Here is a 56,228-nt window from a genome sequence, read left to right as displayed (position 1 = left end):
AGCCCCAGTAAGACAGGTTCATAATCCACATACCGCCAACCAGCACCGACAGGCCTGGCAGGCTCATATAGTGCTCATGTTCCGGGGCCAGAATCATATCGAACTTTTCCGGGGCCTTATCCAGCAAGGTCGTGAAACCACTAATCATACCGCCATCGCCCAGCATACCCAGGGTGATATACGTCAGCAGCAAGCCACCGGCGACCAGTACTACCACCTGAATAATATCGGTGTAGGCCACAGCCTTCAGGCCACCGTATAAGGAGTAGGTCAATGACAGCAGGGCCAGAAAAACCAGCCCTACCGTCATATCTATCCCGGTAATGGTATTAATGGCCAGGGCGCCCAGCCACAGGATGGAGGTGAGATTAACGAACACATAGACACCCAGCCAGAATATGGCCAGAGTCAGACGCACCTCATGACCAAAACGCTGCTGTAAAAATTGCGGCATGGTATAAATACGGTGCTTAAGAAAAATCGGCAGAAAGTATTTACCGACAATAATCAGGGTAATGGCTGCCATCCACTCATAAGAGGCGATAGCCAGGCCAATGGCATAGCCTGAGCCCGACATACCAATAATCTGTTCGGCGGAAATATTGGCGGCAATCAGCGACGCGCCAATGGCCCACCAGGGCAGGCTGTTACCGGCCAGAAAGTAATCCTGGGTGTTTTTTTCATGGCCGGCTTTTTCCCGTGACACCCAAAAGGCCACGGCAACCAACATCACCACGTAGGCGGCGAACAGGGAAATATCGAGTGAAGACAGGGACGACATGCTTAGCTTACCCGGTTAACGTATAGATAACATTCAATGTATTATTTATAGTATTTATTTACAACTAAATTTTATTGGAGCTACGGGCAAAAATGCTGCCGGGCCCTTATTTGTTGCGGTTTTTCCGGCTGTTGCTGATATAACGCAATGCGGGCAATGGCCTGTTTGTTATGTTAATCGACTTGATATCCTCTTGTCAGTGGGTTAAATATTTGTATTATAAATAGCATTAATTGATATCAGAGGTTGTTATGAAAAAAATCTCCAGCCTGGTGCTGGCCGGTATCCTGTGCTATCCGGCCATGGCCACGCCCCGCGCACCATGGGAAGATCATCAGGTATTTGCTATCAATAAGCAGGACCCGCGTGCCAGCGGCTTTGCCTATTCCAGTGTTGCCGCCGCCCTGACCGATGATTATCAAAACAGCGCCAACTTTCTTTCCTTGAATGGCCTGTGGCAGTTTAATTGGCAACGAAGCCCCAAAGATGCGCCGCAAGGGTTTGAAAAGCCGGGTTTTGATGACAGCGACTGGACACAAATTCGGGTACCGGGCAACTGGGAAGTGGAAGGCTTTGGCCACCCTATTTATCTGGACGAACGCTATCCTTTTGACGCCAAATGGCCGGATGTACCCAAAGACTATAACCCCATAGGTTCTTATCGTAACAGCTTCGAGTTGCCGCAACACTGGCAGGGCAAGCAGGTATTTATTCATGTGGGCGGTGCCCGCTCCTCGCTGGAGATCTGGCTGAACGGCCAGTACATTGGTTTTAGTCAGGGCGCCAAAACCCCGGCCGAGTTTGACTTAACCCCTTATTTAAAGCCGGGCAACAATCTGATTGCCATGCAAATCCGCCGCTGGACCGACGCCAGCTACCTGGAAAGCCAGGATATGCTGCGCGTCTCGGGCATAGAGCGTGATGTGTATTTATACGCCACCCCCAAGCAGCATTTATATGACTTCCATGTCAGGCCTACCCTGAACAGCGCCCTGGATGAAGGAAAACTGGCCCTTGAAATGGATTTGCGTAACTACGCCGACCCGGCGGCGGTGTCGGTAGAATACCAACTGCTGGACCCCAGCCGCGAAATGCAACAAGTCGCCAGCGGTGAACAGTCGGTATTGCTTAACAAAGCTGCCAATGTGCAGTTTGCCGCCTCAGTTAAAAAGCCCCGGCTATGGAGCGCCGAAACGCCGAATCTGTACACCCTGGTGATGACCATCAAAGATGCGGACGGCCAGGTACTGCAAAGCGTACGCGACGATATCGGCTTTCGTAATATTGCCATTGAAGGCGGTCAGTTAAAGGTTAACGGCAAGGCCATTTATATTCGTGGTGTAAACCGCCATGAAACCGATCCACGCCGCGGCCATGTGGTCAGCCGCGAGTCTATGGAGCGGGATATTAAGTTGATGAAGCAGCACAATATTAATGCGGTGCGCTCCAGCCATTATCCTAATGATCCGTACTGGTACGACTTAACCGACAAGTACGGCATGTACGTTATTGACGAGGCCAATATTGAGTCGCATCCGCTGGCCATCAATAAAGACACCCAGCTCGGCAATGAAATGAGCTGGCTGCCAGCCCACCTTGAGCGTACCAGGCGGATGTTCGAGCGGGATAAGAACCACCCGTCCATTATTGTCTGGTCATTGGGTAACGAAGCCGGTGAAGGCAAGGTGTTTGAAGCTACCTACAAATGGCTCAAAGAGCATGACGGCAGTCGCCCGGTACAATATGAACCGGCTGGCACCGAGCATTACACCGATATTTTTGCCCCTATGTATCCGAGCATTGAACGGCTGGAAGAATACGCCAAAACGCATAAGGATCGTCCCGGCATTATGATTGAGTACGCCCATGCCATGGGTAACTCGGTAGGTAATCTGCAGGATTACTGGGATGTGATTGAAAAGTACGATGTGCTGCAGGGCGGCTATATCTGGGACTGGGTAGACCAGGCGCTGGAATACACCAATGACAAGGGCCAGAAAATCTGGGCCTACGGCAAAGACTTCCACCCTGAGCTGCCTACCGACGGTAACTTCTTAAATAACGGCCTGGTCAATCCAGACCGTGAGCCGCATCCGCATTTGCTGGAGGTGAAAAAGGTCTACGAGCCGGTGAAATTCAAGGCGCTGGATATCAGCAAGGGCCTGTTTGAAGTGCGTAATAAGTTTATCTTTGCGTCGCTACAAGGTTATGACCTGGCCTGGCAGATTGAAGCCGACGGCGAGCTGATTGCCAAGGGCCGTGAGCCCATGCCGCAGGTGGCCGCTGGCAGCACCGCTAAGGTGAAGCTGGCCTTGCCAATGCTACCCAAATCAGCCAGCCAGGAATATATCCTGACCTTATCGGCACGTTTGAATCGCCCCATGGGGCTGCTGGATGATAATCACGAAGTGGCCTTTGAGCAGTTTGCTTTGCCGGTAAAAACTGTTTACCTGCCACAACCTGTGGTTAAAGCGCAGGCCCTGAGTATAGACAAAGGCAGCGATCTGCTAAAAGTGGGTAATCAGCAGGTACAACTAGCCTTTGACGCGAAAGCCGGTTGGTTGAGCCAGTATCAGGTGCAGGGCAAGGCGCTGTTAAAGGCGCCGCTGAAAGTGAATTTCTGGCGTCCACCCACGGATAATGATCTGGGCAATGATATGCCGCACTGGGCCGCCATCTGGCAACATGCCGAAGACCGACTCAAGCTGCAAAGCCTGGCCAGCAAAACCGTGAAAACCGAGGTGTTGGTGAGTGCCCTTTACCACAGCCCGGATTTTAAAGGCAGCTATCAGGTGCAGTACCGCATCAGTGCTGATGGCCGGGTGGCGGTAAACAGCAAGCTGGATCTGGCCGAAGGACAGGAACTACCCAAATTACCTAAGTTCGGTATGCAACTGCAAAGCCCGGGTGAGTATGGTTTTGTTAGCTGGTTTGGTCGTGGCCCCCACGAGAGTTATGCCGATCGCTACCGCTCAGCGCGGGTGGGCTTGTATCAGGCCCAGGTGCGCGATCAAATTCATCATTATGTGCGTCCGCAGGAAAATGCCAATAAGCAGGACTTACGCTGGATTGCCCTGACCAACGAGCAAGGTGCGGGATTACTGGCAGTGGGCGAGCAACTGATGTCGGGCAGTGCCTGGCCCTATCTGCAGTCGGATATCGACTTCTATGCCGGTGACAGCGAAGCCTCGGCCTCGGGCCTGGTGCCGGTGACCAGCAAGCATGGCCTGGAAGTACCGATGCGCGATCTGGTGACCTTAAACCTGGACCACAAACAGATGGGTGTGGGTGGTGACACATCATGGGGCCGCCCGGTGCACGACCAATACAGTGTGCCTGCACAAGATTATCAGTATGGCTTTACCCTAATCCCACTGAGCGCAGGCGATAACCCGGCCCGACTGGCCAGAACCAAATAAACCGGTGGGCCTGTGGGCCCACCTCTTTCGATTTCGTTGATAGGAAAGACTATGACGGCGCGACTTTTGGATGCGGATATTGCTCAGTATGTGGCAGCGCATTATCAGCTAGAGGGGGAGCTGACCCGGCTACCCGGTTACTGCGACCTTAACCTGCGCCTGCAAACCCAGGCCGGTCAGCACTTTATTATCAAAGTGGCGGGAGAGGGCGAAGCGCCGGTGTATCTGGACCTGCAAAATCAGGCCATGAATCATCTGGCCAAGCGTGGTTTGCCTGTACCGCAGGTACTCACTGACACACAGGGTCGCACTTTGGGTGAAATAGCCGACAGCGCCGGTGAGCGTTTTCCGCTTCGGGTGCTGACCTATCTGCCCGGCCAGTTCTATGCAGATCTGCCTAAAGGTCAGGCCTTTGCCAAACTTTGGCAGCAGCTTGGTGAATTTATGGGGCGTGTGGATCAGGGCCTCAGTGATTTTCGCCACCCCGGTCTGAACCGTTACCTGGACTGGGATCTGGCCTTTGGCCTGGAGGTATGCCGCGAAAAGCTGGCGGCCCTGGAAGGTGATAGGCGCAAGCTGGTGGAAGGCTTTTTGCTGCAATACCAAACCCAGGTGAAGCCGTTTTTATCCAAACTGCCGGCTGGCCCCATTCATAACGATGCCAACGACTACAACCTATTGGTGGATGACCTGGCTAACCCCAGCCAGATCAGTGGGCTGATTGATTTTGGTGATATGTGCTTTAGCCAGTTAGTCAATGAGCTGGCCATCACTTGTACTTACGCCATGCTGGATCAGCCTGATCCGGTGGCAGTGATCGGCACTATTGCTAAGGGCTATCATAGCCAGCGAGCCCTTAGTGAAGATGAACTTAACGCACTGCCGTATCTGATTTGCCTGCGTTTATGTGTCAGTGTGTGCAATTCTGCCCATGCCATTCGCCAAAACCCGGACAATGACTACCTGCTGATTTCAGCCCGCCCGGTGTGGCAGGCGCTGGAGCAGTTTAAGCAGTTGGATTTGGCCGTCATCGGTATAAACCTGGTCGCGGAGCTGCTGGGTATTGCCCAAGGTGGGCGCAGCAAAGAAACGCTTATTGCCAGCCGTCAAAGCCATTTCAGCCGTACCCTAAGCCTGAGTTACCAGGAGCCGCTGAAGATTGTGCGTGGTCGCGGCGCCTATTTGTTTGATGAGCAGGGCCGGGATTATCTGGATATGGTGAATAACGTTTGCCATGTTGGCCATTGCCATCCTAAAGTGGTTGCCGCTGCGCAGCAGCAAATGGCCCTGCTGAATACCAACACCCGCTATCTGCACGACAATCTGGTCAGCTACGGTGAGAAATTACTGGGTTACTTCCCCGATAAGCTGTCGGTGTGTTTTCTGGTTAACTCCGGCAGTGAAGCCAATGAACTGGCCTTCCGCCTGGCCCGTTGTGCCAGCCAAAGCCGCGAGCTGTTGGTGGTGGACGGCGCTTACCATGGCAATACCAATGCCTGTATTGACGCCAGCCCGTATAAGTTCGACGGCCCTGGCGGGCAGGGGGCGCCGGCCCATGTACATAAAGTGATGTTGCCTGATCCCTACCGTGGCCCCTATGCCGGTTATGACCTGGAAACTGGCCAGCAATATGCCGCAGATATTCAGCGGGTGCTGGCAGAGTTGAATTGGCAGGATAAAAAGCCAGGTGCCTATATCTGTGAATCGGTACAAGGTGTGGCCGGGCAAATTGTAATGCCGCAAGGCTACCTGGCTTCGGTGTACGAACAAGTACGTGCGGCCGGTGGCATCTGTATTGCCGACGAGGTGCAGATTGGCTTTGGCCGGGTGGGAGAGGCCATGTGGGGCTTTGAAACTCAGAATGTGGTGCCGGATATCGTCACCTTGGGTAAACCTATTGGTAATGGTCACCCAATGGCGGCGGTGATCACCAGCCGCGAGGTGGCCGAGGCCTTTGTTACCGGCATGGAATACTTCAATACCTTTGGCGGCAACCCGGTATCCTGCGCCATCGGCCAGGCGGTGCTGGAGGTGATTGAAGAGCAGCAACTGCAAGCTCACGCCAAACGCATCGGTGATTATCTGCAAACCAAGCTGAGGGATATGGCCGGTGAGTTTGAACTGATTGGTGATGTGCGCGGTCTGGGCTTGTTTATCGGTGTGGAACTGGTCACAGATCGAACCAGCAAAGCCCCGGCCACGGCGCAAACCAAAAACCTGATCGAACACTTTAAGGCCCAGCGCATACTGCTCTCCAGTGAGGGGCCGTTTAACAATATTCTGAAGATCAAACCGCCCATGGTATTTGGGCAACCTGAAGCAGACCGCTTCCTCGATACCCTACGCAGCGGTCTTAGGGGCCTGGGTTAATAACCCCGCCCGGTAACGACAAGAAGAGGATTCAAGATGGAATTTCTTAAGCAACTTAACCTTGGCAGCAGCAACGCCGGTGCCAGTACCGGTCAGGCCTGGCTGGCCGACAGCAGCGCAGCACAACTGGCCATTCACTCGCCGGTTGACGGCCAGCTAATTGCCAACGTCAGCCTCTGCACCCCAGCTCAATACCAGCAGGTGATTGAGCAGGCCCAGCAGGCCTTTGTGGCCTGGCGACAAGTCACGGCCCCGCAGCGCGGTGAAATTGTGCGTCAGATTGGTCAGGCCCTGCGCGAATACAAACAGCCACTGGGCGAGCTGGTGTCCTATGAAATGGGCAAATCCCTGCAGGAAGGTTTGGGTGAAGTGCAGGAGATGATCGATATCTGTGATTTTGCCGTGGGCCTGTCCCGCCAGCTGTGTGGCTCGACTATGCACTCCGAACGGCCGCTGCACCGTATGTACGACCAGTACCATCCGCTGGGTATTGTCGGGGTGGTATCTGCCTTTAACTTCCCGGTCGCGGTGTGGTCATGGAATGCCATGATTGCTGCCGTTTGCGGCAATGTCACGGTGTGGAAGCCGTCTGAGAAAACCCCGCTGACCGCGATTGCCTGTCAGCATATTCTAAAAGATATTCTGGCCCGCAATAACCTGCCAGAAGGCGTGTTCTCACTGGTAGTGGGCACCGGTGCCGAAATTGGTGAGCTGATGCTGGACGACAAACGTATTCCGCTGATGTCAGTCACCGGCTCTACCCGGGTAGGTCGCCATGCCGGTCAGAAAGTCGCGGCCCGCTTTGGTAAAAGCATTCTGGAACTGGGCGGTAATAACGCCATTATTATTACCCCCAATGCTGATTTAAAAGTGGCCATTCCCGGCGTGGCCTTTGGCGCCGTGGGCACGGCTGGTCAGCGCTGTACTACCACCCGTCGCGTGATTGTACATGAGTCGGTGTATGACAAGGTTAAAGATGCGCTGGTGGGGGCCTATGGCAAGCTGCGCATTGGTAACCCGCTGGATCAGAATAATCATGTGGGGCCGCTGATCGATAAAGCTTCAGTTCAGGCCTTTAGCGCGGCGCTGGATAAAGTGCAGAGCGAGGGTGGCAAGCTGCTGTGTGGCGGTGAAGTGCTAAGCGGTAAGGGCTACGAGTCGGGTTGCTATGTCAAACCTGCCATTGTTGAAGCCGAAAATCACTACCAGATGGTGCAGGAAGAAACCTTTGCACCGATTCTGTATCTGATCAAATACAGCGGCGACTTACAGCAGGCCATTTCCTTGCAAAACGATGTGGCCCAGGGCCTGTCGTCGGCCATCTTTACCCAGAATATGCTGGAAGCCGAACAGTTCCTGGCCCACTGGGGCTCGGACTGCGGGATTGCCAATGTGAATATCGGCACCTCCGGTGCTGAGATTGGCGGCGCCTTTGGTGGCGAGAAGGAAACCGGCGGTGGCCGTGAATCCGGCTCGGATGCCTGGAAGGCCTATATGCGTCGCCAGACCAATACCATCAACTATTCCACTGCGCTGCCACTGGCACAGGGGATTAAGTTCGATTTGTAATAAATTGAAAGGTTAGGTTGGAAGCCGGGCACTGCCCGGCTTTTAGTTGGGATGCGCAGCCACTTTTGCAAAGAATTTTCTGAATTTTGCCCGGCAGACAGCTAAAGATTGTTCAATCTGGCTCCCGAGCAGATTCATTCGACCGCTACAGGTAAATAAATCTGTTTCACCACGAAGAACACAAAGTGCACGAAGGGTTCTTCAAGCTAAGCTAATGCTCCGCAGATGACCAACCGACTTTTGATTAGTGCAAGTGCGAGGATTTCAGAATTGATGCCACTTTGTGAATTGTCGAATTGGACTAAGAGCAGATGTTGGACAGTTAAACCTCGTAAGGTGATTGATCTTGTATGTTCCGTTTAATTCGCTGTTATAACCCTTATAGGAACTAAACACCTAATGGGTGTAAAAGAGCAATATGGCGATGAAGACCTAATTTAGCTAAATTTCTTTTTGTTCATTGTTATTATAATTTAGGTCTGTTTTAGTGACGGAGTTTTCTTTGTGTCTCATTTGGTAGTAACCAATGTTACTTCATAAGTTGCATCCGAAAAGGCTGTATTCTGTTTTTCATCTATAATATGTGATTTTTTTAGGTTTCATTTTCTCCGTTTTTTTAGTTGCAGTTATTTATCCTGTAGATAAACTTTGGTATGAAAGAATCCAAGGTAGAAGGTTGTAGGGAAAGTCTTTCTAGTCAAGCGCGTGTTATAGTTAGGCGCTTCTGAGTGTTAGTTTAGAGTTGGGCATAAAAGGAATGTTTAAGTATGGATTCGCGATTTAACATACCCACAGATAATATCTACAAATTCTATGCGCTTTTTGGTCTGGCATTTTGCTTAGGAGCTCTTTCAATGTTTGTTATTGCCTATAATTCACATTTCGAGAGTACAACCAAACTATCTATGGAACTAGCAAAAATTGACTCTTTAGAGTCCACAACAGACTTAGAAAAAAGGCAAAAGAAAATACTTGAGAAACAGATAGAGATAGGAACTTCAAATAAAAATTTCTACATGAAGGTTATAGGTGTTTCACTAGGTTCCGGCATTGTCATTATGATATTCGGGTTCGTAAGATGGCACTATAAAGTCCAACGTCAAATAGACAAGATGAATACACTAAAAATCAGGCAGCTAGAATCTGAACTATTAAAAATGGAAAAACGGGTTCCGTTTCGTCGCAGGGGCTAAGATGCTTAATAAGTGAGTCTCTCCAAGTTAGTGAAAGTTACAACGGCGGCATGTTTCTTGAAAATATTGATGCAGGATAAGGCCGCATTCCTGATCCTACCTACAGCAACATAAGTGCATGTGTCTTTAGGTGTCTATTCTCTTCCTTCGTGTTCTCTGTGTGCTTGGTGGTGAGGTATTGTCGTTCGAAAGTCCTGTAGATCGCGACTCTGCACTCGCATTACTGTGGCTTTGAAGTAACAAGATATGTCTATCCATAAGTGTTGGTTGAACTGCGCTCGCAGATACATTTACACTCAGAAATCTTATTAGAAATCAGAGGGATTGGGTGAAAATCATCAATAGCGTCAAACTGCACCTTTGTGCAGTCCTTAGCTTAGTGGCAGGCGATAGCCTGGCAACGCAGACCATGGTTTTAGCAGAAGATGGCAAGGCCGAGGATTACTTTGGCTACAGTGCGGATATCGATGGCACAACGCTGCTGGTGGGCGCCTATAAAGCCGATATTCATGGGGTCACCGATGCCGGGGTCGCGTATGTCTATGTGTTAGGTGACAAAGGTTGGCACCAACAAGCCAAACTCGTTGCTGATCCTATTTTCGCTGACGATACCATTGGCGGCAAAGTGGCAGTGAAAAACGATGTGGCCATGCTCGGCGTGATGGGAAGGGATGACAAAGGCAAAGACTCGGGCGCGGTAATTTCTTTTGAACGCGCAGCCAATAGCTGGACACAGAAGCAGATTTTTACCGCACCTGATGCAAAACCAGGCGATGCGTTTGGCCAGAGCGTTGCGCTTACTGATAACTACCTCGTTATTGGTGCCCCGCGTAACGACGCCCTGGGCGAGGACTCCGGCGCGGCGTACATTTACCAGCGGAAAAACGGCGCATGGCGCTATCAAAGCAAAATCATCGCCAGCGACGGCGCGGCAAAGGATTTGTTCGGCATTAGTGTCGCAATTGACGGCAATACCATACTGGTTGGGGCAGATTTGCATGATGAAAAAGCCGAAAACGCCGGGGCCGTATACGTTTATGTGGTGAATAACCACCAGTGGCAACAACAAGCTAAGCTGGTGGCCTCTGATGGCGGTAAAACCGATATTTTTGGCGTCAGAGTCGCGATTTCAGGTGACAGCGCATTAATCTCGGCAAGGCGAGACGATATTGAAGAATTAGGGGTGGATGCCGGATCAGCCTATCTCTTTGTGCGAGAGGGCAATACCTGGACGCAAGAGCGTAAATTGGTTTCACCAGATGGTGCGGCAGACGACAGATTTGGCCGCGGTGTAGCGTTAAGTGGCGATACCGCGATTATCAGTGCCATGAATCATGATGCCAATGGCACCGACACGGGCGCGCTATATGTTTACAAAAAAGGCCCTGACGGCTGGCGTTATACCAGCAAGGTTGTGGCTGAAAACGGTAAGCCTGGTGACCAATTCGGCTGGAATGTGGCGCTATCAAAAGGTACTGCCGTGATTGCCACCCCCCACCACGATGCCAATGGCCAGCAGTCCGGTGCGGTATATGTACAAGATTTAAATGATGATAGTGGTTCTAATGTGCAGAACGCTGTTGTTAAAGCGGTGGAAAAATAAGGCAAAACTGCGCATAGGATTGCGCTCGATGTGGAAGACATTACCCTTGGCGAATCAGCTAAAGCTGTTTAATTTGGTTCCAGACCCGATTCAGTAGACCACTACAGGTAAATAACTCTGTTTCACCACGAGGAAGCCTTTCTCGCAGAGCCGCCGAGCGCCCAGAGTAATTAAAAACAGTAAATGGTTGAGTGGGCTTTTCTCTGTGCCCCCCCTGCGTCACAGCGAGGGGAATTTTAATCTCGGCCAGAGGCCGGTTAGCGCTTTTTCCTGCAGTTCATGGCTGTCCATTTTATGACCGCGAAGGGCGATAGAGATCGCCCACTCTTCGTGCTTTTCTGATCTTCGTGGTAGATAAATAATTACCTGGAAAAGGCCAAATACCTGACCTCTGTGCCATTACTGCTCAGCTAAAAAGCGGCATCTTCTAGTCGAGTCGTTCCGGACGACGACTTGTCCCCCTTTCCACTGCTCTCTGAACCGACCGGGAATTTTTCAGCGGGACGAAAGCGGTAGGGGCATCATCGGTTTACTTAATAAATCGATGTACTACAGAAAATCTACGAATTCTTGATTACTGCCAGTGCGAGGATTTTGTGCTTAGGGCATCTAGTGATAATGGCTTGAAGTTGTGGGTTCAATATGAGAGGGCAGCATCAACCGTAAGTATCCTTAAGTACCCAACATAACGAAGCAGATGGTGTGAATACATGCAGATATGAAGCCGCATAACAATAAGTGTATGGACCAAGTGCGTCTTTCCTCGGCACCTCTTAGTGCAACCTAAAAAACTCTTACTGGGCAAAGGCTTATAAGCATGCTAAAAAGTGACCTTGCAAAAGTGCGGCGAAGCACCTTGTTTAAACGCGGCGCTTAGCCCTCTGACAATATTGTAATATGCAAAGGATGTTCATGTTCAGGTTCTTAGTTTTTAGTTCTATGCTGGTGGCCTCGACTTTTTCTGCTCATGCCAAAGGTGACTGTGATATTTCGGGAATTTGGAATCACTCTGCTAAGCCCGCAAAACTACTAATTGATTTAGACAAAGCTGAGGCCACTGTCTATTCCCATGACAACAATAAAAAAGCAATTGGATTAGTTGTTTTAAAAGGCGTAATGCCAACATCAAATTCTTCGTTATGGGATGCGCAGATGTATAGTGCAGCAGATGATTCATTTGTTGATGTTCGAATAACTTCAAAAGGTTGCAATCAATTAATTGTTAGTTATGACGGTGAAGAGGTTTTAGGGCTTGTCAGGTAAATTTGCATGTAACAATAGCCATCAAAACGCCATTCTGCGGCTCGTGTGATCTTTGACTGGCCAAAAGGGCGGCTAAATTAGACAACCTACACAAGTTAGATCTAAGTGCAGCATAGTAAGTAATAACGATGCGCCAAGTCGCACCGCTTTCTGAAGTGTCATAGCGCAGGGTAACGATGGATAAAATCGTAGAGTTAATCAAGCTAGACCCAATCAGAATGGAAGTCTTGAACTATGTATACCAACTAAGATTACCGCAGTGCTATATCGCTGCGGGTTTCGTACGAAATTTAGTGTGGGACTCATTGCATAAATTCGAAGTCTCAACTCCCCTGAATGATGTTGATGTGATCTACTTTGACCCTACTGAGTCTACCCCTGATGCCTATTTGAAGTATGAAACGCAGCTAAAAGCCCTTATGCCCAAGCTCAACTGGCAAGTGCGCAATCAGGCGATAATACATAAGCGTAATAGTGATGAGCCTTATCAAAGCTCAGTTGATGCAATGAGTTATTGGCCCGAAAAAGAAACAGCAGTCGCAGTTCGTCAAATAGGTCTATACCAGTATGAGTGTGTAGCTGCTTTTGGGTTTGAATTGCTATTTAATTGCTGCGTTACACATAATCCAAGAAGGTTACGAGAAATCTTTGAAAATCGTGTAAATTCAAAAGGCTGGTTAGCAAAATGGCCCTTGTTGAGAATTTCGCCATAATAAGTAACAGTGGCTCAAGGTCAGTAATTTATAAACTCAAATGGCGGCTGGTTTAATGAAATTGTGATCGGCAGCATTCTTTACCCACGGTCTTCTTCGTTCGAAGAAATTGCCCAGATCACTATCAACTTGGCGTTGCATTAAAACTTTCACCACGAAAAACACAAAGGAGCGTGGCTCCAGGCCTTTCTTCGTGTTCTCTGTGTGCTTCGTGGTGATTAATCGCGTTTTTCGTCTCGCCACAGAAGGCAAAGAAGCGCATCAAAATCTCGTGACCGTGATAATAATGTACACCTCTTCGTGCCCTCTGTGCCTCTGTGGTTACAATACAAAATTGTATCAATGCAACTTAAGCTTAGGCCGCACTGCGCGGTTGATTTTCTCCACCAGGATCATCAGCATGCCTTTAAACCAGCCGTGAATGGCTACCTGATGCATACGGTACAAACTGATATACACAAAGCGGGCGATACGGCCTTCAATAAACAGGCTGTTGCCGGTTAGGTTACCCATCAGGTTGCCCACGGTGCTGTAACGGCTTAAGTTCACCAGCGAGCCATGGTCTTTATATTGGTAATCCTTAAGGGGTTTACCTGCGCGTGCACGCATAATATTGCCCGCCACCAGTGAAGCCATCTGATGGGCCGACTGGGCACGAGGGGGCACCCAACTGCCGTCTGCCTGCTGGCAACCGCAGCAATCGCCAATCACATACACATTGTCCAAGCCTTTAGCCTGAAGCTGCCCAGTAACGACTATCTGTTGCAGGCGGTTTAGCTCAAATATGCCCAGTGCCTGGATAAAATCCGGGGCTTTAACCCCAGCCGCCCACACCATTAAGTCGGCGCGAATGGTTTTATCCTCGGCGGTGAAAAAGCCGTTTTCCACTGCGGAGGCCACCTTGGTACTTTCCAGCACCTCAACCCCCAGTTTAATCAGTTCCTTGCGCACGGAATCAGAAATGCGTTTAGGCAGGGCCGGCAATATACTCGGGCCTGCCTCAATTAAACTGATGCGCAAACGGTTGGCATTAATTTGCGCCAGACCGTAGCGCTGGGCCAGGGCGGCCACATGGTAAAGCTCGGCCGACAATTCCACGCCTGTGGCACCGCCGCCGACAATGGCGATATGCAGATCTTCATGATTACCGGTTTGATTAACCCGCACAAAGTTATTGATCAGCGAACGGTGAAACTTGTCGGCCTGTTGGGGGGAGTCGAGAAAATAGCAATGCTCCGCCACCCCAGGCGTGCCAAAGTCATTGGACACGCTGCCAAGGGCCAGTATCAGCTTGTCATAATGCAGATGGCGTTCGGCCACCACCATATCGCCGTCTTCATCAAAGATGGCAGCCAGACGAATGCTGTTGGCCTGCGTGTCCAGGCCGGTCATTTCGCCGTGCTGAAACTGATAATGGTGCTTGGCACCGTGGGCGCTGTAAGCCACACCGTCGGTGCTGGTGTCCAGCGAGCCACTGGCCACTTCATGCAGAAGCGGCTTCCAGATATGGCTGGTGTTTTTGTCTACCAACACAATCTGCGCCAGTTTCTTTTTACCGAGTTTATGCCCCAGCTGGGTGGCCAGCTCTAATCCTCCGGCACCTCCCCCGACAATAAGGATAGTTTCCATGGTTGTACTCCAAAGTTAAGGATCTGTTTATGTTTGCCATCGGCAGGACAAATGCCGTGCTCAATTGAGCGGGGGAAACCAAAAGCAAAGATAAACAGCCTGAAGGCCGTGGGTGGGGGTAAGAAGGAAAGCGTATATTGCATACCTGCATAATAAGGGCATGAGAAAGGAAAACCCATGCCTGGCGTGCGGATAAATGCAAAAAAGTTGTAAGTAAAACTGACCTGCATTTTAACGGTGACGTTCAAATCTTTGTCACACTGGTCGGATAAGCTAGCGCGACAAATTTACTAAGGATTCACCCATGAAATTGACTCGCAGAAGCTTCCTTAAGGCCTCGGCCGCCGGATTCGGCGCCGCTGTTTTGTCCTATGGCCTGACAGGTTGCAGTAGTAGCGATAAAGGCAGCAATGTTGCCGTGTCTTTTACCCATGGCGTCGCCAGCGGCGACCCATTGCAGCATGCTGTGGTGATCTGGACCAGAGTCAGTCCTGATGTGGCCGGGGTCACATCCCTGGACGTACGCTGGGAAGTGGCCCTGGATAAAGACTTCAGAAATCTGGTTCATGACGGTATGGCAGAGGTTTCTGCAGACAGCGACTATTGTCTGAAAGTAGACCTGCTGAATCTGGAACCCGGTACGCGCTATTTTTACCGCTTTGCCAGCAATGAGCGTTTGTCACCGGTTGGTATCACCCGCACTTTGCCACAAGGTGACGTGGACCAGATTAAACTGGCCGTAATGTCCTGTTCTAATTATCCGGCCGGCTATTTTCATGTGTATGGTGAAGTGGCCAAACTGGATGACCTGGATGCGGTATTGCATCTGGGTGATTACATCTATGAATATGGTGCAGGGGGCTATGCCAGTGAAGACGCACAGGCTCTGGGCCGGAGCCTGCCCAGTGATAACAACAGCGAATTGCTGACATTGAACGATTATCGCAAGCGCTATGCGCTGTACCGTTCAGATACGCAGCTTCAGGCTGCCCATCAGGCCGTGCCTTTTATTACCGTATGGGATGACCACGAAGTGACCAATGACACCTGGCGTGAAGGGGCAGAAAACCATAACGAAGGTGAAGGCAACTTTGACGATCGCAAACTGGCAGCCCTAAAAGCCTATTTTGAATGGATGCCGATCCGTGGCCAGGACAGCAGCCAACCCATTTACCGCAAGTTCGAATTCGGTAATCTGCTGAGCCTGTATATGTTGGATACCCGCGTGCTGGCCCGTGATAAACAGCTTGATTATGCGGATTTTGACCTGACCAGCCAGGCCGGTCAGGGGGCGTTTATGGCGGCGCTGACCGACAGCAACCGCACCTTGCTGGGCGGCCAGCAGTTAAACTGGCTGACCGACCATATGGCGCAGTCGCAGGCCATCTGGCAGGTATTGGGCCAGCAGGTGCTGATGACCAAAATGTGGATGCCGGCGGAAATTCTGCTGACACTGGGCGGGGTGGCGTCGACACTGGCCGCTGGCGGTGATGCGTCAAGCGTATTGGCCAAGGCCAATCAGTTATTTGCTGAACTGGCACAAATCAAAGGCCGGGTACTGGCTGGTGATCCCAGTGTCACGGCGGCTGAGCGGGCCAGGATAGAAACCACTATGCCCTATAACCTGGATGCCTGGGATGGCTACGCTTATGAACGTGAAGCACTGCTGGGTGCCGCCAGAGCCATGAACAAAAATCTGGTGGTACTGGCCGGAGATACTCATAACGGCTGGGCTGGCAATCTGATTACTGCGGCTAATAATCCGGTGGCACCAGGTGCCCATGCCGGAGTGGAATTTGCCACCTCATCGGTATCTTCCCCCGGCATGGAAAACTACCTGAATCTGGATAACCCGCAAACCGTGGCACAAACAGAACAGGTGATTGGCTTGCTGATTGACCATCTGCACTACACCAATTTGTCTGACCGCGGCTTTTTAACCCTGTCCTTCAGTCGCGATTGGGTGGACGCCAAGTGGCAATATGTGAGTACTATTAAGGCTAAAAGCTATCAGATGCTGGAAGACCGCAGCAAAACCCTGCGGGTGATGGCTGGCGCTAACCGCTTGGATGCTTAGCGTTTTTCTGCGGCTTTGCGCTGAATGATAAAGGCTTCTCGCAAAGACGCTAAGGGCGCAAAGAAAAGCCAGCAGAACCATCATTCCCTTTAACCACTCTGTGATCTCTGTGCCTCTGTGGTTATTTGTATTTTGAATTAATACGTTTTCACCACAGAGACACAGAGGGCACGGAGATTCACAGAGGTTTCAGGGTTTTCATTTGGCGAACTTCGCGGCTTGGCATGATACCGGAATCTTCACACAGAGACGCTGAGAGCGCAGAGTGAAGCGCGCAGAGTATTCAACGCCTTCAATTCCTCTGTGATCTCTGTGCCTCTGTGGTTATTTGTAATTTGAATTAATACGTTTTCACCACAGAGACACAGAGGGCACGGAGAGCTACAGGAGATATTTCACGTATATTCCTGAAAACTCGGCGCACTCGGCGGCTTTGCGAGAGTGAAAGCTGAATGCTTCTCGCGGTGACGCAGTGGCGCAGAGAAAAACCCGCAGAGTATTCATCACCTTCAACCACTCTGTGATCTCTGTGCCTCTGTGGTTTTTTCTGCTTTTACGCAAATTGTCACCACAGAGGCACCAAGAGCACGGAGGTTCACAGAGGTTTCAGTGCCTTTTCTTGGCGCACTCGGCGGCTCTGCGAGAGAGTTTTTCGTGTTTTCGTGGTTTGATATTCGGCTAAACAGCCATGGAATCGTAAACCACCACTTTGCGCCATAAGTGGGAATACTGCTCGACAAAGGCCTTGTGCAGCGGATGGATCTGATAGGCATTCTGGCCTGCGGCGTCGTCAAACAGCATAGTCTCGGCAACCTGATAGCTGTTGTCCACCACCTCTCGCTTTTCTGTCGAGGCCGGCAGGCCGATTTGCAGGCCACGCACGCTGTCTATTTGTCGCAGGCTGTTTAGTCCTTCAATCAGCTTATTACGATCGTCCACCGATGCAGGGTTATGCAGCCAGAAATACACCTGGTGGATCAGTCTGGGCAGCGATGTGCAAGCAGTTTGTGCTGAGACAGTGGTTGGCAGCACTGACGCTGCCCCTAACAGAGCGGTTGAAGTGATAAATTGGCGACGGGAAGCATCTTGCATTGCGCGGTCCTGAAATTCTGATTGGTTAAAACGCTAGCAGATGCAGTTGGTGTTGGGTACTTTCAGGGCATTACGATTTTTGTTTTTTCCACGAAGATTTAAATGCTTCTCGCGGTGACGCAGTGGCGCAGAGATAGACCCGCAGAGTATTAAACGCCTTTAACCACTCTGTGTTCTCTGTGCCTCTGTGGTTTATTTTTGCTTTTACACCACAGAGGCGCTACAGACGTAATTCTTAATCTATGGTAAATGCGCCAGCTCTTGTTGGATCTCCTCAGCGGTGGGGCGTAGCTGCAGCTTGCCTTTGGCGGCGCGGCGTTTACTTAAAATCGACAGAATTGGTGTGGCGATAAAAATAGTGGAGGAAGTGCCGATGACCACCGCAAACAGCATCGGCAGAGCAAAGCTGTTTACCGCATCGCCACCGGCCAGGCCCATGGGCAGCAGTGCCAGAAAGGTGGTCAGCGAAGTATAAATAGTGCGGGTTAAGGTTGAAGTCACCGCGCGGTTCATCAAACTATCAATATCGGCCTCGGGTTCCAGCCGGAACAGCTCCCTTACCCGGTCAAACACCACCACTTTGTCGTTAATGGAATACCCCAGCAAGGCCAGCAACGCGGCCACGGCGGTGAGGTTAAATTCGATGCCGGTCAGGGCAAAGAAGCCGATGGTTTTGGTTAAATCCAGGCCGATGGTCGCCAGTGCGGCCACGGCAAAGTGCGATTCAAAACGTACCCACAAGTACACCAGCATGCCAGCCCCGGCAATCAACAGGGCCAACATGGATAAATCGGCAAATTCGCCGCTGACTTTGGGGCCCACCACATCTACCTTGGGAAAGCTGGCGTCGGGGTTGGCCGCCACAATCGAGGCCTTTAACTGTTCCACCACCATCGGAGCCGGGCTGTCACCACCGCTGTTAGCAGCGCGCAGTAAAAACTCATGCTCAGCGCCGTACTCCTGAATGGCTACATCGCCTAAGCCCTGGTTTTCAATGGCCGAGCGCAAGTCGTCCACCGCCATACCCGGTGCCTGCACTTCCATCATAATGCCGCCGGTAAAATCCACACCGTAGTGCAGGCCGGGTTTAAAAAACAGGCCGATGGATAAGAGTGTCAGGGCTACCGACACGCACAACGCTGGCACTTTGCCACGTAAGAAATTCACTTCCTGTTTCGGCATCCAGCGACTGATATCCAATCCGCCCATTGGCATCGGTTGGCGTTCCTTGCCTTTAACTCGCCACTGCATCAACAGACGAGTGAGGGATACTGAGGTAAACAGTGAGGTGAGCAGGCCCAGCGCAATAGTTACGGCAAAGCCTTTGACCGGGCCACTACCAAACATAAATAGCAGGCTGACGGCAATTAAGGTGGTGAAGTTGGAATCAATAATGGTGGCAAAGGCTTTGTCAAAACCGGCTTTTAGGGCCATACCTGCGGGTCTGCCTTTGTGGGTTTCTTCCTTGATACGTTCATTAATCAGGATATTGGCGTCCACCGCCATACCTATGGTCAGTATTAACCCGGCAATACCCGGTAAGGTCAGTGTGGCACCAAACAGGCTGAGTAAGCCAAACACCAGGCCGATATTAACGCTCAGCCCCACGCAGGCAATCAGGCCCCAGCGGCCATAGGCGGCCAGCATATACACCAATACCAGCGCTGCGCCAAGCATACCTGTGGTCACGCCCATCTGAATGGCGTCACTACCCAAATCCGGCCCAACGGTGCGTTCTTCCACCACAGTCAGGGGCACGGGCAGGGCACCGGTACGCAGCATCAGCGCCACATCGTGGGCCTCGGCCATACTGAAGCTGCCGCTGATTTCACCGCGCCCGCCAGGAATGGCACTACGGATAACCGGTGCGGTGACGACTTCATCGTCCAGCACGATGGCCAGTACCCGGCCAATATTGCTTTTGGTCATATCGCCAAACAACTTAGCGCCTTGGCTGTCGAGTTTGAAGTTGACCACCTGCTGGCCACTTTCCTGACTAAAGGCGGCCTGGGCATCGACAATATGGGTGCCTTCAAGCGCTACCCTGGTTTCCAGATAGTAGGGGTTACCCGCGTGGTCTTTTACCAGCAGCGCACCCATGGGGGAAGGCTGCTGCCAATGAAAACTCATTTGCGCCGTGGTACCCAGCAGGGCTTTGATCTGTTGTGGGTCACTGACTCCCGGCATTTGCACCAGGATCGCGTCTTTACCCTGGCGGGTAATACTGGGCTCAGTTAAGCCGGTTTCATCCAGGCGTTTTCTTACCACATCCAGGCTGCGATCTATGGCGTCTTTCAATAGCGCCTGCTGGTAGGCTTCTGTTAGTTGCAGTATCACTTTATTGCCTTGCAGTTCAAGGCTGATACCGCTGCGACCATTGCTTTGCTGGTGGATATTAGCCGCCAGTTGCGACACCTGTAGCCACTGGCTGACATCCTTGAGCACAATGTTGCGCTGCTGCTGGCCGTTGTCGCTGCGACTGTAGCGGATATGTTGTTGTCTTAATGCCTTTAGCAATTGGTCATAGGCGTCATCCAACTGTTGGTTCAATAAGGCCTGAGTATCGGCTTCCAGCAGCAGGTGTGAGCCGCCCTGAAGGTCCAGGCCCAAAGCCAGGGTATTGTGGCTATACCAATCCGGTAATTTGTTCGCCACCGATAACGGCAGCAGATTTGGTGCGGCGCTCAGCAGGCCGAGCAGCATAATAAGTACGTACCCAAGGGCACGCATGGAAAATACGTTCATCAGTCATCCTTCAAAATACAAAATGCACAAGCAGCCGCGCTGCTTAGCAAGGCGGCTGATTAATCAAGCGGTGAAGAATGACTGAACTGGCGGTGCTCTGGCCTGTGGAATGCCATAGCAGGTAACGGCGGCGTTGTTACTGGTCGAAGCCAGCGCAGCAGTAACCTGCGGGGCAAAGCTTTTGAGCCGACAGCCTGTCAGCCCTTGCTCAATATCGTTGCCACCGTCGTGGCGTTCTTTGCCGACGGCAGCCGATTTACTGGCGCGTACGGTGACCGTGGCCCATTGGCTAAAGGGCTGGACTTGCGAGGAGTCATGCTGCAGCAACTGTGCGCGGGCAGCTGGCGTGGAACCGACCGACACACCCAGCACAAGAATCGCCATCAGCATCGCTGAAAACAGCGAAGCCATGCGATTGGTTATTGTGTGGTTGGGCGTGTGGTGCATCAGAACTCCAATATATCAGGCGCTACTATACAGGAGCTGTAGGTAAAAAGCGGGTGAATTTTTCAGCGTTGATTGAGCGTGGGTTTCTCAGGGAGACTTCGATTTAGTTTGCTCCTGTTATTCACTGCCCTGACGCTTTGCAGGTTGGTTGTCTGTCTCGCTTCGTGTGCGCTAACGCTTGTGTGTACATGATGAGGAGTATCGTTATGGATACACGTATTCAGTTTCGGGTTTCCGAACAAACAAAACGTCTGGCGCAAAAGATGGCCGAAAGCCAGGGGCGTACTTTAAGCGAGGCATGTCGTCAGCTTACTGAAGAGTTGGCTGCTCAGCAGCTAAAGGCCATGGAGCACGATGCCTGGTTGACGGAACAAGTTAACCAGGCATTTGCAAAGCTGGATAATGGCACCGGTGTATTTATTCAGCATGAAGATGCTAAAGCCAGCATAGAAGCCAGAAAAATGAAAATTCGTACCAGAGCCAAGGCATGATAATTTGGGAAAAGGAGTCGCTTGATGATCGTGAAAAAATATTTGAATTTTTGTACGACATTAACTCAAGGGCAGCAGAAGAAACGGATTTAATCATTGAACGTAAAGTCGAAAACCTGTTGTCCCAGCCATTGAAGGGGGTACAAAGAGAAGGGCCGAGAGGACGACTACGGATTATCCCTGTAGTCTGTGTTGTCGTATCCTACTGGGCAGACAATGAACGCATTTATATAATGCGTGTTTTACATCAGAAGCAGAAATTTCCAACAGGTAGCTAACGGAATAGTTAGCTAGGTTTGGATTCACGGCTTCAAATCAGTGGCCTAAATGCTGAAAGCCCGGCAACGCCGGGCTTGTTAGTCTCAGATAGACGGGCTTATCTGTCCGCCCGTCCCTGAAACTTGCGTTCTTCAATATTCACACGGATCCATTCGCCGGTAGCGATATATTCAGGCACCTGCACCACCAGGCCGGTGGAGCACTTGGCCGGTTTGGTGCGCGAGGTGGCCGACGCCCCCTTAATCGATGGATCGGTTTCTACCACTTCCAGTTCCACGCTGATGGGCAAGTCCAGGGCCACTGGCACGTCGCTGACGATCAATACCTGAATACCATCGGTTTCTTCATTGATAAACAAAATCTCTTCGGCGATGGCATCTTTGTTCAGGCTGTAAGGTGTGTAGTCTTCCTTATCCAGGAACACATACTCGTCACCGTCGATATAAGAAAACATGGCCTGACGACGCACCAGATCAGCCAGTTGCAGCATATCGGAATCTTTAAAGGTTTCGTCAAACTTGGCACCTGTGACTACGTCGTACATACGCATACGGTAGATGCTGCCACCTGCACGGCCCTGAGGCACGGAGCGCTCGATATCACGAACGATACAGGTCTTGTTGTTATATACGATGGTGGAATTCTTTTTGATTTCACTGGCTTTAGGCATTGCGATGTCCTGGTTGCAAACTGGGCTGAACAATAAAAGCCGCTATTTTAATGCAACTCTGAGTTGCTGAATATGGAATATTCACAGGCGGGTGTTTAATTCACCGCCGGGCGTTGAAGGATGTCGCTGACTATTAGGATGAAACATCAACATAATACTGATGCCGTCCATATGTACCGCCGACAACAGTTTAAAGCCAAGCTTCTGATAAAGCGCGACATTCGCAGGGTTTTCCGTATCCAGTCCCAGTCCCGGTAGCATGCTCGTAGTTAGCGGCTTCCATCAGAGCCTGTTGGATTAACGCCTTACCAAAGCCTTTACCCTGGCAGTCGGGCAGGGTGCCAATCAGAGTCAGATAATAATGGGGGGAATGCGGCATCAGCCTGCGGCTATGCAAAAAATAGCGGTTAAGGAACTGTCCTTGCTTAAACGGAAAATGCAGCAGCAAGGCAGCAAAGGCTGGCAGCAACTTACACCAGCCCAGCCAGCGCTGGCGAAAGGGAACTTCCGCCACATCCAACAGTGCGGCACAGACCAGTCGCCCGTCATAGAAGCCTCCCAGTACCTTACCGGAAAGATACAGGCATTGGTCAAATAAGAAGCTCAGCAGCACTTCCTCATAGCGTTTCTTGCGTTTCGAATCGGTGATGTTGGCAAACAGTTTTTCAAACAGTGGATCGCTTGAAAAGGCCAGTCGAATCAGACGGATAAACTCATCTTTATGGGACGCAGTGAGGGGCACGATATGATATTTCATGGCTGTTCCCTGACACTGAGTGGGTAATGATCAACGGCAAAGCTGAACATGACTTTGAGCATAAAGAACAGCGCAACCAGGGTAAACCAGAGCGGCAGGTTAAGCAGTAACACCAGCAGTACACCGATACCCGCCAGCGCTCCGGCCACAAACAGTTGCAAAGACGAGCGATGCAGGGCATTGACGCTTAGGGCAAAGAGGATGGTCACAAGCCAGATCAGGGTGGCAGCGCCAATATCGGCCTGCAGCAGCCAGGCGACCAGCGGCAGATGCAGGTGAATGGCAATAAACACCAGACGGCTGGTGGGGCGTACGGCATAGTAGTTATTTGTTCCACGACTGAAGTTTGCCACAAAACCGGCCAGAATATCGGCAATGATAAGCAGACCCAACAGCAGCTTCCAGGTGCTGACCGGGGTTGCCGAAAGTGCATACTGATAGCAAATACAACAAGTGCCGAGCAGGGAGAACAGCAGCACTATGGTAATTTCAGCCAGGGTCTGCTGCTGGCCAAAGACTTCGTGCAGGGATTTGGGCATAGACAATTGACGCATATTCACTCCTTTAACTGTCTGCGTGTAGCATGGCCAGAAACCAGCCGGTTCGACTGTTCACGTGCTCTTGTAAAGCCTTAGGCGATAAGCGCATCCGTCCGGTCATTTGCAGCTCTTCATAAAAGCCACCCTTCCAAAGCGCGAAAAGCATCTGTGCAGCGGCGTCAGTTTCAATACTCAGGTGATGCTCGGTCAGATACTCCGCCAGGTTTTTCGACAAGGTACTCAGGACTTTGGCCGGACCGGCCTGATACAAGGCGGCAGCAATATCGGGATATTGCCGCTGCGCAGCGCTGACGGCATTGTCAAACAGCACCACATCGGGCCGGGTGATCAGGCTAAGCACCTGATAGCCCTGTGCCGATAGGTGGTCTTGTAGCGCCTGTCTGTCGGTCAGGGGCGCCGGTGGCTTAGCAAGTTGCGGGGCTGCGTTCAGGGCCTGGTCGGTATGAAAATTCACATAGGCCATAATCAGGCCGGGCAAATCAGCGTAACGGCGATACAGGGTGACCTTGGATACACCGGCACGCTTGGCTATGCCTTCCATAGACAAACCAGCAATGGTTTTTTCTATCACCAGCTCGCCAACAGCCTGTAATACCAATTCGGTACGTTGCGTGTCTACCGGCCTGCCTGCTCTTGCCATTATTCCCACTCAAGGTTGAATACGTAATGGCAAGGTAGCATCATCAATTATGGAACGCAATCGTTCAGTAATTTATTCTGGCTGGTGCCTACTGTCTGCAGGTATCCATACGACAGGGAAGACGGTCAGACCAGTTTACAACTCAGCTCTACGTCTTCGGCAAAAGGCACAGACAGATAGCCATTGGCAGGGTTAGCGATATAAGCCATATATTCAGCGCAATAATCCGCATTATCGGCCACGATCAGCGCGCCGGCGCGCAGATTTGGCTGTACCAGATGAAGAACATCCAGATACAGTGCCTTGGCACCGTCCAGCAGCAACAGATCAATCTGTGCGGGTAAATTACTACTCAGGCTTTGCAGCGCATCGCCTTCGCGAATCTCGACCAGGTCCAATAAATTGGCCTGGCTAAGATGCTGCGTGGCTTTTCTGACCTTGCTGGCTTCAAATTCGGTGGTCAGCAACCGGCCCCCTCCGTTATCCCGCAATGCGGCGGCCAGGTGCAGGGTGGAAATACCATAAGAGGTACCGAATTCAACGATGCAACGAGCGTTACAACTGCGCGCCAGCATATATAGCAGATTGGCGGTGTCTTTTGACACAGCTAAAGGGACGTCCTTTAGCTGAGCATACAACTCGCGATATTCGCTTTTGCTTTGCATCATGGCGGTTTGCTCTGCTTTTGACAGCCTGGCAAGGGCTGGAATTTGCATCGGCGAGGCCTGCTCGGATTCGGCGAACAGGCGGCTAAGGACCTGGTGAACAGGTGCATTCAGTAAAGTATTCATTAGGCTTTCCGGTTGTGCTGAAGGTGTGTGCCAAATAGAATACGATGAATTGTTCACATTTCACTATTCGCATTCCGGGAGCCAGCATGGATAAGGCACAAAACCCGCCAATCACCTCAAGAAAACAGCCCCAGCAGGCGCGCTCAGCAGAGCTGGTGGCGGCCATTTTGCAGGCCGCTATTCAGGTTTTGCAAAGCGAAGGCGCACAGCGTTTTACCACCGCCAGGGTCGCTGAACGGGCAGGGGTGAGTATCGGCTCGCTATATCAGTACTTCCCCAACAAGGCTGCAATATTATTCAGATTGCAAAGTGATGAATGGCTGCAAACCGGCAATCTGCTGCGTGATATTTTGCATGACCAACAACATCCGCCATTGTTGCGGCTGCGTCATTTAGTGCATGCCTTTGTGCGCTCGGAATGTGAAGAAGCTCAGATGCGTATTGCCCTGCAGGATGCCGCGCCTTTATACCGCAATGCGCCTCAGGCCAAGCAGGCCAAGGCCGCATCGCAGACCATACTGCATGACTTTATGTATGAAGTGCTGCCCGATAATACCGTCGATGAGCGCCAGCTTGCCGCCGATTTAATTGGCACCAGCTTGGGCACTGTAGGCAAACAATTCTCTGAGCAACCCCGCAGTGACGAGGAAATCAGCCGTTATGCCGGGGCGATGGCGGATATGTTTTGTGCCTATCTGATTGGGTTGCAAGCCAGGCCTTAGTGGTTGAGTTTATTTAGCATCCGATATTTCAGGTGCTATAAAAATCGCTTTAGCTAACCATTTGTTGCAATTGAGCGAGTCTGACTGCAATTGCATTTAGCAGGCATAGCCCTTTATCTAAGTGTGTAACAAATTGACAATAATTTTCGTTTTTATCTAAAATTTCCCATCTGCACAGGCTATAGAATGCGCTCACAAATTCGCTGTGGTTGGACGCCATACAGCCGAAATCATTATTTAATGTCTAAGGAACTCAAACATGCACACAAAACTGGCCAGCCAGCGTTCAAGACTGGTTATTGCTATTGCCTCAGCCTTATTGCCGGTGTCGGCTCTGGCGCAATCTGATCAGCAGGCCGACCCCGGCAAAAGCTCGCCAATGCCGACGATTGAGGTGATCACAATAAGCGGTAATCAAGCTGACCTGCACAGGCAGACTGGCTCAGTAGTAGTGATTGAGCGCCAGCAAATTGAACGTATTCAGCCGCTCTCCACCGAAGACGTGCTGCGCCGTATTGCCGGGATCAATCTTAAATCAGAGGAAGAAACCTCAATTGTTTCAAACTTTGGTATTCGTGGCCTGTCGGCCAGTGAGTCTAAGTCCTTGTTGCTGGAAGATGGTGTGCCTGTTGCACCAGGGTTGTTTATCGGCAATGACCGCTACTTTAACCCGCGTATTCAACGGGTGGAACGGGTGGAAGTGCTCAAAGGCTCTGCTTCACTTCGCTATGGCCCTTCTACCATTGGCGGCGTGGTGAACTATCAGACCAAAACACCGGATGACGGAGTGGAAGTGGCGACCAGGCTGGGGTCGTTTAACATGCGCGAGGTGAATGTTGAGGCGGGGGGCCGCAGTCAGTCCGGTGATGCCTTTGCCGGATTGGTAGCCACTTATGCCAAGAGCGACGGCTTTATGGATAAAGACTATGACATGAAAGATGTGATGGTTAAAGCGGGCGCCGCTCTCAATCAGAACCATTCTCTGGGGATGAAATTTTCCTGGTATGACAATGATGCCAATATTTCCTACCGTGGTCTGTTGTTGGAAGATTATCAGGCCGGCGCTGATTACAATCCGGCACCGGATGACTATTTTCTGACTGACAGAAAAGCTTTTGATCTTAATCATGAATGGCGTCTGACAGATGCGGCGACCTTAAAGTCATTGATTTACTGGAGTGACGTTACCCGTGACTACTGGCGTTACAGCGTCGACAGTGACGCCTCGAATACAGCCGGGCGTTGGGTGTATACCGATAAGCTGACAGGGAACAATCGCTCTTTTGAGCGTTTTGGGGTGGAAACCCGCCTGACTCTGGAACATCAACTGTTAGGTAGCGCAGCGCGCAGTGAATTGGGTCTGCGCTTTATGCAGGAAGAAAGCAATGACACCCGAATTCGCGCTACAAGAGCGCAGGACCGCACCGGCACCAACGATCGCCATCGGATTGATTCGGCCGATAGCGTTGCTGCCTACGCGCAAACACGTATTCAACTGAACGAGCGCCTGGCTGTCACGCCCGGTATCCGGGTGGAATCATACGAGCAGGAGCAGGTGATTCTGACGCAGAACAACGCGTCACAACAAACCTCAAACACCGAGTTTTTGCCGGGTATTGGCGCAACCTATGAGCTTAGCGCTGGCGCGCAGCTATTTGGTGGCGTGTATAAAGCCTTTTCACCAGCCTCTAATGGCGTTGCGCTGGACGGTCTGACCGATCAAAACCTGGATGGCGAGCGTTCGGTTAATTATGAAGCGGGTATCCGTGGTGCAGATGGCGCGGTAAGCTATGAAGTGGCCGCATTTTATATGGATTTTAGTAACCAGGTGGTTACGGGCAACAGTGATCCTAACCTGTCGCAATCCAATGGTGGTGAAACCCAGCATCAGGGCATGGAATTCCAGTTGGCGTATCAGTTAGGGGCTGGCTTCAGCCTCGACACAAACGCTACCTGGGTACCAAAATCGGAATTCAGAACCGGCGATAACAAAGGTAACCGTTTACCATATGCGCCTAAGCTTCTGGCTAATCTGGCGCTGAATTACAGTCAGGGGGATTTTATCAGCACCCTGTCTGCCCATTATCGTGGTGAGCAGTATGGCGACCCTACCAACCAGATAGATATTCCTGACAATGCGGCAGGGGGGATTTGGGGAGGCTTGATCCCAGCCTACACAGTGCTGGATCTCGTGGGCCAATATAATGTCAGCAGCGCGCTGAGTCTGTTTGGTTCGGTCAAAAACCTAACCGATAAGCGCTATATCACGGGGATGCGTGAAGGTATTTATGTAGGTCCTGAACGCTCGCTGGAAGTCGGGCTACGTTATCGCTTCTGATTGGACCGGATAGATTCGCCACCCTAAACGGGTGGCGCGCAAACGCTCCCAATGGGAGCGTTTTTATATCCAGGGATGGATGGTATGTCGGCGTTGCAGGAGCATTCGTCGACGATATCCAGGGATGGATGGTATGTCGGCGTTGCAGGAGCATTCGTCGACGATATCCAGGGATGGATGGTATGTTGGCGTTGCAGGAGCATTCGTCGACGATATCCAGGGATGGATGGTATGTCGGCGTTGCTGGCACACTGTAAACACGCGCTTTTGGAGATGTCGGATTGAAATCCGACCCACAGGATCGCCAGAGTCTGACACTTCCATCTTCTAGCTTGCGTCTGTTATGAGTTCAGGGGGTGGCAGCGGTTTGTTCACACATTGCCTTGCTGGCCGGTTCACAGCCGTTCAGGCATAGTACTTTGCCATTGCGGTCACGGTCGGCACCGCCACCCTGGCTGGTGGCACACCAAGCCTGCATATTCTGGTCAATACGGCACTGGCCTTTGCCGCATAATACCTCGCCCATGCGGTTACGAATGGCTTCGCCATCTTTAAAGGCCGAGCAAAATACCTGCCCGGCGGCATCCCTGGCACAACTCCCCAGCCCGCAGATCACCTGACCTTCAGCGTCCTTCAGGCAATCAGCCAGAGGGCTGGTGCAAAGCAGCAGACTGAATACGGCTGCAAGTGCACGCCAGGTATTATTCAGACCAGACCGCATATTCATTGCCGCTAGGATCGCTGAAATGAAAGCGCCGCCCACCGGGAAAGGCAAAGATGGGTTTAATAATCTTGCCACCGGCTTGTTGCACCGCCTGTTGTGAGTCTTCCAGTGCCTTGCTGTAAATCACCATCAACACACTGCCGCTGGCCACAGAAGCGCAAGTGTCTGCCCGGTAAAAGCCGCCGTCCATTCCGCCATTGGTAAAGCAGGTATAATCCGGCCCGTAATCAACAAACTGCCAGCCAAACACCTGAGCAAAGAATGCCCTGGTGCCCTCTAAATCTTTAGCTGGCAGCTCCAGATAGTTAATTTTGTGATGCTCAGCCATGCTTTTATTCCTGCTCAAAGATGGCGCAGATTTCCTTTTGCAGAATATGCGCGGCCTGCTGACGGGCCATCTCCAGAAAGGGCGAACCCACCGGCCAGGTTTCTTCGGCAATTTCCTGATTACGCTTAAATTTGGCTTCGGCGTCCTTCAGGGCAATAATCATTTGTTCCCGGGTCATTTGAAATCCTTGTTTTCCGATAATCCTTCTCAGTCTAACGCAGTCAGGCCCGGCGTCCAGCATTTCAGCCGGTCTGTGAATAGCTGCGCTCCCAATCTTTCCAGACCGGCTGTAAACCGGCGCGGCGCACCGCATTGGCAACATCCTTTGGCGTTCTGGCATCGTCAATCTCAAACTGTTCCAGCGCCGTTTCGCCGCCAGCATAGCCGCCTGGTTGGGTGCTGGACCCGGCACTTAAGCTGGTAATACCCAGGGGCAGAAGCTTGTCGCGAAACTGCGCCGACTCACGGGTGGATAAACTCAATTCCACCTCGCTATCCAACAGCCGGTAAGCACAAATAAGCTGCACCAGTTGTTTGTCGGTCATCTGGGTTTTATCTGTTAAGCCTCCAGAGCATGGCCGCAATCGTGGAAACGACAGTGAGTAACGACTACGCCAGTAAGTCTTTTGCAGATATTTGAGATGCTGGGCGGCAAAAAAACTGTCGGTACGCCAGTCATCCAGGCCAATCAGCACCCCCAAACCCATTTTATCCACTCCGGCCCGGCCCAAACGTTCAGGGGTATCCAGACGCCAGTCAAAGTCCATTTTTTTACCTTTTAAATGGTGCCTGGCATAAGTGCGGCGCCGATAGGTCTCTTGATACACCAGGACGGCATCCAGCCCAAGCTGGCATAACTCCAAGTATTCGGCTTCAGCCAGTGGCTGTACTTCCATGCTCAAATAGCTGAAATGGCGTTTTATCAGTGGTATGGCCTGGCGAAAATACGCCATGCCCACCTTGGTTTCGTGCTCCCCGGTGACTACCAGCACAGAGTCAAAGCCCATGGACTTAATGGCCTGGCACTCGGCTTCAATCTCTGCCAGATCCAGGGTTTTACGCCTGAGCTTATTGCTCATGGAAAAGCCACAATAGGTACAGTCATTGGCGCACAGATTCGACAGATACAAGGGGATGTAAAATTGCAGGGTATTACCAAAACGCTGACGGGTACGGGCATAGGAAAGCCGGGCCATGTGCGCTAAAAAAGGTTCGGCCGCCGGGGATATCAGCGCCATAAAGTCTTTCAGACCTGGTCTGGTGCTGTTCAGTGCCCGTTGTACGTCATTGGCGGTACAGGCATGGATCTGCAAAGTAACATCGTCAAAGTCCCACTGGGCCAGTTGTTTGGCAAAGCTCATAGCTGGTCCAGAAAATCAGTCAGTGGGCTGGAAGCCATGGCACTGCGCTGTACCGCACCAAGACCTGCCTGATAGGCCATGCGACCGGCTGTTACCGCTTGTTTAAATGCCCTGCCCATGGCAATTGGGTCTGGCGAAACGGCAATGGCGGTATTCACCAGTACTGCATCCACCCCCAGTTCCATGGCATGGGCGGCATGACTGGGCGCGCCAATACCGGCATCGACTATCACCGGCACCTGGCTTTGCTCAACAATGATCTCCAGAAAATCTTTGCTTAACAGGCCGCGATTGGAGCCAATCGGGGCGCCCAGCGGCATGACCGCCGCGCAGCCTACTTCCTGCAAGCGCTGACAAAGTACGGGATCAGCTCCGCAATAGGGCAGTACCACAAAGCCATCTTTAACCAGTTGCCTGGCGGCGTTCAGGGTTTCAATAGGGTCGGGCAACAGGTAGCGCTGATCCGGGTGGATCTCCAGTTTCAGCCAGTGAGTGCCCAGCGCTTCGCGGGCCAGATGGGCGGCAAAAATGGCTTCTTCGGCGGTTTTTGCCCCTGAGGTATTGGGCAGCAGCCTTACCCCCAGTTCCTGCAGGGGCGCCAGGATATCGTCTTTTCGTGCAACCAGGTCCAGGCGTTTAAGGGCCAGAGTGACCAGTTCGGTGCCACTGGCCGACAGGGCCGCCTGCATGTTCTGGGCGCTGGAAAACTTGCCGGTGCCGGTTAACAGGCGCGAAGAAAATTGGGTATTGGCAATGGTCAGCATCGGTTATCCTCCGGCGACGACTTTAAACAGGGTAATGCGGTCATGGTCTTTCAGTTGGGTGTGCGGCCACTGACTTTTACTGACCACTTGCTGATTCAGTGCCACCGCTATGCCGTTTTGTGGCTGAGCCAGGGTTTGCAGCAAGTCTGCGATACTGAGCGGCTGTGCAAATTGTTGCGGCATATCGTTAATCATCAGTTGCATATGGTGTCTCCACAGACCGGACATTGCGGGGCTTTGGCCAGGGTCAGGCTTTGCCATTGATGGGCTTTAGCATCGAATAACTTAAGCTGACCAAAGGGCACCTGCCCGGCACCAGTCAGAAATTTGATAGCTTCCAACGCCTGCATCAGGCCGATGATGCCCACCACCGGGCCGACGATGCCGCTATTGGCACAATTCAGCGACGGGCTTTGCGTCGGTTCGTACAAGCAGCGGTAGCAGCCATGATTTCTATGCGGGTGCAAGGCCAGAAACTGCCCCTCAAAACGTATGGCTGCCCCCACCAACAACGGCTTACCTGCCTGGTAGCAGGCGGCATTAATGGCCTGGCGGCTGGGCATATTGTCGGTGCAGTCAAGCACCAACTGGCAGTCACTCACCAGCGCCGGTAAGTTGTCGGCGTGCAGTTTTTTGTCCAGCGCTTCAATGCGGATATTGGGATTCACCGCCTGCAGGCGCTTTTGTGCCTGGCGGGCTTTGTTAGCGCCCAGACTGAAATTGTCGTACAAAGGCTGGCGGTGTAGATTAGTCACATCCACTTTGTCACCATCGGCCAGCAGCAACTGCCCGACACCGGCTCCGGCCAGATATTGCGCGGCGATACTGCCCAGGCCACCCAGTCCGACAATCAGAACGCGGGCCTGCTTTAATTTCTGCTGACCAGATTCGTCGATATCTTCCAGCAACAAATGCCGGCTGTAACGCATAAAGTCTTGATCATTAAGCATAATTAAGCCTCGCCAGCAGTTGCCGGACTACCTGCTCAGGTTGCGCCGCCTCGGTAATGGCGGTGACCATAGCAATGCTACCGACCCCGGTGCCAGCCACCGCATCTACCCGCTCCACACTGATGCCGCCAATGGCCACGCAGGGGATATCTTGCAGCAGTTGCACGTACCGACTTAAACGGCTTAAGCCTTGAGGTCTGGACGGCATGTTCTTGGTACGGGTTGCAAAAATATGCCCGAGCGCAATATAAGAAGGCTGAAAGCTGATGGCGCGCTGGATCTCGGCATAACCATGGGTAGAAATACCCAGGCGCAATCCGGCCTGTTGAATGGCAACCAGGTCGGCATCCTGCAAATCTTCCTGACCCAGATGCACACCGTAAGCCCCGTGTTTAATGGCCAGTTGCCAGTGATCGTTAATAAACAATCTGGCATTGGCTTCGCGTGCCAGTTTGATAGCCTGGGCGATCTGCGCTTTCTGCTCAGGGTTTGGGTTTGATTTGATTCTTAACTGCAAGGTGCTGACGTCCCACGCCAGCAGTTTTTCCACCCAGGCCAGGCTGTCTACCACCGGATACAGCCCCAGTGTCATGGTGCCTATGTCGGCGAAGGGGGCAGAGGGCTTGGCCTTATCGCTAAGCAAGCTGAATTGTGGGAAATCCCCGGCGCGTTGCGGCCAGCCCAGATGGGCCACCGGGCCGGGTCCTTTGCCAAGTCCCGCTGCGGCTTGCAGGCCTTGATTGATATAGGCCTTGGCAATACAAATGGCATCCTCCATTGGATAGTCCAGGGCAAATGTTGTGGCGATAGCGCTGGCAAAGGTGCAGCCGGTGCCATGACCATGGAGGGTGTTAATGCGCTTGCTGCTAAATCGCCATTGATGGGTCTGACTCAGGTACCAGTCATGACAATATTGGCCTGTCCAGTGCAAATGCCCGCCTTTCACCAGCACGGCCTTAACCCCATGATCCAGCAATACATTGGCTGCTACCTGCAGACTGGCAACATCTGTTGCTTCTACACCGGTCAACAGCGCCAGTTCATTGGCATTGGGGGTGATAATATCCAGCACTTGTAACAGTGGTGCGCAGTCTGCCAGTTGCAAGGCTGCCAGTTGGCTGCCGCAACTGGCTCTGGCCACCGGATCCCAGATAATCATCGGTGGCCTGGCTTGTTGTTTCAGCCACTGCAGAAACTCTGCCAAGGCCGCGATTTGTGCGCCATCGCCAAGCATGCCGATTTTAACCGCATTGGGCCAAAGGTCGGCCGCCAGGCTGTTAAGTTGGTTGGTTAATACTTCCAGTGGCACCGGCTGCACCTGCGTGACCGCCACCGAGTTTTGCGCAGTGATAGCGCTGATTACGGTGCAGCCGTGGCCGCCCAGCGCCTGTACCGTATGCAGATCGGCCTGCACCCCGGCACCGCCGCCCGAGTCTGAGCCGCCAATGCACCAGATAATGGGTTTGGCCATATCAGACGCTCGCTTTGGGTTTAGCCGGGTGATACAGCTCGCTGCCACTTTGTTTAAAGGCTTCAGACATCTGCTGCATACCCAGTTGCACTGTTTCCTGCTCACCGTCCAGGCCGGTTAATTTGATACCTGCCTGTTCCTGCGCAGCGGCGTAGTCGCGCACTTCCTGGGTGATCTTCATGGAACAGAATTTAGGGCCGCACATGGAGCAGAAATGTGCCACCTTGCCAGACTCCTGCGGTAGGGTTTCATCGTGGTAAGCGCGGGCAGTTTGTGGATCAAGTGCTAGGTTGAACTGGTCTTCCCAACGAAACTCAAAACGCGCCTTGGACATGGCATTGTCGCGAATCTGAGCGCCAGGGTGGCCCTTGGCCAGATCCGCAGCATGAGCAGCAATCTTGTAGGTAATCAGACCCTGTTTAACATCGTCTTTATTGGGCAGACCCAGATGTTCTTTGGGGGTGACGTAACAGAGCATGGCACAGCCGAACCAGCCAATCATGGCCGCGCCGATACCTGAGGTGAAATGGTCGTAGCCAGGGGCAATATCCGTGGTCAGGGGCCCCAGGGTATAAAACGGCGCTTCGTGACAATGCTCAAGCTGTTCGGTCATGTTCTCTTTAATCAGTTGCATCGGCACATGACCCGGGCCTTCAATCATCACCTGGACATCGTATTCCCAGGCGATTTTGGTCAGTTCGCCCAGAGTGCGCAGCTCGGCAAATTGGGCTTCGTCGTTGGCGTCATACACCGAGCCAGGGCGCAGGCCGTCACCTAACGACAAAGACACATCATAGGCCGCACACAGCTCACAGATGCCGCGAAAATGGCTGTAGAGAAAATTCTCCTGATGGTGGCTCAGGCACCATTTGGCCATAATCGAACCGCCGCGCGAGACAATACCGGTCAGACGTTTGGCGGTCATGGGCACATAGCGCAGCAGCACCCCGGCGTGAATGGTAAAGTAATCCACCCCTTGCTCGGCCTGTTCCAGCAACGTGTCGCGGAATACTTCCCAGGTCAGGTTTTCGGCTATGCCGTTGACCTTTTCCAGCGCCTGATAGATGGGCACGGTGCCAATGGGCACCGGACTGTTGCGTAAAATCCACTCACGGGTCTCATGGATATTACGGCCGGTGGATAAGTCCATCACCGTATCAGCGCCCCAGCGGGTGGACCACACCAGCTTTTCCACTTCTTCTTCAATGGAGGACGTCACTGCCGAGTTACCGATATTGGCATTGACCTTAACCAGAAAGTTACGGCCGATAATCATCGGCTCGGATTCCGGGTGATTGATATTGGCCGGAATAATGGCGCGGCCTTCGGCCACTTCGCGGCGGACAAATTCAGCACTGATATTGCCGGGCAGATTAGCGCCGAAGTGTTCACCCTGATGTTGTTTGTTTAACAGCTCACTTTTGACCCGCTCACGGCCCATATTCTCCCGAATGGCGATATATTCCATTTCCGGGGTAATGATACCGGCGCGGGCGTAATGTAACTGAGTGACGCACTTGCCCGGTTTGGCGCGCCGTGACCGATGTTTAAGTTCAAACCGCAGGTCGTCCAGGCTGATATCCGCAGCACGGGCCTTGGCATAGCTGGAGGAGCTTTCACTTAGATATTGGGTATCATCGCGCTCGCTAATCCAACTGTCCCTGACCAGCGGCAGACCGCTGCGCACATCAATATGGGCTTCGGGATCGCCGTAAGGGCCGGAGGTGTCATAAACCGGTACCGGCTCATTGGCCTCGTATACCGGCTGTTCTTTACTGCCGCCCACCAGGGTATCGGCCAGTTGAATCTCCCGCATGGCAACACGCAGATCATCGCGGCTGCCTTGCAGATAAATACGTTTGGAGTTGGGGTAGGGCTGGCCCTGCAGATCGTTTAAAAATTCCTGGGCCTGATGACGTAATTCGCGTCTGGTTGACATAGCATTCTCGCTTTTTTAGGTGGCTGAAATGCTTGTCAGGAGTGTTGTAAAGAGTAACGCCGCTTGGAACGCTCTCCCTTGGGGAGATTGGACGGCTTAAGACCTGGGCGTTACGCTCTTGTTCCCTTCGCAGGTATTAGCCTGATCAGGTTCAACGGATCCCGCTTATGCGGTCTCAGCTCGCCCGGTAAACCGGACTGAGCACTCCGACAAGATAAAAACTGCAATCAGTATAAGGGCAGAAAAACCTTTATTGCAACAGGGGGATAAGTTGGCTGTTATCAGATTACCGTAGGCAGTTATAACGCTTTTGCTAGATATTATTATTTGGTCTACGATGGGATTACGGACTGAATTCAAGGAGGAAATTAATGTCTGCATTATCTTTTCAAACACTGTGGGATAACCACCCTTGGCCTCACTCACCATGTGACACAACGGCGTTCACAAATCAATGTGCGATAAGGATGGGAGTAGCACTGGAATTGTCAAATGTTGATACATCAGGTTTTGATCAGATGTTTCCACAGCGCCGCTGCTATCCGGGCTTTGGACATAGCCCTAAGCATATTTTAGCCGCTCAACAACTAGCTGATTGGATGAACTCGGACATCCCTAAGTTTGGAGCTTGTGTAAAACTAAAACAGGTAACAAGTGGTGACTTTGGAGGAAAGAAAGGGATCGTTTTTATTAAGAATGGTTGGGGAACAACTGATCATATTGACCTTTGGAACGGCACGGAAATGAAAGCTGGGTCGCCAGATTATTTTTCTCGAGGCCAGGAAGTATGGTTTTGGGAGATAAAGCGATGAAAAGAATTAGCACAGTTTTGCTATTTATGTGTTTTTCTTGTAGCGCCACAGATATTACGGATTCTGCCAATGTTGCAGGAATGGAACTGCAATTAGTCAGCGCTAATGGCAAGTGTGAGTTGCGTTTTCTACAAGATGGTGAATCCAAGTTTTTGTCTCTAAAGCCAGAGCCCCCCTGCTTTTTTCTGCGTCGCGGCACAAGTGAACCACAGCGCTTTAGTTATCCCAAAGTCAATGTAGATTATGTGCTTATGGTAGCAGGCAGCGCATTGAACGAGCGACAGAGAACGCTTTGGAATCTGTCAGAAGATATGCAATGCGGCAGCATGCGGCAAGGCGTGCTGTTTAAAGCAGGACAGATTGAAGTAACTCCAGAGGTGATAAAGGATAGCGTCACGTGCAAAAACACGGGCGCTGACGAGAAAGACTTTTGGTCTTTTTCTCATCATTAACTGTTGTAAGTGAATTTAATAAATGGCGGATACAATTTTTATTATCAGTTTGGCCCTACTAATTTGGTTGCTTCCGATCATATTTGTTGTTAGACGGCAGCATAGCAGGCAAAAGAAAATAGTCTGGTCGATTCTGCTAATTGCACTACCTATATATGGCTTTCTGTTTTATTTGTTTTATTCATATATATTGTGCTTTGATAAAGAAAATAGTAGCAGAAGCTAATTTTATTTTTGAATTTGCATTAAAGGATAAGGCGGTTTATACCGCCTTATCTATATTCCACCACTAAGAAAGCTTAAGCATGGCCTCGCCGATAGCCGCTAAATACCTAATTCCACTCGCTGGTTTTTCTCTGTGGCCTCTGCGGCTCTGCGGTGAGTATCATCCCTTACCGTACGTAAGTGGCGGTTAAGGTGGCTTTGGCCAGGGCTTTGCTGTTCAGGGTATAGCCCACTACAGCCGGGGAGATATCCACCGGGAAATCCAGCTTTTCATCCGGCAGGGCCCAAATAGTAAATTGGTATCTGTGCATGCCATGGCCCACCGGCGGGCAAGCGCCACCAAAGCCTGGCTGGCCATAATCGGTACGGGTTTCCAGTACCTTATCCAACTTACCTGACGCGCCGCGGGGCAGGCTGTGGGTATCGGCCGGAATATTCAGCGCCAGCCAGTGCCACCATCCGCTGCCGGTTGGGGCGTCCGGGTCATACACGGTAATGGCAAAACTCTTGGTGCCGTCGGGAGCGCCTTTCCAGGCCAGGGCTGGCGACAGATTTTCGCCACTGCAACCAAACCCTGAATATTCAAAAGTCTTGGCCATTCGCTGGCCCTCCTGAATATCCGGGCTGCTGAGTTCCAGTGCAGATAAGGGCAGAGCCAGTAGCAGGGTTGTTGCAGACAAAAACCGTTTACACATAGTTGTTTCCTTGTTGTACGGAATCTTGCTCAATTGAAAAAAGGTCCGATGCACTATTGCCGTTCTCAGCTATTGTTGAATGGACTGCGTCATTTTTCAACCAATTGGAACTTGCTATGGCGTAGCAAATTAAATTGGCGTAGATGGATTACTACCGCGACGGCCAAAAAGCCGCTACTGGCACATGTGTTTTGGAACGGTGGTGGCGGACATACGATTTTGGTTGCCGGCCATCACAATAACAATACGATTTTCTTGGATCCCGGGTTGGGTCTGGTTGAAGTCGCCGATACTGAAGGTATACCGTCATCCTTTTTCGCGTGTTTGCTGATGGCGGTGAAACGACAAGTTCGTACCAAGCCAGATTCCACACCCATATAAGCAGGCCACTAACATCCACACCACTGCAATAAGTGGGATATCGCTGAGTGCGATTTCTGTGGCACTGAGTAAAATGGCAATAAAAATAGTGAAAGATACAAGCCCCCACTTCACTAATCCCTCAAGTAGCACAAAACGGAGCATGCCTTTTTGTTTTGTTGCTAGCCAGGCCTTAACTTCCTGATTATCCCAATAGTGATATTTGGAGTTGTATTTAATAAAGAGATCCTTAACCATTTACTGCTTCCTTTTTCTTAAATTAAATTCCGTCTCTGTTTACGTTTTTATAGGGTTAAGATTTTCTCTCCATACAAAAATTATTTAAATCATTTTAAGTATGGTGTGTTTATTTGATTTTTTAAACTTACCAACCTCTGTATTAATCTTCACTTTGTCCGCTTTGTTATGATGGTAAGTATCATGGATACCCTAAAGCGACAGCTCTGAACTACCAGCTGGATTGCCTGAGGGTTACTAACGTTATGTGTGTGCAGGCTGACTTAAATGCTAGCGGAAGTTGCTTTGTTAGATCAATGTTAATTAATTATTTTGTTGTTTAAGGTATTGGAGATTTAAAAATTCTGGCGTTTTTTTGTTATGAATTTATAAAACAATTTGAGGCTATTAAAAATAGTTGATATCTGGTTTTTTTAATTTAAGCCAATAAAATCAATGTTTGCGGGACTGGTGAGCGAGATGCGTATAATTTGTCAGGTTTGCCAAAATATACGCAAAGCTCATTCCGTCGCTCATGCAGTGACTATGTGCCCTGAGCGTATTTAAGCGCAGTCTGTAGCAGCAAGTTTGCGCCGGTGTGCACGTCTTGCCAATGGGTCCATTCGTCCGGGGCATGGCTAATACCCCCTACACTGGGTACAAAGATCATACCGGTTGGGGTAATTCTGGCCATATACTGGGCGTCGTGTCCGGCACCACTGGGCATGACCTGATAATCCAACTCCATACGCTCGGCCTGCTGACAAAATGCCTGGATAACCTCGTCAGACATGGCCTGCGGCTCCAGCCAGCTCATCTGTTCAAACTCAAACATCAGATTATGTTTGCGGGCAATACTGGACAGCACCCGGCGACAGGCATCGGCTAGATTACGCATGGTTTGCGGGTCGGTATCGCGGCCTACCAGGGTAAATTCGGCCTCGCCCGGTACCGTATGAGCATAGCCGGGTTTCAATTCCACCCGCCCTACGGTCAAGCGGCTTTTGTCTGAACCTTCTTCATTGATAATACGCGGGATTTCGTGGGCAAAATCGGCCAGGCCCATAAAGGCATCACTACGCATATCCATCGGGGCGGTGCCGGCGTGATTGGCTTTACCAATTAGTCTGACCAGCCACTTATATACACCGGAGATGGCCTCTACCACGCCGATAGGCTTGCCGATTCGCTCCAGCACCGGCCCTTGCTCAATATGCAGCTCTAAAAAGGCGCGAAAATGTTTAGGATCAAGCCGCGCTGTTAAGGCGTCAAAAGCATTCAGCCCGCAGTTGGCCATTTCGTCCTTAAGGTAGATATGACTGGCGTCGTGTGCGTTCTCCAGCCATTGAGGGGTGAGTTCGCCCGTAATGGCCTGCACTCCCATCATACCGCCGAAACGACCTTCTTCCTCGGCAAAGGCATAGACTTCCAGCGGGTACTGATAGTCCAGACCGCTATCTCTGAGTACCCGCATACATTCCAGTCCCGCCAACACACCCAGGGTGCCATCGAACATACCACCGGCCGGCACGGAATCTATGTGGGAACCCATCGCCACCACCGGTTTGTTGGCATCTGCCTGCATACTGCCAATCACATTACCGGCACTGTCCATACGGGCATAAAATCCTTCGTCTTCAAATTTTTTAATCAGCCAGCGTCGGGCTTGCATATCGGCTTCGGTGAAACCTAAGCGAAACACACCTTTCGACTCGGGGTCATAGCCTATATGTGACAATTCCAGTAAATCATTTTGCAGACGGCTAAGTTCGGTTTGTAACCCTTGCTTCATAACAACTCCTTTGAATTGAGTGAATCTTCGGCATTTTGTTTAGAGTACAAATAAATGTTAGCATGGACTTTAAATGTTAAGCAGAGGAGACGTCATGAGGACGATCCCAACGCTTCTCCTGGGCTTGTTGTTGATGATCTGTACCCCAGTTCATGCAGCGCAAACCCTGGAATCCAGGGAAGGTTACTTTGTACTGGAGTTTGAAAACCACAGCAGTGCCTATGACAGTCTGGAGATTTTTCAGATGGTAGAAGGAAAGCCAGCGCCAGTTGCTGTGCAGACCTTTGATGTCACTGGGCAGCGCCAGGCAACCTTGTCTGGTTTCGCCAATGGTGAATACCTGGCCAGGCTGATTGACAGCAGCGGTGAACACTCACCGGTGGAGCTGGCACGGGTGCAGGTAACACACCGTTCCCTTTACCAGGCTTTGGCGCTGTTTGTATTGGGCCTGGCGGCATTTTTAATGTTGCTGGGGATCTTACTCAGTTTTGTTCGCAGGGAGCGTGACGGCCACTATGCTTGATGCACAGTTGGATTCGGGATTGGCGCTGGCCATCCTGATCGGCTTCGGCCTGTTGTGGGTAGCTTTTGGTTGGTATCTGGGGCGGGGTAATCGCAGTATTGATGATTACGCCCTGGCCGGGCGTAACGTGGGGTTTGCTTTTGCTACCGCGACCGCCATGGCGACCTGGATCACCAGCAACACTACCCTGGTGGCACCGCAGTTGGCTTACCAGTTCGGTATCTGGGGCATGATTGGCTATAGCATGGCCGCCCTGGGCTTGATTCTGTTTGCGCCTATGGCGGCGCGTATCAAATCTCTGATGCCGCACGGCTTCACCAGCGGCGACTTTATTCGCACTCGTTTTGGCCCCACCGCCTGGGCCGTGTTTATGCTTATCTCGTTGTTTTATGCCATGGGCTGGCTGGTCAGTCTGGGCATGGCCGGTGGCATCTTGCTTTCCTCTTTAAGTGACCTGGACTACCACACGGGCATGACGGCAATCTTGCTGATCTGTGTTGCTTATACCTTGCTGGGTGGCTTAAAAGCGGTGATTGCCACCGACTTTGTGCAGTCCATTCTGATTTTGGTTGGGGTGGTGATCATTGCCTGGTTTTGTATCGACAAAGTGGGCATCAGCCAGATTCACCAAAATGTCAGCGAGCTGCAGCCAGAGCTCCTCAATCTGGCCTTCCCAGCTGCGATTATGTTTCTGTTTAACAACATCTTTTTCGGTATTGGTGAGATATTCCATTCTAATGTCTGGTGGTCGAGGGCCTTTGCCTTTAAAGGTGGAGTGGGGAAAAAAGCCTTTCTGACCGGTGGCCTGTTATGGTTGCCTATTCCTATTGTCACCGGCTTTGTGGCGCTGGCCGCGCTGTCTTTAGGGATTGTACCGCCCAGTGCCGATATGGTGGGCCCTTTGGTGGCGGCCAGGTTGCTGGGCAGTATTGGTGCGGTATTTGTGTTTGTGGTGGTATTTTCGGCCCTGGCGTCCAGCATGGACAGCCTGCTGGCCGCTACGTCGGATTTAATCACGCAGGACGGCTACAAACGCCTGCTTAATCCCAAGGCAGACAGCGATACTTTGCTCAAGGCCAATAAACGTATCGTGATTGGCCTGGGGCTGCTGACCTGGCTGCTATGTCTGCCGAAAGTGGCGACCCTGGGCGCATTGTTGAATTTCACCGGTGCCTTTGTGGCATCCGCTATCTGGCCAATTCTGTTTGGCTTATATCATCCTGCTCTGACCGGGCGTTTTGCCAGTGCGGCGATGGCCTTAGGCATCGTCAGTGGTCTGACCCTATACTTCGTAGTGGGCTTTTATGTGGCGGCCATCAGTAGTGCATTGGTGTCGCTGCTTATCTGCTTGGCTGGTGTCTATCTGGCTCCTGGCAAATTCGACTGGCAAACCTTTAAGGAGGCCAGAGATGTATCTGAGTGAATCCCTGTTAGCCATATTGGTGTGGGCAGCCCTGGTGGGTAGTGCTCTGGCACCGGTTATTTTATTGCTGCTTTATCAGCGCGATCTCAAGGATAAGAACCTATGGTAGATCCCAACCTTGAACAGGTTATACAGTTTGAACGCAGCCGTCCTGACGTGCATGGCGACGCCCATCCGAAAAAGTTGCTGCGCGCTATCGTTGAGGAAGGCGATCACCTGGCTAAGCTGTCTAATCAGCATATTTATTCGTCGGATCAATTTGACCGCGATACCTTGCTGCAACTCTTTCGCCTGGCCGCCAAATATGAGGCCAACCCAGACAGGTTCAGCAGTTCCCTGAACGGCCAGATCCTGATCTCGGCTTTTTATGAGCCCAGTACCCGCACGCGTTTGTCGTTTGAAAGTGCCTGGCATCGCCTGGGCGGCGATATTATGTCTATTACCGACCGCTCCACTACCGGAATTGCCAAGGGCGAATCCCTGCGGGACGTGGCGGAAATGTTTAATAACTACGGTGATTGCGTGGTACTGCGTGACTCTAAGGAAGCGTCGGTGCGGGATATGATGGATGCCTTGCGCATTCCGATTATTAATGCCGGTAACGGCACCGATGAACATCCCACCCAGGCATTGGCAGACTTGTACACCATTTTTAAATGGCGCCCGGATCTGGTCACCGACAACCCGGGCGAGCCGCTCAATCTGTGCCTGGTGGGGTTGCCAGCCAAGATGCGCACGGTACGCAGTTTATTAAAGCTGCTGTGCTATTTCCCTGAGGTGTTTTCCACAGTAACAGTAGTTAACGATAAAAGCTGCAAGGCCATGTTCGCCGAAGGCCAGTTAGAACAACTGGAGGAGTTCGGTTTGCAGGTACAGACCGCCGATGATCTGGACGAGGTGCTGCCGCAGGCCGATGTGGTGTATATCAATGCCATCTCCTGGGAAGGTAACTCCTTTAAACAGTATGGCAAAAAGTACCATTTGGATGCCGCGTCGCCCTTAAAACCCGAAGCCATTATTCTGCATCCGCTGGCCCGTGGCGAAGAACTCAGCACCGATTTGGATAACACCCATCACAACTGGTATTTCTCCCAGGCCAGGGGGGCGGTGTTTTTGCGTATGGCGCTGCTGACCTGCCTGGTGAAGCGGGCTGAGCTGGTGTTGGATGTGATCTAGTTGATTCGGACCTGCGGCTTCCTGCCTGCGGTCCTGAGTCGCTACGCAAAAGCGTGGTTTTGCTTCGCTCGCATTTTCAGGGGACTGAAAATGGCGATACATCCTGTATCGCGTCTACGTTGAAGCCCCGCTAATGCAGAACAAACAGGAGTATTTATGTGTGGAATAGCAGGTATTTTCGCCGCCCGGCCTGAGCAGGAGGTGGATTCGCAGGTGTTGGTTAATATGGCCGCCATTATGCACCACCGTGGGCCGGACAATTACGGCTATTGCAACCCGGCCGGTGTTGGCATGGGGATGAGCCATGCCCGCCTGTCTATTATTGATTTAAATGAAAACCGTGGCCGTCAGCCGTTTTTCCTGCATGGTGGCCAGATTATTTTCGCCCACAATGGCGAATTTTATGATTATCAGCGCCTGCGCGGTGAGTTAACTGCTCTGGGCGAGCATTTCGAAACCAAAAGTGATTCTGAGATTGTCCCGCATCTTTACCTGCGACTGGGTATGGCTGAAACCCTCAAGCACCTGCGTGGTGAGTTTGCCTTTTCCCTGTTCGACGAGCAGCAGGATTGCCTGTATCTGGTGCGTGACCGCTTTGGCATAAAACCGTTGTACTGGACAGAAGTTAACGGCCAGTTAGTGTATGGCTCCGAAGTTAAAACCGTGCTGGCACACCCGGATGTTAAGCCGGAGTTTGACAGCCAGGGGCTATTTCACCAACTGATCCAGGTGATGGTGCCAGGCACCACAGCCTTCAAAGGTGTGCACCAGGTGGAGCCAGGTCATATGCTGAAGATTCAGCGCCGGGATGGCCGCTTTGTGATTGAAACCAGTAAATACTGGGATATGGATTTTCCCACTCCGGATGCCAGACCCAGGCTGGACGATGAAAGCTATATTCAGGGCGTACGCAGCCATCTGCTTGAGGCGGTGCAATTACGTCTGAATGCCGATGTGCCGGTGGGCTGTTATTTATCCGGCGGCATTGATTCATGCTCTATTTTAGGTCTGGCGTCTGCCGCCAGTCAGGATCCTATTCGCGCTTTTACCATCAGTTTTGACAATGATGAATATGATGAGGCCGCTATTGCCACCGAAATGGCCAGGGCCACAGGTGCCGAGCAGGATATTCTGAAACTCAATGCCGACCTGCTTTACGACAATTTTGCCCGTACCATCTGGCATACCGAGCGCACTATTTACAATACCCTGGCGGTGGCCAAGCTGATGATGAGTCAGCATGTACGGCATGTGGACTATAAAGTGGTGCTGACCGGTGAGGGGTCTGATGAGCTGTTTGCTGGTTATCCGGCGTTTCGTAAAGACATGTTCCTGCATGGCATGGAAGGACTGGACACGGAACAGGCCGAGGAATGGCAGCGCACCTTGATGGAGTCAAACAAACTGTTTCAGGGCGCGATGCTGCCTAAAGACGAGTACGTATCTGAGCGTATCAATGCCAAAGTAGGCTTTACACCAAGCTGTCTGCAGCCCTGGCTGGGATGTTCGGATCTGGCCAGGCAACTGCTGCATCCGGCCATTCGTGATGAACTGGCCGAATATGAACCTGGTGCAGCCATTGCCGATCGTCTGGACGAGGACTTTCTGAAAGACCGCCACCCTCTGGACAAGGCCCAGTATGTGTGGATTAAAACCATGCTGGAAGGGCAGATTCTGACTTGGGGCGGCGACAGGGTCGATATGGCGAATTCCATGGAAGCCCGCCCGGCCTTTTTGGACCATCATTTGGCGGAATATGCTGCCACTATTCCGCCGGAGCTGCGTATTCGCGGCAGTAAGGAAAAGTACGTACTGCGCGAAGCTATGAAGGGCCTATTGCCAACCGTATTATATGAGCGGCAGAAATTCGCCTTTATGGCCCCGCCGGCGCATACCGACGAGAAGAAATGGAATAAGCTGAAAGGCTTGTTTGAACGCTATGCTTCCCCGGCAAAGCTTAAGCAGGCAGGGTTAATTGATACGGCCTTTGTGGATGAGCTGATGCGTCGTCAGGAAGACCCGGCCACCCCTGCGGCTGACAAAGTGCAGGTGGATGCCGTGTTAAATCATGTGCTGGGGGTGATGCTGCTGCATCATCATTTTATTGAACAGGATATCAGCCAGCTGGCCTATGACCGGGCTCAGCAATTAGGTTGGGTAGTTTAAGTGTTGCGGATTGGTCGGCACAACTAAGTGGTCAGTAATTAGTCGTCAGTTGGCAGTAATCAGTTGGCAGAGCAGGGGCGACCTGAACTGCCAACTGTAAAGTAACCACGGATTTTGAAGCTATTGTTGTTGGGCTTAAGCCCAACCCACAGTGGGTCGAAATTGATTTCGACAGCAAACCCAGTCTAAGCACCGTGGGTCGGACTTGAGTCCGACGGGATGTAAGCTAAGTGGTCAGTAATCAGTCGGCAGTTAGCAGAAATCCGTTGACAGAGCAGGAGTGCGGGTCAGACTAAACTGCCAACTGCCAACTGCCAACTGCCAACTGCCAACTGCCAACTGCCAACTGCCAACTGCCAACTGCCAACTGCCTTACATGAAGAGAGATGAGAAATATCAAAGGGAAGGGTGAGAAAAATACAGGGATAGAGTGGGATGGAATGGGAAGGATTGGGATGGGCAATTGAAACGGTGTTTCAATATATGAAGAGAACCTTAACCCACCATTCCCTATACTCTATATGAGCTGTCATACATCTTTAACTTCTTCCACTCATTAGCGGGTACCGGAACTCTAAACTGATTGAACAAGCCGCTAAACTCATCCTTGTCTTCAGCCCGCATTCTTGTGTAGGCGTTATGTACGCACATACGAACCTGGGCGTTTCTGACCTTCTTAGGGTTTACTGGATGTTTAAAGGTTGGACCCCTTGTTGGTATCGCAGCTTTAGCGTTGAAACAATCTATAACTCTGGGTACCAGGTGCTCAGCATCTGCTCGGTAGTCGGAGCCAGCAGTGCTGTAATAAATGCTAATCAGGCTGTTGTAACCATTGTCAAATGATGATTTGGCAAACTCTTTACGGTACACCACCGTCAACCAAATGCAGATAGCGAAAGCCAACAATCCCAGCAGAATAAACGCAGCAATAAACAAATTTCTATTATCTTGATTGGACTTCATTGCCCACACCTCCATTTCAGCCGCAGCATAATACATCAAAACTCAATCAGATGGGGCTTGAGATTTGACCAGGGAGCGTAGCTCAGCCAGTTTTAATTGCGTCTGGCTTTGGTTACAAGTTTCACGGTGGGTGTACTTTCCCTGAACAAAGTCCATTTGATCCTTGGCGTCCCTATAGCCGCGCATCCAATCAAGGCGCTTGTGTGTGATCTTGTAGCGGCAGCTATCAAGGCTCTGGCCTCTTTCTGCTGCCAGGTAACCTTTGTCGTAATAAATAGTGGTGCTTCTGCTATTGGAACTCATCGGCCGCTCAGACTATGGGTGAAAAGGTGGAAAGTAGTAGTTGTAACCGGGCACCCAGGTTAACCCTAGCTTAACCAAGGCCGCTTCTGTTGCATCCTGGCGTAAGTTCTTGATCAACGGTAAGCCAGCGCTAAACGCGATTACGCGCCACGGTTTGTCCTGGTAAGCCCGCATGGTGATATAGCCACATTTGTTGCCAGTACTGTCCACTAAGGTCCAACGGCATTGGTTAAAAGCTGGAATGGTACTGTTTACTACTAGCTTTGGTTGATACTGGTCACGGTCCAGTACAGCAGGTGCAGCATCAATAATCCATTCGATAGCGTTTGCTGGTGGCATCTGATAGCAATCAACAAGATAGTCCCGCAGTTTGTAAAACTGTGGGTGAGGTGGTCGGGGATAAATGCAATTGTTGCGCATAGATAGGGAGCAACGGGCGCGAACTGGCCCGTTACTTAGTGCTCAGGCTTAATGCCATAGTGTTTATGGTTTAATAGGTGGTTTGGCTTGGGCTTCTAACAACGCTTTAAGCTGGCGCTCATGCCGGTCTGTTTTGGCCCGCAATCCCTTAATCTTGACCGATAAACCCAATAGTGCTGCCATCAAGGCCAGTAAGATAAGTACATCTAGCTCCATCATAATCATACGATCTAGCTCCTAAGCCTGGCCCTGTGCGGCAGGCATAACTTGGTTGGATTCAAGGGGGTCAGCTGTGGTACGAAGCATGTCTATGGCTTCATTGCGCCCAATATTGGCAATGTAGTCACTGATCCCAGGGCTTCCATCACCAAAGGGTACAACGGTTAAAAAAAAGCCCATCTTGGTTCCGTACATACTTTGAAGCACCATGTCTAATTTGCCTGCTAAGTGCCTCATCGCTTCTTCTTGTGCAGGTGTTGCCATATCAATTGTCTCCTTAGTTAATCGTTGGTTATAAAGCTGCCATTACCTTCCATACTTCCGCCGCCGAGCCTTGCGACTCAACTTGCGGTTCTTCTTACGCTTGCGATCCCGGCACTTGGGGCGCGGCATATCAAGCGGATTAGGGTTGCCCAGGCGCAGGCGAAAATAAGGCTCCACCGGTTCATCCACCATGGGGGTGGCAGAACCCGACAGCGCCACAGCCAGAGCTAACTGCAATCGGCTAAGTCGCACTGTCATACTCCTTGCTGCCTAAATGCCAATGCGGCCAGCAACTCATACATCTCGTTAAACTCGCTCTGGCTATATGGATACCGCTGACGAATAGCGGCCGTGATCTTATTCAGTGTCATTGGGTGGTATTCCTCTTGGCTGGAGTAAACAGTTTGCATACGCCACGTTCCTGCACCCGCAGGGGGCCTAAACCGCTAACGTGGCAGTGGCTCACAAACTGGCCAGCGCGGTCACCGACCGCCAACTTGTGATGCTTACAGTTGGCGCAACAAGGCGCATCATCGGCCACATAACCAATTTCCTGTCTAATCAGTTCGGTAAGTTCTGGCTTCATTTGTTGCTCTCTGGTTGATAACCCACCTTATCCAACAGCGCCTTGGCTTCAGCTAACACGGTGCGCTCGCAGTAACCAAACACTGGCAACCACAAACCATTTAGCTTTACGCCCAGGCCGGTTTTGCCTCGCAGCGTTCTGCTGTGCACGGTTAACTCTGGCTGCTGTTGGGCAAGGGAAAGGTGTTCGGGCGGCACAGCGCCCACATGGTTGGTTAGGTAATACACCGGCTTGTCATTTGACCAGCTCAGCGCCCTTATCTGGTGAGTACTGGTAACTGGCCCACCAGGTACCTTGTGAAAATTGACATCCTGAAGAAAGCTGTACATCACCTTACTCCATGTCAAAAGTGGCCTGATCACCATAGTTAGCCCGGCTATGCTGCACGCGGGCCTCTTCGATGATCCGGTAAATTTGCTGGGTGCTCAGATTGTGCTTAAGCGCCAGCGCCTCGTGGTTATTGCCGGTAAAATCGGCAAGAATACGGCTATTGCGCAGAATCTTATCCAGCGCAATGTCGCGGGGTATCTGCAGGGGCACACCGCCGAAGTTCTTCCGCACCATATCGACAGTGTTGTAAGCCACCTGGTAAGCCAATTCCTTGTCAATACCTTGCTTAACCATACCGTCCAGCATGGTTTGCAACATTTCGTTCAACAGGCTGCGGGTAAACTCTTTCATGACGGCTTTACCCTCCGTATCTGCGCTGCAGGCCGTCAATGGTATCCAACACCTGCTGACACACCGGGTAAGCCGCACGGTGAATGTCATGCACGCGCTCAAACAGCAATTGAATCTCGGTCAGGTCGCCATCGCTCGCATGCTTGGCCGATTTGGTCAGCACCGAACTCACAAAGTGTTCAAACCTGCGCGGTACCGCCTCAATTAATGCCCGGTGGTGATACTTCTTCAGGCACTCAATCAGTATGCTGCTGTAGTCGTTCATCCAGTCCAGCTTGCTGGGTACCGGCTTGCTTACCGCTTTGCAGTACTCTGTCAGTTGCTTCTGCGCCCACCGCTCCAGGGCAGCAAACCCCGGTTCGCGAATAAAGCCCTGCTGGTGCATAGTGGCCCACAGGCTCAGTAGCTTGCGTAACCAAGTTGGATTGGGTTTATAGTTGCCCTTGGCCGTCAACTTAAAGCCGTGCTGAATAAAGTGCTGCAGCACCTTTACACGGTCATTGCGGGTCATTTGCGACGTAGACGTTTTACCGGTTAACGACCGCAGCACAGTCTGCCGATACTCGCTGCCAGGGTCTTTATCCTGGGTGTCAAAACCGGCTTCCTGGGCCGCAATAGCAATCAGTTGTTTTTGCTTGCTGTCAGGCAGGTTGAATAAGTTAATGGTCGCCATGTCAGCCCCCTAAACGCGCCATAAAGGCGGCAGTCTCGGTCAGGTGACGGTGCACTTCACCATGTTCAGGAAAATGCCTGGCCAAATGCTGAACAATCGTCGCTTTCTCGGCTGCGCCGGTTACCTGGCTTTTTAAGTCAAACTCGCATAGCTCGTGTTTAATGGCTTGCAGGTCGCTAGTGGCCGGTTCCTGTAACAAATCATCGAACATACTGGCCAATGCCTGGTCATTGGCTTTGCTGGTCTTAGGGGCAGCGGTCCTGGGCTTATTCTTTGGCTCTGCGGCAAAGCGCTTTGCTCTTTTCGTCACTTTGTCCGCAACAATCAGATCAGGTTTAACTGACTGCAAATAATCAATGCCCGCCAAACTTAATCCATATGGGCCATTAATACCGCGTACCAGGTAACCCAGATTGTTTAACTGCTGGAGCGGTATGGAAAGGTCTTTAGCCGCACAACCAAGAGCGGCCGCTAACTGCTTGGGATACAACAAACTGCCAGCGCTGGTCAGTTCCACCAAAACACTAATCGTCAGGTCTTGCTGCTTGGCCTTGGTCAGCGTGGTGGGTTTCTTCGGTGGGCTCTGGGCGTCTGAGTCAGCACAAGGCGTGTCATCACTATTTTCTGCATCCAGGTACCCTTCATCCGGTTCCGCAGCAAGAACCTTACTGCCATTCTGCATGGCTGCCTTCTGTTCTAAGCGCTGCGCAGTCTCGCGGCCGTCAGCTACGATGCTTGCGGTCATCGACATGTCTGCAGTTCTTACTGCGTCCTGCACTTGTAGCGGTACCTCCACTCCCTGGTCCCGCAACCAGTTCACCCCACCAGGTGACAGGTGGTAATACTCGCCAAATTTCAGTACCAATCCTTTTTGGCGGATCAAATCTGTCAGCAAATGCTTTAGTGCTGAAGTCGGTAGTCCCGCCTTAATACCAATACCGCTCAGCGTCAGGCGCTTGATGCTGCTACCCAGTGTGCGCAGTACCGCCATTTCAGGCGACCACCCAGGCGTGTTGGCTCCGCTTGTTGGGTCCGACTCTTGCTCAGTGACTGGGCGATACTTGTCGCCAATACGGTGCGCCTTATTCTGTTCGGCCAGTGCCCTTAACGCGTTTAACACCTCGCCTTTCTCAAGCATGGTGCATTCAACTATATCCTGTAGGCTGGCGGGCTCACCTGCACCTTCCAGGTACTTAAGTACGTCTTGCTGCTGCTGTTGCTGGATTTCAATTTGCATAACCGAATCCCCCGAAATAGCCCAGGCTATGCCTGGGCAGGTTGCTTAGTTCACTGCTTCCTTCAGCGCTTTGGCAGGCTTAAACACCACCGCGCGGTTGGCTGCAATCTGAATGGCCTCACCGGTTTGTGGGTTGCGCCCGGTGCGAGCGGCTCGCTCCTTTACCTTAAAGCTGCCAAAGCCCGCCAAACTTACTTCTTCGCCCTTGGCCAGTGCCTCCGTAAACAACTGTGTTGCAGCATCCAAACTGCGGGCCGCAGTGGCTCTGCTGATGTCAGAGCGGGTGGCAATAGCGTCAATAAGTTCTTGTTTCTTCATGTGTCTACTCTCGTTAAATGTGGCATTACGCCGGGTTTAGGTTGGGTTTGTTGGGCGGTAAAACCGCCAACGGTTACGCCGTTGTCGCAGCTTGTTCGGCTTCGTCATCAGCTAACTCCTGTGGTGGCTGTGGCTCAATGCTTGAGAACTGCAAAGGCATGGGGTCCCAGCCATTGTCTTTGTTGCGCTTGTAGAACCTCAGATACGCTTTGGTACCAGACACAAACATGGCTTTGCGCAGGGCTTCTACAGCGCTGCGATACAGGGGGTGTTTAATGTCTTTGTTGCACACGTCGATCAGGCGGGCCACGTTGACCTTGCCGTCTTTCATGTCAAAGGCGTTATCCAGAAACTCCCCGGCATCTTTACCGGCCGTTTCCTGAATGGCCTGCAGGTACAGGGCAAACTTCTGTCTGGCGACTTCAATGCTGCTGTCCACTTCAATTTGCTTATCAATGGCCCGCTGCACTCTGAACTGGCCGTCCACCGTGGTGAACTGCACATTGCCCTGGATACGCTCATACTTTTTAATGCCGTGCTCGTGGATCATATTTTCAATAGCGTCTTCAAGGGCTTTCATGCTGTCGTATTTAAAACACGCAATAGCGTCATGCAGCGCCTTAGCACGTGGCCACAAGGCTTTTACCAGTGAGTCTTCCGTGCGCTGCTGAACACTCAGGTTTTCTTCCTTAATCAGGTTGCCTTCTGCGTTCATTACGTAGCCAGGCGGGATTTGAATGGTATTCATGGGTCACCTATCGGGTTAGTTTTGCTGTTTCCCGGCCACCCACAGGGCGATCCAGGCGTACGTTTTTGGCCGCTTTACGGCCCTGGTAGAAATCGTCATCACGCAGCTTGACGCCTTTTTTGCTCAGGCTGTCGTGGGGGTCTTTACTCTGCAGGCTGGGGTACTTCATACCCTTGTATTCCTGGATCAGCACCTGCTGCTCTTCGGTTAGGGCAAAGGCCTGCACCCTGGCTTTCACTTCACCCACCCAGCCCCAGGCAAAGGCATCGCCACGCTGGGTTTTGGTTGTGCGCTTGCATTGTTTGGGTTGGTTGGCTACATACTCGCTGCGGGCATCTTTTAACTGGCGGTACAGCACACTGAAACAGTATCTAGCCAGTTCTGGCTGGGGCTTAATGCCCAGAAAGTACACGTAGTATTCCTGGCGCAGGAACGACTTGGAAAACACCGCTTCCACGCCAAAGGCCCGGTTTATGGTATCTACCAACGCGGCCTCGTAGCTGTTCACCCGGCCGCTGTCCAGCAGGTGGCTCACCCGGTCACAGTCGCTCAGTGCCACCGACTGCTGGTCAATACTGTGCTGCTGCATCAGTTTCTGGGCGCGGCTCAGTGCTGCGGCCGCTTCGTGCGGGTTGCTGCTTTTGGCCAGCGCCAGCAACTTTTTAATCTTGTCTATAATCTTGTCGCTGCTCATCGCTGCCCCCTTACAAGCTTTCTTTCAGGGCATTGATTAACTCAGCGCTAACCATTTCACCGGTCTGAGCAGCCATATTCATGGCCGCCGCCACAAAGGCGTTCACCGTCAATGGGTAGCTCATATCGATCACATCGCAGCCGTTGGCAATGCCGTATTGCTGGCGGTGAAACAGCCGCTCACGCAGTGCCGCCAGGCCGTCAGCCGTCAACACACGGTCATAGTCACCGCCTACGCGGCTAAACTTATGCCGCAGGTACGGCTCCAATGAATCTGCCAGCGGGAATAACGTGATCATTTGGCAGCGGCGGGTAAATTCGCGAATATGCGTTTGCTGGGGGCTAAGCTTGTCTTTCAGTTCTGACTGGCCAATCAATATAATGGCCATCAATTTGCGGTAACCGTTGTCCCATTCGCCAATGACTTTCAGCCACTTCAGCACGTCGTCGCGCAACCGGTGGGCTTCTTCAATCACCAACACAAACTGGTACCCTAGCCGTGCCTGGTCCTGTAAGGCCTGGTGGATCAGTGCCTCGTTATCTTCCTGGTTAGGCTTGGCAATGTTGATCTTCAGCATGCGCTTCATGGCCGCCAGAATGTGCTGTGAATCCAGCTTTACCTTGTCCAGGCAATACGGCTCCACCACAATCACCTTGTCATGATGAATCGACAGGTGGTGATAAAACGCCCGCTTCACTTGTGACTTGCCCGCACCAGACTCAGCAACCAACGCCATAATGGTGCCGGACAGCGTGGCATTCAGCATGCTCTCACGCGCATACAGCTGCTGCGGGCTTAAGAACAGGTCGTCCGGGCCATGGATCTCATTCACAAACGGGTCGCGGGCAATGCGAAAGTGTTGTCTTGCCTTGGGTGTCAGCATTTCTAGCTCCGGTTGGTTAAATACGTCGTTGGGGGCCACGCGCGTGGCGCGAGGTTGGTTCGGGCGCACCATACTGGCTGGCACGCGCACAATTTTTTCATCAGGCGCGTCCTCCCAGGCACGGGCTATGTCTTCTTCCGGCACCTGGTTAGCGGTCAAAAAGTTGCGTACCACCGCCTTAAATTCGTCCGCATGGGCTAGCACGGTTTTGGGCCACTCCTGCCGACGTAACAGCTTGTTCAGCGTGGTGTGGTGCATCACAAACGGGTGCTGCTCGTTAGCTCGCAGCACCTCTGCCAGGTGACGTTGCTGCAACCCGTGCTTCGCCAGGCAATGGTTCAGGTAGTAAGGTGTGTGTGTCGACATAAGGCGGCTCCTTAACTCACCACGCGCAGTGCCGGTTTAGCAGGCACGCCGTCGCGGATTTGGCTTAAAATGGTTTCCAGGTCTTGCTCGGCAACGTCTTCCAGGCTGTTTAGCCAGGCCAGTTCATCGGCGGTAAAATCGCGAAACAGCTTACCCAGCAGCCACATTTTCATTTGCACCCGCGACACCATGCGCTGCTGGGGCTTGGGTATGGCTGTGGGTTCAATCTGGCTGCCGGTTTTCTGCATGTAGGCAGGGGTTTGGCTGGCCGCGTCCTGCAGGTACGAGTGGGCCTTTATCTGGCCATTGAAAGGGGTCTTTTGTTTAGCCTTGGCTTTGGCTATGTCCTGGTCGTTCAGGTCTGGGTACGCCGCTCTGTCTGCGGCCTTTTTGCGGCGCTCCACGTCGGTGTCTGGAGCAGCCGCGTAGTTTTCGCCAAACACCGGGCCTGCCACAGGCATACCCGACAGGCTGTCGAATTGTTCCGGGCCAATGTGGTGCACCTGGTGGCTGCCATCGGCCAGGTTTATGTCCACCCGAATGTCTGCCGCACTGTATACCAGGGGCGCAACCAATACCTTCATGCCCACCTGTACACCAGCGCAATCACGCAGGCTGTATTCGGCCGACTTACCCAAATGTGGGTGCCGAAAACTAATGGTCAGGTTAGCCGCCACGGTGCGCTCCTGGGGCTTGCTGGTCAGCAGTGCACGGCAAATGTCTTCATTCGGCAGTAAGCGCAGGTGTTCTTTGCGAATGGTTTGCCACAGGCCATAGCGGGCCAGCGGGGTGGCCATGCCCTTGCGGCTCAGGCGTGTGTCCTGGCCGGGAATGCAATTGGCGTTATAGGCATGGCACCAGGTTGCGGCCGCGGCATTCAGTTGGTCCACATTGTCTACCGGTTCAAACTTCAGGCGGCATTCAAACTGGGTTTCTACCAGGTTGTTAGCCCCTTCCACCGCGCCCTTGGCGCGCGCCTTCCCGGCTTCGTGGGTCAGGTGCTGTACGTCAAGCTGGTCCAGAAAGTGTTTAATGGCGGGGCTGGTGTTGGCGCTGCCCTTGTCCCAGTACAGAATTTTGGGCACGCCGTGCAGCACCTTGGTGCTGTCTTTCTGCCAGGCGAAACACAGAAAGTCGAACAGATTGCGGGTGTTTTCCCCCGCCGCGGCGTAATAGCGCACGGCCATGGTTGCGCTGTAATGGTCAACCAATACATAGCGCCAGCACTTCAGCTTGACCTTGGCGTAGTTTTCCAGCTTGTTTTTATAAAACTGGTCGGCTTCCATAATGTACTGCTTGCCGTCACCCAGGTAATACACCAGGCATAACGACGGGTCCACCTGGTGCACGTGATTAGGGTGCAGGCTGCGCACACGGGTATGCGGTGAGTCGGTACGCAGCGCCTGGTTGCTGGTGCCGCGGCGGCGCATCAGGCGGTTCAGGGTGGAGGGGGTAACGTCTACCTGGTAGCCATTGTTAATCGCAATCCCCCTGGCCACCGTGGTGGGCATGGTCAGCTTGCCGTTCTTACGCACGCTTTGCACTCGCAGGCTTTCCAGCACGGTCATGGTCTGGTCGTCTACGCTCGACTGCCCGGCGTCTACCCGACGCTTGCGGCCGCTCCGCCAGCCCATGTCTTCCAGTTTGCGGTACAGGGTGGGCATGCTCCAGCCATACAGGGCGGCAGCGTCTTTGAGGATCTTGCCTTTTTCACCGTGCCTAGCACCGCCAAGCTGGGCAATCAGCGCCCTGAGTACATCCAGTTCCACTTGGTTGATCCCCATGGCTGCCTCCATTACTGTGCGTCGTCGGCCGCAGCGGCCAGGTCGGCCAGTACGTCTTGTGGCACCCGGCGAATATCGGCATAGGGCAACTGCATGGCGTCCTGCAGCAGTACGGCATAGCCCTGGGCCAGCTGTTCAATGCTGAACATATACGTGCCTACCATCAGCTCGGCGGCTTCGCTGCTGATTTGCCCGGTGGCAATTTCCATCTCTACCGTTTCGCGTAGCTGGTTCAGCATATCCAGGCCCTGCAGGCCACCGTGTACGCTTTTTAGTACCTCATCCAGCCAGGTCTGCACTTTGGCCTGCCACTGGTCGGCCTGGTACTTGCTCTGCTCAAGCTGGGTTAGCAGTTGCTCTTCGCGCTGGCTTTTTTCCTGGTTGATTTTGCGTACCGAATCCAGCGTGGCTTTGGTGTGCTGCAGTTCCTGGCTAACGCTGTCTAACTGCTTCTTGTGGCGGCTGTGAATATCGTCAATCAGCTCCTGGATGGCTTCTTTGTCGCCTTTTTCCACCGCCTCATGTTCCAGTACCAGGGCTTG

58 protein-coding genes, 2 pseudogenes and 1 riboswitch (1 of these 61 only partly in view) are annotated in these 56,228 nt (G+C 52.0%); of the genes and pseudogenes, 20 read left to right on the top strand and 40 right to left on the bottom strand.

Annotation, left to right across the window (positions count from 1 at the left end; translation table 11 throughout):
• Positions 1–781 carry the start of a sodium/sugar symporter gene (locus tag CSR04_RS16365; RefSeq protein WP_102797394.1) on the bottom strand. Its footprint begins 782 nt before the window's first position, so only the first 781 of its 1,563 coding nucleotides appear in the window; it begins with the start codon at positions 779–781; its stop codon lies beyond the left edge, outside the window.
• 251 nt (positions 782–1,032) lie between these two features.
• On the opposite strand from CSR04_RS16365, the gene lacZ reads away from it, so the two are divergent.
• The 7 genes from lacZ to CSR04_RS16330 all read left to right on the top strand — a co-directional run bounded on the left by lacZ (position 1,033) and on the right by CSR04_RS16330 (position 12,911).
• Positions 1,033–4,200 carry a beta-galactosidase, LacZ type gene (gene lacZ, locus CSR04_RS16360; RefSeq protein WP_245921685.1) on the top strand — a complete coding sequence of 1,056 codons (3,168 nt, stop codon included), beginning with the start codon at positions 1,033–1,035 and terminating at the stop codon, positions 4,198–4,200.
• Between the two features lie 51 nt (positions 4,201–4,251).
• Complete coding sequence (locus CSR04_RS16355) at positions 4,252–6,570, top strand: aminotransferase class III-fold pyridoxal phosphate-dependent enzyme (RefSeq protein WP_102797393.1); 2,319 nt, start codon at positions 4,252–4,254, stop codon at positions 6,568–6,570.
• A gap of 36 nt (positions 6,571–6,606) precedes the next feature.
• Positions 6,607–8,139: an L-piperidine-6-carboxylate dehydrogenase gene (amaB, locus tag CSR04_RS16350; RefSeq protein WP_102797392.1), complete on the top strand. Its 1,533-nt coding sequence runs from the start codon at positions 6,607–6,609 to the stop codon at positions 8,137–8,139.
• Positions 8,140–8,906: 767 nt separating this feature from the next.
• A complete protein-coding gene (locus CSR04_RS16345; RefSeq protein WP_102797391.1) occupies positions 8,907–9,332 on the top strand; it encodes a hypothetical protein in 426 nt (141 codons plus the stop codon).
• A 328-nt stretch (positions 9,333–9,660) separates the two neighbouring features.
• Positions 9,661–10,935: an FG-GAP repeat protein gene (locus CSR04_RS16340; RefSeq protein WP_245921683.1), complete on the top strand. Its 1,275-nt coding sequence runs from the start codon at positions 9,661–9,663 to the stop codon at positions 10,933–10,935.
• A 912-nt stretch (positions 10,936–11,847) separates the two neighbouring features.
• Positions 11,848–12,198, top strand: a complete 351-nt coding sequence (locus tag CSR04_RS16335) for a hypothetical protein (protein ID WP_102797389.1) — start codon at positions 11,848–11,850, stop codon at positions 12,196–12,198.
• Between the two features lie 176 nt (positions 12,199–12,374).
• The gene (locus CSR04_RS16330) at positions 12,375–12,911 is read left to right on the top strand and encodes a nucleotidyltransferase family protein (protein ID WP_102797388.1); all 537 of its coding nucleotides are present in this window, start codon (positions 12,375–12,377) and stop codon (positions 12,909–12,911) included.
• Between the two features lie 339 nt (positions 12,912–13,250).
• Here CSR04_RS16330 and CSR04_RS16325 read toward each other — a convergent pair whose 3' ends face one another.
• Together CSR04_RS16325 and CSR04_RS24770 are read right to left on the bottom strand one after the other, a co-directional pair.
• On the bottom strand, positions 13,251–14,540 hold the full coding sequence (locus CSR04_RS16325; protein ID WP_102797387.1) for an NAD(P)/FAD-dependent oxidoreductase: 1,290 nt from the start codon (positions 14,538–14,540) through the stop codon (positions 13,251–13,253).
• A complete protein-coding gene (locus tag CSR04_RS24770) occupies positions 14,498–14,788 on the bottom strand; it encodes a hypothetical protein (protein ID WP_146027192.1) in 291 nt (96 codons plus the stop codon). The genes CSR04_RS16325 and CSR04_RS24770 overlap by 43 nt, the downstream gene beginning before the upstream one ends.
• Positions 14,789–14,844: 56 nt before the next feature.
• Here CSR04_RS24770 and CSR04_RS16320 point away from each other — a divergent pair, with 56 nt between their 5' ends.
• A complete protein-coding gene (locus tag CSR04_RS16320) occupies positions 14,845–16,617 on the top strand; it encodes an alkaline phosphatase D family protein (protein ID WP_102797386.1) in 1,773 nt (590 codons plus the stop codon).
• Positions 16,618–17,295: 678 nt separating this feature from the next.
• On the opposite strand, the gene CSR04_RS16315 is transcribed toward CSR04_RS16320, so the two are convergent.
• The 3 genes from CSR04_RS16315 to CSR04_RS16305 all read right to left on the bottom strand — a co-directional run bounded on the left by CSR04_RS16315 (position 17,296) and on the right by CSR04_RS16305 (position 20,901).
• On the bottom strand, positions 17,296–17,709 hold the full coding sequence (locus tag CSR04_RS16315; protein WP_102797385.1) for a Dabb family protein: 414 nt from the start codon (positions 17,707–17,709) through the stop codon (positions 17,296–17,298).
• A 240-nt stretch (positions 17,710–17,949) separates the two neighbouring features.
• The gene (gene secD / locus CSR04_RS16310; RefSeq protein ID WP_102797384.1) at positions 17,950–20,454 is read right to left on the bottom strand and encodes a protein translocase subunit SecD; all 2,505 of its coding nucleotides are present in this window, start codon (positions 20,452–20,454) and stop codon (positions 17,950–17,952) included.
• Positions 20,455–20,517: 63 nt separating this feature from the next.
• Positions 20,518–20,901: a hypothetical protein gene (locus tag CSR04_RS16305; protein ID WP_102797383.1), complete on the bottom strand. Its 384-nt coding sequence runs from the start codon at positions 20,899–20,901 to the stop codon at positions 20,518–20,520.
• A 206-nt stretch (positions 20,902–21,107) separates the two neighbouring features.
• Here CSR04_RS16305 and CSR04_RS16300 point away from each other — a divergent pair, with 206 nt between their 5' ends.
• Entirely contained in the window at positions 21,108–21,392 is a 285-nt protein-coding gene (locus CSR04_RS16300; protein WP_102797382.1) for a damage-inducible protein J, read from the top strand.
• Entirely contained in the window at positions 21,389–21,670 is a 282-nt protein-coding gene (locus tag CSR04_RS16295) for a type II toxin-antitoxin system RelE/ParE family toxin (RefSeq protein ID WP_102797381.1), read from the top strand. The genes CSR04_RS16300 and CSR04_RS16295 overlap by 4 nt, the downstream gene beginning before the upstream one ends.
• Positions 21,671–21,768: 98 nt before the next feature.
• Here CSR04_RS16295 and efpL read toward each other — a convergent pair whose 3' ends face one another.
• The 5 genes from efpL to CSR04_RS16270 all read right to left on the bottom strand — a co-directional run bounded on the left by efpL (position 21,769) and on the right by CSR04_RS16270 (position 25,089).
• Positions 21,769–22,341, bottom strand: coding sequence for an elongation factor P-like protein EfpL (gene efpL / locus CSR04_RS16290; protein WP_102797380.1), 573 nt, complete (start codon positions 22,339–22,341; stop codon positions 21,769–21,771).
• Positions 22,342–22,531: 190 nt separating this feature from the next.
• Positions 22,532–23,098, bottom strand: coding sequence for a GNAT family N-acetyltransferase (locus tag CSR04_RS16285; protein ID WP_102797379.1), 567 nt, complete (start codon positions 23,096–23,098; stop codon positions 22,532–22,534).
• A complete protein-coding gene (locus CSR04_RS16280) occupies positions 23,095–23,652 on the bottom strand; it encodes a hypothetical protein (RefSeq protein ID WP_102797378.1) in 558 nt (185 codons plus the stop codon). Before CSR04_RS16280 ends, CSR04_RS16285 begins: the two co-directional genes overlap by 4 nt.
• 10 nt (positions 23,653–23,662) lie before the next feature.
• Positions 23,663–24,298 (bottom strand): TetR/AcrR family transcriptional regulator, encoded by a 636-nt coding sequence (locus tag CSR04_RS16275; protein WP_102797377.1) that lies wholly within the window; start codon positions 24,296–24,298, stop codon positions 23,663–23,665.
• A gap of 125 nt (positions 24,299–24,423) precedes the next feature.
• Positions 24,424–25,089 carry an O-methyltransferase gene (locus CSR04_RS16270; RefSeq protein ID WP_102797376.1) on the bottom strand — a complete coding sequence of 222 codons (666 nt, stop codon included), beginning with the start codon at positions 25,087–25,089 and terminating at the stop codon, positions 24,424–24,426.
• Between the two features lie 86 nt (positions 25,090–25,175).
• Here CSR04_RS16270 and CSR04_RS16265 point away from each other — a divergent pair, with 86 nt between their 5' ends.
• A complete protein-coding gene (locus CSR04_RS16265) occupies positions 25,176–25,811 on the top strand; it encodes a TetR/AcrR family transcriptional regulator (RefSeq protein WP_102797375.1) in 636 nt (211 codons plus the stop codon).
• A 259-nt stretch (positions 25,812–26,070) separates the two neighbouring features.
• Positions 26,071–28,149, top strand: coding sequence for a TonB-dependent receptor family protein (locus CSR04_RS16260; protein ID WP_102797374.1), 2,079 nt, complete (start codon positions 26,071–26,073; stop codon positions 28,147–28,149).
• A 349-nt stretch (positions 28,150–28,498) separates the two neighbouring features.
• On the opposite strand, the gene CSR04_RS16255 is transcribed toward CSR04_RS16260, so the two are convergent.
• The 9 genes from CSR04_RS16255 to thiC all read right to left on the bottom strand — a co-directional run bounded on the left by CSR04_RS16255 (position 28,499) and on the right by thiC (position 35,686).
• Positions 28,499–28,870: a hypothetical protein gene (locus CSR04_RS16255; protein ID WP_102797373.1), complete on the bottom strand. Its 372-nt coding sequence runs from the start codon at positions 28,868–28,870 to the stop codon at positions 28,499–28,501.
• Entirely contained in the window at positions 28,851–29,201 is a 351-nt protein-coding gene (locus CSR04_RS16250) for a VOC family protein (protein ID WP_102797372.1), read from the bottom strand. Before CSR04_RS16250 ends, CSR04_RS16255 begins: the two co-directional genes overlap by 20 nt.
• 4 nt (positions 29,202–29,205) lie before the next feature.
• Positions 29,206–29,379, bottom strand: coding sequence for a hypothetical protein (locus CSR04_RS24990; RefSeq protein ID WP_172449395.1), 174 nt, complete (start codon positions 29,377–29,379; stop codon positions 29,206–29,208).
• Positions 29,380–29,443: 64 nt separating this feature from the next.
• On the bottom strand, positions 29,444–30,562 hold the full coding sequence (gene thiH, locus CSR04_RS16245; RefSeq protein ID WP_102797371.1) for a 2-iminoacetate synthase ThiH: 1,119 nt from the start codon (positions 30,560–30,562) through the stop codon (positions 29,444–29,446).
• Positions 30,559–31,326 (bottom strand): thiazole synthase, encoded by a 768-nt coding sequence (locus CSR04_RS16240; protein ID WP_102797370.1) that lies wholly within the window; start codon positions 31,324–31,326, stop codon positions 30,559–30,561. Before CSR04_RS16240 ends, thiH begins: the two co-directional genes overlap by 4 nt.
• Positions 31,327–31,329: 3 nt before the next feature.
• Positions 31,330–31,530 (bottom strand): sulfur carrier protein ThiS, encoded by a 201-nt coding sequence (gene thiS / locus CSR04_RS16235; RefSeq protein ID WP_102797369.1) that lies wholly within the window; start codon positions 31,528–31,530, stop codon positions 31,330–31,332.
• Positions 31,521–32,276: a HesA/MoeB/ThiF family protein gene (locus tag CSR04_RS16230; protein ID WP_102797368.1), complete on the bottom strand. Its 756-nt coding sequence runs from the start codon at positions 32,274–32,276 to the stop codon at positions 31,521–31,523. The genes thiS and CSR04_RS16230 overlap by 10 nt, the downstream gene beginning before the upstream one ends.
• The gene (thiE, locus tag CSR04_RS16225; RefSeq protein ID WP_102797367.1) at positions 32,269–33,747 is read right to left on the bottom strand and encodes a thiamine phosphate synthase; all 1,479 of its coding nucleotides are present in this window, start codon (positions 33,745–33,747) and stop codon (positions 32,269–32,271) included. The genes CSR04_RS16230 and thiE overlap by 8 nt, the downstream gene beginning before the upstream one ends.
• A 1-nt stretch (position 33,748) precedes the next feature.
• Positions 33,749–35,686 carry a phosphomethylpyrimidine synthase ThiC gene (gene thiC / locus CSR04_RS16220; protein ID WP_102797366.1) on the bottom strand — a complete coding sequence of 646 codons (1,938 nt, stop codon included), beginning with the start codon at positions 35,684–35,686 and terminating at the stop codon, positions 33,749–33,751.
• A 105-nt stretch (positions 35,687–35,791) separates the two neighbouring features.
• A riboswitch (TPP riboswitch) is annotated at positions 35,792–35,905 on the bottom strand.
• 152 nt (positions 35,906–36,057) lie between these two features.
• Here thiC and CSR04_RS16215 point away from each other — a divergent pair.
• The 3 genes from CSR04_RS16215 to CSR04_RS25535 are packed head-to-tail and all read left to right on the top strand — an operon-like array spanning position 36,058 to position 37,176.
• Positions 36,058–36,498 carry a T6SS effector amidase Tae4 family protein gene (locus tag CSR04_RS16215; RefSeq protein WP_102797365.1) on the top strand — a complete coding sequence of 147 codons (441 nt, stop codon included), beginning with the start codon at positions 36,058–36,060 and terminating at the stop codon, positions 36,496–36,498.
• Positions 36,495–36,950: a hypothetical protein gene (locus CSR04_RS16210; RefSeq protein WP_102797364.1), complete on the top strand. Its 456-nt coding sequence runs from the start codon at positions 36,495–36,497 to the stop codon at positions 36,948–36,950. Before CSR04_RS16215 ends, CSR04_RS16210 begins: the two co-directional genes overlap by 4 nt.
• 22 nt (positions 36,951–36,972) lie before the next feature.
• Entirely contained in the window at positions 36,973–37,176 is a 204-nt protein-coding gene (locus CSR04_RS25535) for a PLD nuclease N-terminal domain-containing protein (RefSeq protein ID WP_102797363.1), read from the top strand.
• A gap of 166 nt (positions 37,177–37,342) precedes the next feature.
• Here the strand turns inward: CSR04_RS25535 and CSR04_RS16200 are convergent, their stop codons facing one another.
• The 3 genes from CSR04_RS16200 to CSR04_RS16190 form a co-directional block, all read right to left on the bottom strand.
• A complete protein-coding gene (locus CSR04_RS16200) occupies positions 37,343–37,870 on the bottom strand; it encodes a YbhB/YbcL family Raf kinase inhibitor-like protein (protein WP_102797362.1) in 528 nt (175 codons plus the stop codon).
• A gap of 306 nt (positions 37,871–38,176) precedes the next feature.
• Complete coding sequence (locus CSR04_RS16195; protein WP_102797361.1) at positions 38,177–38,488, bottom strand: hypothetical protein; 312 nt, start codon at positions 38,486–38,488, stop codon at positions 38,177–38,179.
• Positions 38,489–39,011: 523 nt separating this feature from the next.
• Complete coding sequence (locus CSR04_RS16190) at positions 39,012–40,259, bottom strand: Zn-dependent hydrolase (protein ID WP_102797360.1); 1,248 nt, start codon at positions 40,257–40,259, stop codon at positions 39,012–39,014.
• Between the two features lie 94 nt (positions 40,260–40,353).
• On the opposite strand from CSR04_RS16190, the gene CSR04_RS16185 reads away from it, so the two are divergent.
• The 5 genes from CSR04_RS16185 to asnB all read left to right on the top strand — a co-directional run bounded on the left by CSR04_RS16185 (position 40,354) and on the right by asnB (position 45,547).
• The gene (locus CSR04_RS16185; protein WP_146027191.1) at positions 40,354–40,782 is read left to right on the top strand and encodes a hypothetical protein; all 429 of its coding nucleotides are present in this window, start codon (positions 40,354–40,356) and stop codon (positions 40,780–40,782) included.
• Complete coding sequence (locus tag CSR04_RS16180; RefSeq protein ID WP_245921681.1) at positions 40,763–42,205, top strand: sodium:solute symporter family transporter; 1,443 nt, start codon at positions 40,763–40,765, stop codon at positions 42,203–42,205. The genes CSR04_RS16185 and CSR04_RS16180 overlap by 20 nt, the downstream gene beginning before the upstream one ends.
• A complete protein-coding gene (locus CSR04_RS25425; protein WP_281259797.1) occupies positions 42,192–42,314 on the top strand; it encodes a hypothetical protein in 123 nt (40 codons plus the stop codon). Before CSR04_RS16180 ends, CSR04_RS25425 begins: the two co-directional genes overlap by 14 nt.
• Positions 42,308–43,381, top strand: a complete 1,074-nt coding sequence (locus CSR04_RS16175; protein WP_102797357.1) for an aspartate/ornithine carbamoyltransferase family protein — start codon at positions 42,308–42,310, stop codon at positions 43,379–43,381. The genes CSR04_RS25425 and CSR04_RS16175 overlap by 7 nt, the downstream gene beginning before the upstream one ends.
• Before the next feature lie 156 nt (positions 43,382–43,537).
• Positions 43,538–45,547: an asparagine synthase (glutamine-hydrolyzing) gene (gene asnB, locus CSR04_RS16170; protein ID WP_102797356.1), complete on the top strand. Its 2,010-nt coding sequence runs from the start codon at positions 43,538–43,540 to the stop codon at positions 45,545–45,547.
• 510 nt (positions 45,548–46,057) lie between these two features.
• Here asnB and CSR04_RS16165 read toward each other — a convergent pair.
• From CSR04_RS16165 to CSR04_RS16090, 17 genes and pseudogenes are all read right to left on the bottom strand, one after another.
• Positions 46,058–46,510, bottom strand: coding sequence for a hypothetical protein (locus tag CSR04_RS16165; RefSeq protein ID WP_146027190.1), 453 nt, complete (start codon positions 46,508–46,510; stop codon positions 46,058–46,060).
• A gap of 42 nt (positions 46,511–46,552) precedes the next feature.
• A complete protein-coding gene (locus tag CSR04_RS16160) occupies positions 46,553–46,813 on the bottom strand; it encodes a ribosome modulation factor (protein WP_102797354.1) in 261 nt (86 codons plus the stop codon).
• Positions 46,814–46,825: 12 nt separating this feature from the next.
• Positions 46,826–47,152: a hypothetical protein gene (locus CSR04_RS16155; protein WP_102797353.1), complete on the bottom strand. Its 327-nt coding sequence runs from the start codon at positions 47,150–47,152 to the stop codon at positions 46,826–46,828.
• A 144-nt stretch (positions 47,153–47,296) separates the two neighbouring features.
• Complete coding sequence (locus tag CSR04_RS24985) at positions 47,297–47,458, bottom strand: hypothetical protein (RefSeq protein ID WP_172449394.1); 162 nt, start codon at positions 47,456–47,458, stop codon at positions 47,297–47,299.
• A 12-nt stretch (positions 47,459–47,470) separates the two neighbouring features.
• A complete protein-coding gene (locus CSR04_RS16150) occupies positions 47,471–47,716 on the bottom strand; it encodes a hypothetical protein (protein WP_102797352.1) in 246 nt (81 codons plus the stop codon).
• Between the two features lie 42 nt (positions 47,717–47,758).
• On the bottom strand, positions 47,759–47,974 hold the full coding sequence (locus CSR04_RS16145; protein ID WP_102797351.1) for a hypothetical protein: 216 nt from the start codon (positions 47,972–47,974) through the stop codon (positions 47,759–47,761).
• Positions 47,975–48,083: 109 nt separating this feature from the next.
• Positions 48,084–48,302 (bottom strand): hypothetical protein, encoded by a 219-nt coding sequence (locus CSR04_RS16140; protein ID WP_102797350.1) that lies wholly within the window; start codon positions 48,300–48,302, stop codon positions 48,084–48,086.
• Positions 48,299–48,631: a hypothetical protein gene (locus CSR04_RS16135; RefSeq protein ID WP_102797349.1), complete on the bottom strand. Its 333-nt coding sequence runs from the start codon at positions 48,629–48,631 to the stop codon at positions 48,299–48,301. Before CSR04_RS16135 ends, CSR04_RS16140 begins: the two co-directional genes overlap by 4 nt.
• A gap of 4 nt (positions 48,632–48,635) precedes the next feature.
• A complete protein-coding gene (locus tag CSR04_RS16130) occupies positions 48,636–48,983 on the bottom strand; it encodes a Mor transcription activator family protein (protein WP_172449393.1) in 348 nt (115 codons plus the stop codon).
• Positions 48,984–48,990: 7 nt separating this feature from the next.
• Entirely contained in the window at positions 48,991–49,656 is a 666-nt protein-coding gene (locus CSR04_RS16125; RefSeq protein WP_102797347.1) for a regulatory protein GemA, read from the bottom strand.
• Between the two features lies 1 nt (position 49,657).
• Positions 49,658–50,893 carry a hypothetical protein gene (locus CSR04_RS16120; protein WP_102797346.1) on the bottom strand — a complete coding sequence of 412 codons (1,236 nt, stop codon included), beginning with the start codon at positions 50,891–50,893 and terminating at the stop codon, positions 49,658–49,660.
• A gap of 45 nt (positions 50,894–50,938) precedes the next feature.
• Positions 50,939–51,223 (bottom strand): annotated as a pseudogene (locus CSR04_RS16115) (HU family DNA-binding protein); the annotation flags it as partial.
• A 61-nt stretch (positions 51,224–51,284) separates the two neighbouring features.
• On the bottom strand, positions 51,285–51,959 hold the full coding sequence (locus CSR04_RS16110) for a DUF3164 family protein (RefSeq protein ID WP_102797344.1): 675 nt from the start codon (positions 51,957–51,959) through the stop codon (positions 51,285–51,287).
• A gap of 7 nt (positions 51,960–51,966) precedes the next feature.
• Complete coding sequence (locus tag CSR04_RS16105) at positions 51,967–52,653, bottom strand: DUF2786 domain-containing protein (protein ID WP_102797343.1); 687 nt, start codon at positions 52,651–52,653, stop codon at positions 51,967–51,969.
• A 10-nt stretch (positions 52,654–52,663) separates the two neighbouring features.
• Positions 52,664–53,902 (bottom strand): ExeA family protein, encoded by a 1,239-nt coding sequence (locus tag CSR04_RS16100; protein ID WP_102797342.1) that lies wholly within the window; start codon positions 53,900–53,902, stop codon positions 52,664–52,666.
• An 11-nt stretch (positions 53,903–53,913) separates the two neighbouring features.
• Positions 53,914–55,686, bottom strand: coding sequence for a DDE-type integrase/transposase/recombinase (locus CSR04_RS16095; protein WP_172449392.1), 1,773 nt, complete (start codon positions 55,684–55,686; stop codon positions 53,914–53,916).
• Between the two features lie 11 nt (positions 55,687–55,697).
• A pseudogene (locus tag CSR04_RS16090) lies at positions 55,698–56,228 on the bottom strand (hypothetical protein); the annotation flags it as partial.

It is taken from the genome of Bowmanella denitrificans (genome assembly GCF_002887595.1).
Taxonomy (GTDB): Bacteria; Pseudomonadota; Gammaproteobacteria; order Enterobacterales; family Alteromonadaceae; genus Bowmanella; species Bowmanella denitrificans.
This window is presented reverse-complemented; position numbering and strand designations above follow the sequence as displayed.

Excerpts from the sequence above, each read along its gene's own strand:
- lacZ (WP_245921685.1), top strand. The coding sequence starts at position 1,033 with ATGAAAAAAATCTCCAGCCTGGTGCTGGCCGGTATCCTGTGCTATCCG.
- CSR04_RS16355 (WP_102797393.1), top strand. The coding sequence starts at position 4,252 with ATGACGGCGCGACTTTTGGATGCGGATATTGCTCAGTATGTGGCAGCG.
- amaB (WP_102797392.1), top strand. The coding sequence starts at position 6,607 with ATGGAATTTCTTAAGCAACTTAACCTTGGCAGCAGCAACGCCGGTGCC.
- CSR04_RS16345 (WP_102797391.1), top strand. The coding sequence starts at position 8,907 with ATGGATTCGCGATTTAACATACCCACAGATAATATCTACAAATTCTAT.
- CSR04_RS16335 (WP_102797389.1), top strand. The coding sequence starts at position 11,848 with ATGTTCAGGTTCTTAGTTTTTAGTTCTATGCTGGTGGCCTCGACTTTT.
- CSR04_RS16330 (WP_102797388.1), top strand. The coding sequence starts at position 12,375 with ATGGATAAAATCGTAGAGTTAATCAAGCTAGACCCAATCAGAATGGAA.
- CSR04_RS16325 (WP_102797387.1), bottom strand. The coding sequence starts at position 14,540 with ATGGAAACTATCCTTATTGTCGGGGGAGGTGCCGGAGGATTAGAGCTG.
- CSR04_RS16320 (WP_102797386.1), top strand. The coding sequence starts at position 14,845 with ATGAAATTGACTCGCAGAAGCTTCCTTAAGGCCTCGGCCGCCGGATTC.
- CSR04_RS16315 (WP_102797385.1), bottom strand. The coding sequence starts at position 17,709 with ATGCAAGATGCTTCCCGTCGCCAATTTATCACTTCAACCGCTCTGTTA.
- secD (WP_102797384.1), bottom strand. The coding sequence starts at position 20,454 with ATGAACGTATTTTCCATGCGTGCCCTTGGGTACGTACTTATTATGCTG.
- CSR04_RS16305 (WP_102797383.1), bottom strand. The coding sequence starts at position 20,901 with ATGCACCACACGCCCAACCACACAATAACCAATCGCATGGCTTCGCTG.
- CSR04_RS16300 (WP_102797382.1), top strand. The coding sequence starts at position 21,108 with ATGGATACACGTATTCAGTTTCGGGTTTCCGAACAAACAAAACGTCTG.
- CSR04_RS16295 (WP_102797381.1), top strand. The coding sequence starts at position 21,389 with ATGATAATTTGGGAAAAGGAGTCGCTTGATGATCGTGAAAAAATATTT.
- efpL (WP_102797380.1), bottom strand. The coding sequence starts at position 22,341 with ATGCCTAAAGCCAGTGAAATCAAAAAGAATTCCACCATCGTATATAAC.
- CSR04_RS16285 (WP_102797379.1), bottom strand. The coding sequence starts at position 23,098 with ATGAAATATCATATCGTGCCCCTCACTGCGTCCCATAAAGATGAGTTT.
- CSR04_RS16280 (WP_102797378.1), bottom strand. The coding sequence starts at position 23,652 with ATGCGTCAATTGTCTATGCCCAAATCCCTGCACGAAGTCTTTGGCCAG.
- CSR04_RS16275 (WP_102797377.1), bottom strand. The coding sequence starts at position 24,298 with ATGGCAAGAGCAGGCAGGCCGGTAGACACGCAACGTACCGAATTGGTA.
- CSR04_RS16270 (WP_102797376.1), bottom strand. The coding sequence starts at position 25,089 with ATGAATACTTTACTGAATGCACCTGTTCACCAGGTCCTTAGCCGCCTG.
- CSR04_RS16265 (WP_102797375.1), top strand. The coding sequence starts at position 25,176 with ATGGATAAGGCACAAAACCCGCCAATCACCTCAAGAAAACAGCCCCAG.
- CSR04_RS16260 (WP_102797374.1), top strand. The coding sequence starts at position 26,071 with ATGCACACAAAACTGGCCAGCCAGCGTTCAAGACTGGTTATTGCTATT.
- CSR04_RS16255 (WP_102797373.1), bottom strand. The coding sequence starts at position 28,870 with ATGCGGTCTGGTCTGAATAATACCTGGCGTGCACTTGCAGCCGTATTC.
- CSR04_RS16250 (WP_102797372.1), bottom strand. The coding sequence starts at position 29,201 with ATGGCTGAGCATCACAAAATTAACTATCTGGAGCTGCCAGCTAAAGAT.
- CSR04_RS24990 (WP_172449395.1), bottom strand. The coding sequence starts at position 29,379 with ATGACCCGGGAACAAATGATTATTGCCCTGAAGGACGCCGAAGCCAAA.
- thiH (WP_102797371.1), bottom strand. The coding sequence starts at position 30,562 with ATGAGCTTTGCCAAACAACTGGCCCAGTGGGACTTTGACGATGTTACT.
- CSR04_RS16240 (WP_102797370.1), bottom strand. The coding sequence starts at position 31,326 with ATGCTGACCATTGCCAATACCCAATTTTCTTCGCGCCTGTTAACCGGC.
- thiS (WP_102797369.1), bottom strand. The coding sequence starts at position 31,530 with ATGCAACTGATGATTAACGATATGCCGCAACAATTTGCACAGCCGCTC.
- CSR04_RS16230 (WP_102797368.1), bottom strand. The coding sequence starts at position 32,276 with ATGCTTAATGATCAAGACTTTATGCGTTACAGCCGGCATTTGTTGCTG.
- thiE (WP_102797367.1), bottom strand. The coding sequence starts at position 33,747 with ATGGCCAAACCCATTATCTGGTGCATTGGCGGCTCAGACTCGGGCGGC.
- thiC (WP_102797366.1), bottom strand. The coding sequence starts at position 35,686 with ATGTCAACCAGACGCGAATTACGTCATCAGGCCCAGGAATTTTTAAAC.
- CSR04_RS16215 (WP_102797365.1), top strand. The coding sequence starts at position 36,058 with ATGTCTGCATTATCTTTTCAAACACTGTGGGATAACCACCCTTGGCCT.
- CSR04_RS16210 (WP_102797364.1), top strand. The coding sequence starts at position 36,495 with ATGAAAAGAATTAGCACAGTTTTGCTATTTATGTGTTTTTCTTGTAGC.
- CSR04_RS25535 (WP_102797363.1), top strand. The coding sequence starts at position 36,973 with ATGGCGGATACAATTTTTATTATCAGTTTGGCCCTACTAATTTGGTTG.
- CSR04_RS16200 (WP_102797362.1), bottom strand. The coding sequence starts at position 37,870 with ATGTGTAAACGGTTTTTGTCTGCAACAACCCTGCTACTGGCTCTGCCC.
- CSR04_RS16195 (WP_102797361.1), bottom strand. The coding sequence starts at position 38,488 with ATGGTTAAGGATCTCTTTATTAAATACAACTCCAAATATCACTATTGG.
- CSR04_RS16190 (WP_102797360.1), bottom strand. The coding sequence starts at position 40,259 with ATGAAGCAAGGGTTACAAACCGAACTTAGCCGTCTGCAAAATGATTTA.
- CSR04_RS16185 (WP_146027191.1), top strand. The coding sequence starts at position 40,354 with ATGAGGACGATCCCAACGCTTCTCCTGGGCTTGTTGTTGATGATCTGT.
- CSR04_RS25425 (WP_281259797.1), top strand. The coding sequence starts at position 42,192 with ATGTATCTGAGTGAATCCCTGTTAGCCATATTGGTGTGGGCAGCCCTG.
- CSR04_RS16175 (WP_102797357.1), top strand. The coding sequence starts at position 42,308 with ATGGTAGATCCCAACCTTGAACAGGTTATACAGTTTGAACGCAGCCGT.
- asnB (WP_102797356.1), top strand. The coding sequence starts at position 43,538 with ATGTGTGGAATAGCAGGTATTTTCGCCGCCCGGCCTGAGCAGGAGGTG.
- CSR04_RS16165 (WP_146027190.1), bottom strand. The coding sequence starts at position 46,510 with ATGAAGTCCAATCAAGATAATAGAAATTTGTTTATTGCTGCGTTTATT.
- CSR04_RS16160 (WP_102797354.1), bottom strand. The coding sequence starts at position 46,813 with ATGAGTTCCAATAGCAGAAGCACCACTATTTATTACGACAAAGGTTAC.
- CSR04_RS16155 (WP_102797353.1), bottom strand. The coding sequence starts at position 47,152 with ATGCCACCAGCAAACGCTATCGAATGGATTATTGATGCTGCACCTGCT.
- CSR04_RS24985 (WP_172449394.1), bottom strand. The coding sequence starts at position 47,458 with ATGATTATGATGGAGCTAGATGTACTTATCTTACTGGCCTTGATGGCA.
- CSR04_RS16150 (WP_102797352.1), bottom strand. The coding sequence starts at position 47,716 with ATGGCAACACCTGCACAAGAAGAAGCGATGAGGCACTTAGCAGGCAAA.
- CSR04_RS16145 (WP_102797351.1), bottom strand. The coding sequence starts at position 47,974 with ATGACAGTGCGACTTAGCCGATTGCAGTTAGCTCTGGCTGTGGCGCTG.
- CSR04_RS16140 (WP_102797350.1), bottom strand. The coding sequence starts at position 48,302 with ATGAAGCCAGAACTTACCGAACTGATTAGACAGGAAATTGGTTATGTG.
- CSR04_RS16135 (WP_102797349.1), bottom strand. The coding sequence starts at position 48,631 with ATGTACAGCTTTCTTCAGGATGTCAATTTTCACAAGGTACCTGGTGGG.
- CSR04_RS16130 (WP_172449393.1), bottom strand. The coding sequence starts at position 48,983 with ATGAAAGAGTTTACCCGCAGCCTGTTGAACGAAATGTTGCAAACCATG.
- CSR04_RS16125 (WP_102797347.1), bottom strand. The coding sequence starts at position 49,656 with ATGGCGACCATTAACTTATTCAACCTGCCTGACAGCAAGCAAAAACAA.
- CSR04_RS16120 (WP_102797346.1), bottom strand. The coding sequence starts at position 50,893 with ATGCAAATTGAAATCCAGCAACAGCAGCAGCAAGACGTACTTAAGTAC.
- CSR04_RS16110 (WP_102797344.1), bottom strand. The coding sequence starts at position 51,959 with ATGAATACCATTCAAATCCCGCCTGGCTACGTAATGAACGCAGAAGGC.
- CSR04_RS16105 (WP_102797343.1), bottom strand. The coding sequence starts at position 52,653 with ATGAGCAGCGACAAGATTATAGACAAGATTAAAAAGTTGCTGGCGCTG.
- CSR04_RS16100 (WP_102797342.1), bottom strand. The coding sequence starts at position 53,902 with ATGTCGACACACACACCTTACTACCTGAACCATTGCCTGGCGAAGCAC.
- CSR04_RS16095 (WP_172449392.1), bottom strand. The coding sequence starts at position 55,686 with ATGGGGATCAACCAAGTGGAACTGGATGTACTCAGGGCGCTGATTGCC.